The 56007-nt window shown below is 71.4% G+C and carries 53 protein-coding genes and 5 pseudogenes (2 of these 58 cut by a window edge); 27 read left to right on the top strand and 31 right to left on the bottom strand.

Annotated elements, in window-relative coordinates; translation table 11 throughout:
- Both ACFYUS_RS28855 and ACFYUS_RS28850 read right to left on the bottom strand, forming a co-directional pair.
- A protein-coding gene (locus ACFYUS_RS28855; protein ID WP_388858217.1) for an ABC transporter ATP-binding protein crosses the window boundary here: on the bottom strand, window positions 1-425 show its start. Its footprint begins 1333 nt before the window's first position; the window shows 425 of its 1758 coding nt (coding positions 1-425); it begins with the start codon at window positions 423-425; its stop codon lies off the left edge, out of view.
- Window positions 422-2158: an ABC transporter transmembrane domain-containing protein gene (locus ACFYUS_RS28850; RefSeq protein WP_388858215.1), complete on the bottom strand. Its 1737-nt coding sequence runs from the start codon at window positions 2156-2158 to the stop codon at window positions 422-424. The genes ACFYUS_RS28855 and ACFYUS_RS28850 overlap by 4 nt, the downstream gene beginning before the upstream one ends.
- A gap of 1563 nt (window positions 2159-3721) precedes the next feature.
- On the opposite strand from ACFYUS_RS28850, the gene ACFYUS_RS28845 reads away from it, so the two are divergent.
- Window positions 3722-4530, top strand: a protein-coding gene (locus tag ACFYUS_RS28845) for an IS5 family transposase (protein WP_388858212.1) whose coding sequence is annotated in 2 segments (ribosomal slippage) — window positions 3722-4069 and window positions 4072-4530 — 807 coding nt in all. Because the reading frame shifts where the segments join, the coding sequence is not laid out codon by codon here.
- Between the two features lie 8 nt (window positions 4531-4538).
- Here the strand turns inward: ACFYUS_RS28845 and ACFYUS_RS28840 are convergent.
- A complete protein-coding gene (locus ACFYUS_RS28840) occupies window positions 4539-5072 on the bottom strand; it encodes a hypothetical protein (RefSeq protein WP_388858209.1) in 534 nt (177 codons plus the stop codon).
- Between the two features lie 434 nt (window positions 5073-5506).
- Window positions 5507-5635, bottom strand: a complete 129-nt coding sequence (locus ACFYUS_RS28835) for a hypothetical protein (protein ID WP_388858206.1) — start codon at window positions 5633-5635, stop codon at window positions 5507-5509.
- A 245-nt stretch (window positions 5636-5880) separates the two neighbouring features.
- Here ACFYUS_RS28835 and ACFYUS_RS28830 point away from each other — a divergent pair, with 245 nt between their 5' ends.
- The 8 genes and pseudogenes from ACFYUS_RS28830 to ACFYUS_RS28795 all read left to right on the top strand — a co-directional run bounded on the left by ACFYUS_RS28830 (window position 5881) and on the right by ACFYUS_RS28795 (window position 12847).
- Window positions 5881-6642, top strand: a complete 762-nt coding sequence (locus ACFYUS_RS28830) for a peptidoglycan-binding protein (protein WP_388858203.1) — start codon at window positions 5881-5883, stop codon at window positions 6640-6642.
- 187 nt (window positions 6643-6829) lie between these two features.
- Window positions 6830-7081, top strand: coding sequence for a peptidoglycan-binding domain-containing protein (locus ACFYUS_RS28825; protein ID WP_388858261.1), 252 nt, complete (start codon window positions 6830-6832; stop codon window positions 7079-7081).
- Complete coding sequence (locus tag ACFYUS_RS28820) at window positions 7078-7596, top strand: D-Ala-D-Ala carboxypeptidase family metallohydrolase (protein ID WP_388858201.1); 519 nt, start codon at window positions 7078-7080, stop codon at window positions 7594-7596. The genes ACFYUS_RS28825 and ACFYUS_RS28820 overlap by 4 nt, the downstream gene beginning before the upstream one ends.
- 418 nt (window positions 7597-8014) lie before the next feature.
- Entirely contained in the window at window positions 8015-8311 is a 297-nt protein-coding gene (locus ACFYUS_RS28815; protein ID WP_388858198.1) for a hypothetical protein, read from the top strand.
- Between the two features lie 164 nt (window positions 8312-8475).
- Complete coding sequence (locus tag ACFYUS_RS28810; RefSeq protein ID WP_388858195.1) at window positions 8476-9975, top strand: MFS transporter; 1500 nt, start codon at window positions 8476-8478, stop codon at window positions 9973-9975.
- Window positions 9976-10242: 267 nt separating this feature from the next.
- Window positions 10243-10548, top strand: a pseudogene (locus tag ACFYUS_RS28805) (amino acid:proton antiporter); the annotation flags it as partial.
- 668 nt (window positions 10549-11216) lie between these two features.
- A complete protein-coding gene (locus ACFYUS_RS28800) occupies window positions 11217-11555 on the top strand; it encodes an SCO0607 family lipoprotein (protein WP_388858192.1) in 339 nt (112 codons plus the stop codon).
- Between the two features lie 407 nt (window positions 11556-11962).
- Complete coding sequence (locus ACFYUS_RS28795; protein ID WP_388858258.1) at window positions 11963-12847, top strand: PP2C family protein-serine/threonine phosphatase; 885 nt, start codon at window positions 11963-11965, stop codon at window positions 12845-12847.
- Between the two features lie 29 nt (window positions 12848-12876).
- Here the strand turns inward: ACFYUS_RS28795 and ACFYUS_RS28790 are convergent.
- Window positions 12877-13209: pseudogene (locus tag ACFYUS_RS28790) on the bottom strand (IS5/IS1182 family transposase); the annotation flags it as partial.
- Between the two features lie 174 nt (window positions 13210-13383).
- On the opposite strand from ACFYUS_RS28790, the gene ACFYUS_RS28785 reads away from it, so the two are divergent.
- Entirely contained in the window at window positions 13384-14097 is a 714-nt protein-coding gene (locus tag ACFYUS_RS28785) for a GNAT family N-acetyltransferase (RefSeq protein WP_388858189.1), read from the top strand.
- Between the two features lie 589 nt (window positions 14098-14686).
- On the opposite strand, the gene ACFYUS_RS28780 is transcribed toward ACFYUS_RS28785, so the two are convergent.
- The 3 genes from ACFYUS_RS28780 to ACFYUS_RS28770 form a co-directional block, all read right to left on the bottom strand.
- A complete protein-coding gene (locus ACFYUS_RS28780) occupies window positions 14687-15244 on the bottom strand; it encodes a transposase (RefSeq protein WP_388858186.1) in 558 nt (185 codons plus the stop codon).
- On the bottom strand, window positions 15193-15468 hold the full coding sequence (locus ACFYUS_RS28775) for a transposase (RefSeq protein WP_388858183.1): 276 nt from the start codon (window positions 15466-15468) through the stop codon (window positions 15193-15195). The genes ACFYUS_RS28780 and ACFYUS_RS28775 overlap by 52 nt, the downstream gene beginning before the upstream one ends.
- Before the next feature lie 219 nt (window positions 15469-15687).
- Window positions 15688-16191 (bottom strand): N-acetyltransferase, encoded by a 504-nt coding sequence (locus ACFYUS_RS28770; RefSeq protein ID WP_388858181.1) that lies wholly within the window; start codon window positions 16189-16191, stop codon window positions 15688-15690.
- A gap of 198 nt (window positions 16192-16389) precedes the next feature.
- On the opposite strand from ACFYUS_RS28770, the pseudogene ACFYUS_RS28765 reads away from it, so the two are divergent.
- Window positions 16390-17147: pseudogene (locus ACFYUS_RS28765) on the top strand (transposase); the annotation flags it as partial.
- Between the two features lie 172 nt (window positions 17148-17319).
- Here the strand turns inward: ACFYUS_RS28765 and ACFYUS_RS28760 are convergent.
- The 4 genes and pseudogenes from ACFYUS_RS28760 to ACFYUS_RS28745 all read right to left on the bottom strand — a co-directional run bounded on the left by ACFYUS_RS28760 (window position 17320) and on the right by ACFYUS_RS28745 (window position 21712).
- Window positions 17320-18258: a hypothetical protein gene (locus ACFYUS_RS28760; protein WP_388858178.1), complete on the bottom strand. Its 939-nt coding sequence runs from the start codon at window positions 18256-18258 to the stop codon at window positions 17320-17322.
- Between the two features lie 223 nt (window positions 18259-18481).
- Window positions 18482-18589 (bottom strand): annotated as a pseudogene (locus tag ACFYUS_RS28755) (IS5/IS1182 family transposase); the annotation flags it as partial.
- 183 nt (window positions 18590-18772) lie between these two features.
- Window positions 18773-19369 carry a DUF2165 domain-containing protein gene (locus tag ACFYUS_RS28750; RefSeq protein ID WP_388858175.1) on the bottom strand — a complete coding sequence of 199 codons (597 nt, stop codon included), beginning with the start codon at window positions 19367-19369 and terminating at the stop codon, window positions 18773-18775.
- A gap of 2025 nt (window positions 19370-21394) precedes the next feature.
- Window positions 21395-21712: a hypothetical protein gene (locus ACFYUS_RS28745; RefSeq protein ID WP_388858267.1), complete on the bottom strand. Its 318-nt coding sequence runs from the start codon at window positions 21710-21712 to the stop codon at window positions 21395-21397.
- On the opposite strand from ACFYUS_RS28745, the gene ACFYUS_RS28740 reads away from it, so the two are divergent.
- The 4 genes and pseudogenes from ACFYUS_RS28740 to ACFYUS_RS28725 all read left to right on the top strand — a co-directional run bounded on the left by ACFYUS_RS28740 (window position 21611) and on the right by ACFYUS_RS28725 (window position 25288).
- Window positions 21611-22342: a DUF6480 family protein gene (locus ACFYUS_RS28740; protein WP_388858255.1), complete on the top strand. Its 732-nt coding sequence runs from the start codon at window positions 21611-21613 to the stop codon at window positions 22340-22342. The two genes, ACFYUS_RS28745 and ACFYUS_RS28740, sit on opposite strands and share 102 nt — an antisense overlap.
- Before the next feature lie 221 nt (window positions 22343-22563).
- Window positions 22564-23652: an SDR family NAD(P)-dependent oxidoreductase gene (locus ACFYUS_RS28735; RefSeq protein WP_388858172.1), complete on the top strand. Its 1089-nt coding sequence runs from the start codon at window positions 22564-22566 to the stop codon at window positions 23650-23652.
- Complete coding sequence (locus tag ACFYUS_RS28730; protein WP_388858169.1) at window positions 23612-24067, top strand: SRPBCC family protein; 456 nt, start codon at window positions 23612-23614, stop codon at window positions 24065-24067. Before ACFYUS_RS28735 ends, ACFYUS_RS28730 begins: the two co-directional genes overlap by 41 nt.
- Window positions 24054-25288: pseudogene (locus tag ACFYUS_RS28725) on the top strand (phytoene desaturase family protein). The gene ACFYUS_RS28730 and the pseudogene ACFYUS_RS28725 overlap by 14 nt, the downstream one beginning before the upstream one ends.
- Window positions 25289-25656: 368 nt before the next feature.
- On the opposite strand, the gene ACFYUS_RS28720 reads toward ACFYUS_RS28725, so the two are convergent.
- Complete coding sequence (locus ACFYUS_RS28720) at window positions 25657-25941, bottom strand: hypothetical protein (RefSeq protein WP_388858166.1); 285 nt, start codon at window positions 25939-25941, stop codon at window positions 25657-25659.
- A 319-nt stretch (window positions 25942-26260) separates the two neighbouring features.
- Between ACFYUS_RS28720 and ACFYUS_RS28715 the strand changes: the two genes are divergently transcribed.
- Window positions 26261-26821: a hypothetical protein gene (locus ACFYUS_RS28715; protein ID WP_388858163.1), complete on the top strand. Its 561-nt coding sequence runs from the start codon at window positions 26261-26263 to the stop codon at window positions 26819-26821.
- Window positions 26822-26836: 15 nt separating this feature from the next.
- On the top strand, window positions 26837-27469 hold the full coding sequence (locus ACFYUS_RS28710; RefSeq protein WP_388858160.1) for a hypothetical protein: 633 nt from the start codon (window positions 26837-26839) through the stop codon (window positions 27467-27469).
- A 679-nt stretch (window positions 27470-28148) separates the two neighbouring features.
- On the opposite strand, the gene ACFYUS_RS28705 is transcribed toward ACFYUS_RS28710, so the two are convergent.
- On the bottom strand, window positions 28149-28472 hold the full coding sequence (locus ACFYUS_RS28705) for a plasmid stabilization protein (RefSeq protein ID WP_388858157.1): 324 nt from the start codon (window positions 28470-28472) through the stop codon (window positions 28149-28151).
- 75 nt (window positions 28473-28547) lie between these two features.
- Here ACFYUS_RS28705 and ACFYUS_RS28700 point away from each other — a divergent pair, with 75 nt between their 5' ends.
- From ACFYUS_RS28700 to ACFYUS_RS28680, 5 genes are all read left to right on the top strand, one after another.
- A complete protein-coding gene (locus tag ACFYUS_RS28700; RefSeq protein WP_388858154.1) occupies window positions 28548-29213 on the top strand; it encodes an alpha/beta fold hydrolase in 666 nt (221 codons plus the stop codon).
- A gap of 504 nt (window positions 29214-29717) precedes the next feature.
- The gene (locus ACFYUS_RS28695; protein ID WP_388858151.1) at window positions 29718-30452 is read left to right on the top strand and encodes a D-Ala-D-Ala carboxypeptidase family metallohydrolase; all 735 of its coding nucleotides are present in this window, start codon (window positions 29718-29720) and stop codon (window positions 30450-30452) included.
- A gap of 186 nt (window positions 30453-30638) precedes the next feature.
- Complete coding sequence (locus ACFYUS_RS28690) at window positions 30639-32390, top strand: glycoside hydrolase domain-containing protein (protein ID WP_388858148.1); 1752 nt, start codon at window positions 30639-30641, stop codon at window positions 32388-32390.
- 204 nt (window positions 32391-32594) lie between these two features.
- Window positions 32595-32852 carry a DUF6400 family protein gene (locus tag ACFYUS_RS28685; protein ID WP_388858145.1) on the top strand — a complete coding sequence of 86 codons (258 nt, stop codon included), beginning with the start codon at window positions 32595-32597 and terminating at the stop codon, window positions 32850-32852.
- On the top strand, window positions 32836-33066 hold the full coding sequence (locus ACFYUS_RS28680) for a hypothetical protein (RefSeq protein ID WP_388858142.1): 231 nt from the start codon (window positions 32836-32838) through the stop codon (window positions 33064-33066). The genes ACFYUS_RS28685 and ACFYUS_RS28680 overlap by 17 nt, the downstream gene beginning before the upstream one ends.
- Window positions 33067-33068: 2 nt before the next feature.
- Here ACFYUS_RS28680 and hypE read toward each other — a convergent pair whose 3' ends face one another.
- From hypE to ACFYUS_RS28605, 15 genes are all read right to left on the bottom strand, one after another.
- Complete coding sequence (hypE, locus tag ACFYUS_RS28675) at window positions 33069-34109, bottom strand: hydrogenase expression/formation protein HypE (protein ID WP_388858252.1); 1041 nt, start codon at window positions 34107-34109, stop codon at window positions 33069-33071.
- Between the two features lie 25 nt (window positions 34110-34134).
- Entirely contained in the window at window positions 34135-35319 is a 1185-nt protein-coding gene (gene hypD / locus ACFYUS_RS28670; protein WP_388858139.1) for a hydrogenase formation protein HypD, read from the bottom strand.
- The gene (locus ACFYUS_RS28665) at window positions 35316-35633 is read right to left on the bottom strand and encodes a HypC/HybG/HupF family hydrogenase formation chaperone (protein WP_376591192.1); all 318 of its coding nucleotides are present in this window, start codon (window positions 35631-35633) and stop codon (window positions 35316-35318) included. The genes hypD and ACFYUS_RS28665 overlap by 4 nt, the downstream gene beginning before the upstream one ends.
- A gap of 10 nt (window positions 35634-35643) precedes the next feature.
- Complete coding sequence (gene hypF, locus ACFYUS_RS28660) at window positions 35644-38148, bottom strand: carbamoyltransferase HypF (protein ID WP_388858136.1); 2505 nt, start codon at window positions 38146-38148, stop codon at window positions 35644-35646.
- Window positions 38145-38840: a hydrogenase nickel incorporation protein HypB gene (gene hypB / locus ACFYUS_RS28655; RefSeq protein ID WP_388858133.1), complete on the bottom strand. Its 696-nt coding sequence runs from the start codon at window positions 38838-38840 to the stop codon at window positions 38145-38147. The genes hypF and hypB overlap by 4 nt, the downstream gene beginning before the upstream one ends.
- A 2-nt stretch (window positions 38841-38842) precedes the next feature.
- On the bottom strand, window positions 38843-39238 hold the full coding sequence (locus ACFYUS_RS28650) for a hydrogenase maturation nickel metallochaperone HypA (protein ID WP_388858130.1): 396 nt from the start codon (window positions 39236-39238) through the stop codon (window positions 38843-38845).
- A 139-nt stretch (window positions 39239-39377) separates the two neighbouring features.
- Window positions 39378-39518: a DUF6893 family small protein gene (locus ACFYUS_RS28645; RefSeq protein ID WP_388858127.1), complete on the bottom strand. Its 141-nt coding sequence runs from the start codon at window positions 39516-39518 to the stop codon at window positions 39378-39380.
- Entirely contained in the window at window positions 39515-40045 is a 531-nt protein-coding gene (locus ACFYUS_RS28640; protein WP_388858124.1) for a hydrogenase maturation protease, read from the bottom strand. Before ACFYUS_RS28640 ends, ACFYUS_RS28645 begins: the two co-directional genes overlap by 4 nt.
- Complete coding sequence (locus tag ACFYUS_RS28635) at window positions 40042-41439, bottom strand: hypothetical protein (protein WP_388858121.1); 1398 nt, start codon at window positions 41437-41439, stop codon at window positions 40042-40044. Before ACFYUS_RS28635 ends, ACFYUS_RS28640 begins: the two co-directional genes overlap by 4 nt.
- The gene (locus ACFYUS_RS28630) at window positions 41436-42074 is read right to left on the bottom strand and encodes a DUF6084 family protein (RefSeq protein ID WP_388858118.1); all 639 of its coding nucleotides are present in this window, start codon (window positions 42072-42074) and stop codon (window positions 41436-41438) included. Before ACFYUS_RS28630 ends, ACFYUS_RS28635 begins: the two co-directional genes overlap by 4 nt.
- Window positions 42071-42730: a DUF5947 family protein gene (locus ACFYUS_RS28625; RefSeq protein ID WP_388858115.1), complete on the bottom strand. Its 660-nt coding sequence runs from the start codon at window positions 42728-42730 to the stop codon at window positions 42071-42073. The genes ACFYUS_RS28630 and ACFYUS_RS28625 overlap by 4 nt, the downstream gene beginning before the upstream one ends.
- Window positions 42727-43284, bottom strand: coding sequence for a hypothetical protein (locus tag ACFYUS_RS28620; RefSeq protein ID WP_388858112.1), 558 nt, complete (start codon window positions 43282-43284; stop codon window positions 42727-42729). Before ACFYUS_RS28620 ends, ACFYUS_RS28625 begins: the two co-directional genes overlap by 4 nt.
- Entirely contained in the window at window positions 43281-45065 is a 1785-nt protein-coding gene (locus ACFYUS_RS28615) for a nickel-dependent hydrogenase large subunit (protein WP_388858109.1), read from the bottom strand. The genes ACFYUS_RS28620 and ACFYUS_RS28615 overlap by 4 nt, the downstream gene beginning before the upstream one ends.
- A 91-nt stretch (window positions 45066-45156) precedes the next feature.
- Window positions 45157-46239, bottom strand: coding sequence for a hydrogenase expression protein HypE (locus ACFYUS_RS28610; RefSeq protein ID WP_388858106.1), 1083 nt, complete (start codon window positions 46237-46239; stop codon window positions 45157-45159).
- Window positions 46240-46295: 56 nt separating this feature from the next.
- Entirely contained in the window at window positions 46296-47996 is a 1701-nt protein-coding gene (locus tag ACFYUS_RS28605; RefSeq protein ID WP_388858103.1) for an enoyl-CoA hydratase-related protein, read from the bottom strand.
- A gap of 532 nt (window positions 47997-48528) precedes the next feature.
- On the opposite strand from ACFYUS_RS28605, the gene ACFYUS_RS28600 reads away from it, so the two are divergent.
- The 4 genes from ACFYUS_RS28600 to ACFYUS_RS28585 all read left to right on the top strand — a co-directional run bounded on the left by ACFYUS_RS28600 (window position 48529) and on the right by ACFYUS_RS28585 (window position 52513).
- Window positions 48529-48849: a carboxymuconolactone decarboxylase family protein gene (locus tag ACFYUS_RS28600; RefSeq protein ID WP_388858100.1), complete on the top strand. Its 321-nt coding sequence runs from the start codon at window positions 48529-48531 to the stop codon at window positions 48847-48849.
- 150 nt (window positions 48850-48999) lie between these two features.
- Window positions 49000-49473 (top strand): three-helix bundle dimerization domain-containing protein, encoded by a 474-nt coding sequence (locus ACFYUS_RS28595; RefSeq protein ID WP_388858097.1) that lies wholly within the window; start codon window positions 49000-49002, stop codon window positions 49471-49473.
- Between the two features lie 755 nt (window positions 49474-50228).
- Entirely contained in the window at window positions 50229-52013 is a 1785-nt protein-coding gene (locus tag ACFYUS_RS28590) for a SulP family inorganic anion transporter (protein ID WP_388858094.1), read from the top strand.
- Between the two features lie 158 nt (window positions 52014-52171).
- Window positions 52172-52513: a YkvA family protein gene (locus ACFYUS_RS28585; RefSeq protein ID WP_388858091.1), complete on the top strand. Its 342-nt coding sequence runs from the start codon at window positions 52172-52174 to the stop codon at window positions 52511-52513.
- Between the two features lie 263 nt (window positions 52514-52776).
- Here ACFYUS_RS28585 and ACFYUS_RS28580 read toward each other — a convergent pair whose 3' ends face one another.
- Window positions 52777-53106, bottom strand: a complete 330-nt coding sequence (locus tag ACFYUS_RS28580) for a hypothetical protein (RefSeq protein ID WP_388858088.1) — start codon at window positions 53104-53106, stop codon at window positions 52777-52779.
- Between the two features lie 407 nt (window positions 53107-53513).
- Here ACFYUS_RS28580 and ACFYUS_RS28575 point away from each other — a divergent pair, with 407 nt between their 5' ends.
- Complete coding sequence (locus tag ACFYUS_RS28575; protein ID WP_388858085.1) at window positions 53514-54353, top strand: hypothetical protein; 840 nt, start codon at window positions 53514-53516, stop codon at window positions 54351-54353.
- 145 nt (window positions 54354-54498) lie between these two features.
- Here ACFYUS_RS28575 and ACFYUS_RS28570 read toward each other — a convergent pair whose 3' ends face one another.
- A protein-coding gene (locus ACFYUS_RS28570; protein WP_388858082.1) for a phospholipase D-like domain-containing protein crosses the window boundary here: on the bottom strand, window positions 54499-56007 show its 3' portion. It continues 78 nt past the right edge of the window; the window shows 1509 of its 1587 coding nt (coding positions 79-1587); its start codon lies off the right edge, out of view; its stop codon occupies window positions 54499-54501.

Raw genomic sequence — 56007 nt, 5'->3', positions numbered from 1 at the left:
GTGGCGACGTCGGCGGTGCCGCGCGTCAGCAGGTCACCGGCGCCGGCGCGTTCGACCACCGAAGCGGGCAGGGCGAGGGATCGGTCGACGAACCGCTCTCGGATCCGCGCCAGAGTCCGCTCGCCGAAGCGGTGAGCGGCGTAGCGGGCGAAGCGGCCGAGGAGCAGCTGCGCGAGCGCGAAGCAGAGGATGCCGAGGGCGAGTCGGTCGACGTGTCCGACCCCGGCGCCGCCCCGGACGTCGTCGATGATCCGGCCCAGCAGCCAAGGGCCACCCAGACCGGCGGCCGCGGCCAGTCCGTTGAGGGTCAGCATCGCGGCGACCGCACGGCCATCCTGCCCCATCAGACGCACGGCGGCCCGGCGGACCTCGGCGGGACCGGCGATCGGGAGCCGCCCGGGGGCGGTCTCGGTCTGAGCAGTCATCGGACGGCCTCCTCGGCGGGCGTGGACTCGGTGGCGGTTTCGCCGCGGGCCACCAGCGCGCGGTAGCCGGGCTCTGCTGCGAGCAGCTCCTGGTGCGGGCCGGCCGCCGCCAGACGGCCGTCGACGAGGTAGCAGACGGTGTCGGCCTGCTCCAGGAGGACGGGGGAGGTCGAGGTGAGGGCGGTGGTGCCGCCGGTCCGCGCCCGGCGCAGCCCAGCGGCCATGGCGGCCTCGGTGTGGACGTCCACGGCGGAGGTGGGCTCGACCAGCAGGAGCACCTCCGGGTCCGCCAGCAGGGCACGGACCAGCCGCAGCCGCTGGCGCTGACCGCCGGAGAGGTTGCTGCCCTGGGCCTGGATCATGGTGTCCAGGCCATCGGGCAGTGCCTGCACGATGTCCTCCGCCGCGGCATCTCTGACGGCCTGGGCGATGGACGGGCCGGTGTGCTCGGACCGGCCGCCGACCACGGTGCGCAGCGTTCCGGAGAAGAAGTCGGCGTCGTTGTCCGCCACCACGATCCGGCTGCGGATCTCGGCCAGGGCGACCTCGGCGAGCGGCACGCCGCCCCAGGTCGCAGCGGATGCGCTGTACCGGCCGAGCCGGTCGACCACGGCCGCGGAATCGGCCGGGCGAGCGCTCACGATCGCGGTCAGCCGGCCCGGGACCAGTTCCACACCGGTGTCGGCGTCGTACAGGGCTGATGGCTCGTCACGGGCCGGCCGAAGTGTTGCGGCGTCTTCGAAGGCGGGCTTCAGATCGAGCATCCGGACCACCCGTCGAGCGGCCACCAGACCCCTGGTGAGGTCGTATCCGCCCTCGATGAAGTTGGAGACCGGTACCACCAGGACGGCGACGTAGCCGTAGACGGCGACCAGCGTGCCGATCGTGATGGTGCCCTCGGCGGCCATCCGGGCGGCCAGCCAGGTCACCAACGCGAGGAAGAGGGCGGGCAGGCCGACCGAGAGCGCTTGGATCCAGCTGGTCACGGCGCCGACCCGGTAGCCCTCGGCCTGCAGGTCCTGCGATCCTCGCAGGTAGCGGCCGGCCAGCATCTCCTTACCGCCGATGCCGTTGAGTACGCGCATGCCGCCGACGATGTCCCCGAGCCGGGCGGTCAGCGCCCCCTGCTGCTCGCGGTACTTGGACTCCGCGCCCTGGAGGCGTCCCAGCAGCGGCCCGACCACGACCGCGAGCAACGGCACCCCCAGCAGGACCACGAGGGCGAGCGGGACGGAGACCGACAGCAGCAGCGCGGCCGCCACCAGGTACGCGACGACAGCGCCGACGCCCGGGCCGGTGATCGTCAGTGTCTGGCTCATCTGCGCGACGTCGCCCACACCGATGCTGGCCACCTCGCCGGCCGTCACCTTTCGGGGCAGTTCGGCACCCAGCCGAGTGGAGTGCTCGACCACGACCTTGATGGTCCGGAAAGTGGCGTCCATCCGCACCCGTGTCATGATGCGGTGGCGCATGACGCCGAGCCATGCGTTGAGCAGCGCGGCGCCGGCCAGTGCGGCCACCCAGCCGACCAGGACGCCGGTCTTCCCCCGCTGGAGCCCGTCGTCGATCGCACGCTGCATGAGGTACGGCGGCAGCAGGAGGCAGACCATCCAGAGGGTGCCGATCACCGCACCACCCGTCACCCGTCGACGCTGACTCATGGTCAGCCACCACAGGTAACGCGCAGCACTTCGGTGGTCCGGGGTTCCTGGGTCGGCATACGAATCCGTCATGAGTGAAACCCTAACCGTCTCCCCTGGGCCTTAATTAATCAAAAACGGTTCGGTTCTGGGTTGTTGGTGGGGTGTGGGTGATCTGGTGGGGGGTGGGGGCTGTCCTCCCAGCACCCGGACAAGCGGGCCGTCGGGCAGGCCCCGCAGGCCGTGCGCCGCCGGCACGAGGAGACCGGGCCGAAGATCCGGGCGAAGGCGAAGAGGGACGGCGGTGAGATCCTCTTCGCCGACCTGGTCGGCATCCGTTCCGGCCGGGTCGCCGGCCGCCCCCGACGACGTCGCGCTGCACTTCCCGCCCCGGTACTCGCCCGAGCCCGACCCCGACGAACTGGTCAACGCCGACCTCGAACACGGCCCGCCCGAACAGCACCAAGCCCGGAATCAGTCCGAACTCGCCGCGGAGACACGCCACTTCTTCTACAGACGTCAGCGCCGGCCACACATCGTCCACGGCTGCTTCGGCGGCCCACACGCCCGCTGCGTCCTGGACGAGACCCCCTATGAGTTCCTGATCAATAACGCGGTAGAAATCCGCCGCCGACGTAAGGGTGACACAGCCGTATCGCGTCAACGACAGCCGTCTTTCCCGCATCGTCCTCCCCCAGAAGGACGGACACCCCCGGCGCGAGGTCCAGTTGGAGCGCTTCGCCCACATCCTCAGGAGATCTCCGGGCATCGAAAGCACGGAAGTTCTCGGCCATCACCGTGGCCAGGTACATCACACCCCCATCTGGAGGGCCGACGCCCATGTGAGCGCAGGCGCATCCCGTGTCACGCTCCCCAGCCAGACGCGGCCATGGGGGAGGGCACACGACTCGAAGCGGCTTGCTTCCGCCCGCTTCGGGCGCGACCGCGCAAGTCGCCGGGGCGAGTTCCGATATGTCACGGGCAACGGAGGGCCCCCCGGCATGGTCGGTCCCCTCCCGCCTTCCTGCATTCATGGAATGTTCATCCCACGAAGGGGGATAGCGGGGCTCCCGCGTGCACGGAGAGCAGGGACGACGGCCGCCGGACAGGACGGCAGGGCTGACGAGGCCAAGCAGCGCCACCACCTCGATTCTGCAAGGACCCCGAGCACGCCCTGGACACATCTTCATCCTGCTCGACCAAGGCTGGAGCAACATCTCACGTCGAGCGGAGCGAGCCGGCAGAATCAGCTGGCCCACCACGTCCCGCCAGCCCACGAGCGCCGCCGGCCACGATGCCGAGACGGCCCACTGTCACACCCTGCGCTGCACTGAGGCACCTGACATCTAGTCAGTAAAGTCAGCAAAAGGTCAGCAATCAGCTGCCCAGACCCGCTCGCACACGAGCACACCCTGGAAGCGCGCCCGCCAATCGCGCGACGCAGAGGGGCCGCGATACGCCCCCTCCCCCGGCCACGACGAGAGCCACAGGCAGGGGCCAAGCAGCTCCGGCCCCTGCATCGACTCGACAGAGAAAAACCCCAGGTCAGCGCACTCTACCCTGGGCCTTCAGCTGGGTCGGGGCACCTCCGGGGCATCGAGCCGGTCGTCGTCTTAGAAGTCGTTTCTTATGGCGTGAGAGTTCGTTGATCCGTGCATGACGGATCTCGTGGAGCGACTGGTGCCGGACGAGTTGTGGGTGCTGTTCAGGCGGGTGGTGCCGCCGACGGAAGTGATACGTCCGCAGGGCGGTGGTCGGCGTCGGACAGGTGACCGTGAGGCTCTGGCGGCGATCATCTTCGTGGCAACGTCGGGCTGCACATGGCGGCAGCTGCCGCCGGTGTTCGGCCCGGCCTGGCCCACGGTCTACCGCCGGTTCGCCCAGTGGAGCCGGGACCAGGTCTGGGCCAGGCTCTACCGCGTGATCCTCGACGAACTCGGAGCTCGGGGCGAACTGGACTGGTCGCGGTGCGCGATCGACTCCGTCAGCCTGCGGGCTGCAAAAGGGGGCCGCTGACGGGACCGAATCCGACCGACCGCGGCAAACTGGGATCGAAGATCCACCTGATCTGTGACCGCAACGGACTGCCGCTGTCTCTGGGCATCTCCGGCGCGAACATGCACGACAGCCAGGGCCTGGAGCCGCTCGTCCGGGGCATCCCGCCCATCCGCTCCCGCCGCGGACCCCGGCGCCGAAAGCCGGCGAAACTGCACGCCGACAAGGGTTACGACTACGACCACCTGCGGCGATGGCTGCGCCAGCGGGGCATCCGTCCTCGCATCGCCCGCAGGGGCGTCGAGTCCTCACAACGGCTGGGCCGGCACCGCTGGGTGGTCGAGAGAACCGTGTCCTGGCTGGCCGGCTGCCGAAGGCTCCACCGCCGCTACGAGCGCAAGGCCGAACACTTCCTCGCCTTCGTCGGCATAGCCGCAGCCCTCATCGGCTTCCGAAGACTGGCAGGCTGAGACGTCGGTTACCCGATGAACTGTTCCGTCGTCTGGCGATACTGCTTTGATCGATCTTCCGTCAGTTTCCACAGAGCAGGAAGACCGCCCTCCCGCATCTGGGCTTCCGCCTCCTGCTGGCACGCTGCCTCGAAGCGGAGCAGGCTGTTGAAGGAGCCGATACGGACGGCGGTCGGCCAGGATGCCGCCGCCTTCGAGGCGAACTCCATGGTCTGCGCTGACGTGATGTGCTGTTGCTTCGGCCTGGTCAGCACCACCGTGCCGAAGACCAGAGAGGACCATCCTTGGACAAAGGCGTGGCCGGCGAGCTCTGCCGGATACCTGGCATCCAGGGACCAGCTCTCGGCGAACGCAGAGCCGAGCAAGTCGTCATCGAGGCCTCGACCGTCGAGAAACGCTGTGATGTTCTCCAGCCCCGCCATGATCGGGCTGTAGTGGTCAAGCAGGCCAGATCGCGTGGTCAGTATCTGTACGGCTCCGCCCAGCCGGATGGCTGCGGCGCAACACAGCGCCGTTCCTGCAGCGTCAAGCGCCTCGTTCACGAGCCCCCACCCCTTGCCCAACCCCAACGATGGCTCCCTCCGGCACGATAACCGCAAGAGCGCCATAAGAAACGACGTCTTAGCCCTTCACCTCACCAAAGCGGTCGCTCGCCATCCAGTCCTGCCGGGCCTGGCAGATCTACTCATCCGTGCGGCCCACGAAGTGCCACCCCAGCATGGTCCGCTCCACGACGGACCCAGCGCCGCATGAACTCGTCGACCAGCCGGTTCGCATGGTTCCACGCTTTGTCCCGGAACTTGGCGTAGTAACGGAACAGGCAGGTGCGGCATCTGCTCCAAGGGCAACGCCGACTGACACCTGTGGAAGCGCCTGCATCGACCCCGGAGAGCCCAGGTTCGGCGTGCTCCTGCGCGCCGGGCTCGGTGGATTCGTATGCACGGCAGGCTCAGTTTCCGTGAGGTCGCAGGCCGGGTCAGAGACGCTGAGACCGACCGCACTCCTCCTTGATGCGGCGCATCCCGGCCGGGACCCGCTCACGGACGAACCCGAGCTCGGTGTCCCACTCCTGCTCGTCCCAGGCCTGCTTCACGACAGCGGCCACTCGAAGCACACCCGATGATGTACGCCACAGTCGGCAGCCGTTGCGGGAATCCGCCCCACGCTTTCCCGTCCCATGCCCACCAAGCGGCCCTGCCCGTCCCGTATCGCTCCCCAAGGGACTCCGCACCACGAACCCCGAAGGCACCATGGCTTCTGCCCCCAAGTCGCTTGTATACATGCGACTTGACCATCTCGGCGTGTATCCGCCGAGACATCGGCATCGACCCGCGAAGACAAGGACTCGGAGTGATACCCATCGGTACGGCCCTTCCGGCCTCCCGGGTGCCGGCCTCCCGGCTGCCCGTCGCCCGCGTGGCACTCGTGCTGTTCGCCACCCTGCTCGCCATGCTGGCGCCCCTTGCCCCCGCACACGCCCTGGACTCGACCACCTGGCTCCAGCGCAATCTCGCGGGGATCGGTTACCTGCCGTACAGCGGCATCGACGGCGTCTACGGCTCCCAGACCAGCACCGCGGTCCGTTCCTTCCAGCATGACAACGGGCTGGCCGAGGACGGCGACTACGGCAGTCGAACCGAACTCGCCCTGCACAACAAGGTGATGGAGGTACAGCGCAAGGTCGGCACCACAGCCGATGGCGCCTACGGCGACGGCACCAAGTCCAAGGTGACGGCGTGGCAGCAGGCGAACGGCCTGTCCGCCGACGGCATCACGGGCCTCGCGACCATGAACGCGATGCGCATCGCCCGCACCGTGAAGATCACCGGTCAGTGGAAGACCACCGAGCACGGCTGGTCCGTGAGCAGCCAGTTCGACTGCCTGGACAACCTCTGGATCCGCGAGAGCAGCTGGAAGGTGTACGCGACGAATCCCTCGTCCGGTGCGTACGGCATCCCGCAGGCCCTGCCCGGCGACAAGATGGCCGTAGCGGGAGCGGACTGGCAGACCAACCCGGCCACCCAGATCGAGTGGGGCCTCGACTACATCAAGTCGCGGTACGGCACCCCGTGCGCGGCGTGGTCCTTCTGGCAGTCCCACAACTGGTACTAGAAAAAGAGGACTTGACCATGACGTCAGACCTCTCCCGACGCTCGCTGCCGCGCTAAGGCGCCGACGCGGTGGCCGCCACCGGTCTGGCCTCGGAACAGGCCTGACGCTCACCGGCCCGGCCGCCGCCTACAGCTGGCCCTCACAGCTCTCCCAGGGCTCCAGCGGTGCGGCCGTCTAGGAGTTCCAGATACGGATCGTCGGCTGGGCCGCCGGCTCGGCCCAGCCGACCTTCGTCTCCCTGAACGACGCCTTCGGGCCCGGCGCCGAGGCGGCGCTCCGCCGATTCCAGGCCGCGTACGGACTCACTGTGGACGGTGTGGCGGGGCACAGACGTTCAACCGGCTCAACGCCCTGGAAAGCTCCGACGGATCGACCGCGCACTTCGACTTCTCCGAGTTCGAGAGCAAGGACGGCTCCGGCTTCTCGGGCGGCAAGGTGAGCGCCATGACCGTCAAGGAGAGCGTGCGCCGCAACATGTACGAGCTGGAGGCGCTTCGCAAGAAGTCCGGCGCCCTGGCCGTCACGGCCAACTCCGGCTTCCGCGTCATCTCCCACAACGCGTCGGTGGGTGGTGACTCCAACTCCATGCACCGGTACGGAATCGCCGCGGATGTCGCCCTCTCCGGCTGTCCACGAAGACCATCTACCAGAAGGCCGAGACCTGCGGCTATGCGGGCCTGGAAACCTACACGGTCTCGTGGCAGCACGTCGGCTCCCGGGTCGAGTACCCCTACGGATCGCGGTCCTGGTGGTGGCAGGACGGCGTGGCCTGCCCCTCCCGCTCCGTATCTGCCCTCCGCACAGCATCGCGGAACTCGGCCAGAGCCCACGCGGGGCCGACCGGGTCGTCCCACCGCCATCGGTCACGCGCGTTCTCGCCGAGGGCTCAGCACAGACCGAAGGGCGGCTTCAGGCGGCAGGGGCGATCCGGTTGTGCCAGGAACTCCACGATAGGAGCGGACGTATCCGGCGGGAGGCGAAAGTCCGGTTCCTGGTCGAGTACGACAGTCGAGGCGAGGCGTCCGATGTCGTCTGTCGTCGCAACCGCGGGCTCCGTGGCGCCGTTCCCGCCGACGGCCGCTTACAGGCCGTCCTCGCCCAGACGGCCGATGTACGGGTAGCGGAACCGTGTCTTGTCGACGGCGCGGCACGCCTCGCGCACGGAGACCGGCACCAGACCGGGCAGCAGCGTGCGCGTCATCCTCATGAGGAAGTCCGCCTGCCCCCGTGGTTACCCAGCGCGCCCGCCGCGATCCGCAGCCGCCGTATGTCGAACCCGCTCGTCGTACGGTCCGAGAGCACCCCGAAGGCGTTCTGGGCGACGAAGGCCACAGCGGCCCCCACGGCCCGTACGAGGGAGAGTGCGGCGGCCTTGTCATCAGGAACGATCTGCTGCACCCGCAGAGGCGACGTCACCTGGGCCGACTACCGATTCGCGTTCCGAAACTGCCTGACGCCGGCCGAGGACGGCACCGACGCGGAGCAACTGGAGCGACATCTGCACCGGGCCGCGGAGATCATGCGTTCCAAGGAGCGGCCCGGCTTCCTGTGGCTGTTCGAGGGCCTCCTCTACGAAGGTGCTCGGGACGAGCTGGAGGCTGCGGCCGAACGGGCGGGGGCGAGCACGTCTTTCCCGGCACGACCCGACCTTCGTGTTCTTCATGGCTGATGGGGAACGTCGGCCACAAGGGTGAGGTGCTCGGCGACCTGCGTGGCGGCATGGTCCGGCCGACGGACACGCAGCAGGTCGGCGGAGTCGTGGTGGCCGAGCACCGGCAGTCCGGGGGAGCTGTCCGAGCTGCGGGGTGGCGTGGCGCATGTGAATCTGCATGTGTGGATCTTCAGCAAAATGATGCGGTGGCCGGTGACGCGGGCCGGTCGGCGTCGGCCGCTGTACTGATCGCGACCTGCGTCTCGGCTCTTGTCGTCAATGCGAACACGTCGGCAGTGAGCATTCTGCTTCCGGCGATCAGTGCGGACACCGGCACGTCATTGGACACTTTGCAGTGGGCCATCACCGGCTATTCGCTGGTGGGTGCGGCGGTGATCGTCACTTCGGGGGCTCTGGGCGATGTGTTCGGACGACGGCTGGTCTTCCTCGGCGGCCTGGGCCTGTTCGTCGCCTCGTGCGTGTTGATCGCACTGTCCGGAAGCGGCGGGGGCGTGATCGCAGGTCGGGCGATCCAGGGGGCGGCGGGAGCGACGATCCTGGCGTGCGGGATGAGCCTGCTGTCCGTGTCCACGTCGGGGGCAGGACAGGTGCGGGCCGTGACCCTGTGGGGCGGTGCGTCGGCGGTGGGCGCCGCAGCCGGGCCGCTGGTCGGCGGCGTACTGGTGGACGGCACGGGATGGCAGGGCCTGTTCTGGATCGACGCGGCGATCGCGCTCGCCTGCGTGCCGGTCACGTTGAAGGGCGTCGCCGAGTCCCGCGATCCCGAACGCAGCCGCTCGATCGATTTCGTGGGGACCATGCTGATCGCTGCCGTACTCGCTCCAGCACTGCTCGCGCTCAGCGAGGGTGCGGAATGGGGCTGGACGTCGGCGGCGGTACTGGGATGCTTCGCGCTGACGTTGGTGGCCGGCGTGGCGTTCGTCGCGGTGGAGCGGCGGGTGGAAGCGCCGCTCGTGGACATGCGTCTGCTGAAGGACCGCGTGCTGATCGGAGCGACGGTCGCGATCCTGCTGAGCGCGGGCGTGATCAACGGTCTGATGTATCTGGTCAGCCTCTACTTCCAGAACCCCGCCACGCTCGCGTTCAGCCCGCTGGAGGCGGGCCTGGCCACGCTGCCCGCGACAGTGGGCCTGATCATGGTCACCCCGCTCGTGCCCCGGGCGGTCCAGCGGCTGGGCATCGGACCGGTGATCGCCCTCGGCTTCGCCGCGGCGACGGGCGGTTGCGCGCTGCTGGTGTTCGTACAGGGCGACTGGCGGTACGGAGCGTTCGTCCTGCCGCTCGTACTCCTGGCCGTCGGCTTGGGACTCGTCAACGGTCCGGCAAGTTCGGCGTCCACCTCTTCGGTGTCCGCCGACGACGTCGGGGCGGCATCCGGCATCTCGAACATGGCGCGGTACATCGGGGCGGCTGCCTTCACAGCAGCTGTGGCCACGGTCAACGCGACGGTCGGGGAATCTCGGGCCGCTGCCGGGGAAGCAGCCGCGGACGCGCTGGCCGCGGGCCTGTCCGGCGCGTTCCTGCTGCTCGCGATCGCATCCGGGGCGGGCATGCTCCTGTGCGTTCTGGCCGTGCGCGCCCGACGCCGCCGGGCCGGCCCCGGAGCCTACGGGGCGGCTGCGGCCGCACACGCCCACACCGTCCCCGTCGAGAGTCGGTGACCGACCGCCGGTGCCGGAGAAACTCCCGTACCGGCGGGGAGGGGCGGGGCAGGAGCTGATGCGCGCGGGCCCGGCATGCGCTCGCGCGCCCTTGCCTGGATGGCCGTACTCAGGTCGCCCGCCGCGGAAAGGCGGGCGAGTCTGACGGGAACGGCTCCGTCGCCCCGAAGGCCCCTTGCCTGCTGCGGATACTCCCGTTCCGGACGACCCCCGAGCCGAGCGGCTGCGGCAGCAGCCGCCAGGTCCGGCACCCCCACGCTCACGTGGGTGACCCTCGCGCTGATGACGACGGCCTCCGTCGCCAGCCTCCACGCCGCGCCCACCATGGCGGTGTACGGCCCGGCCTGCGTGTTCCTCCCCACCGTGCCCGCCATCGTGTTCCTCCTGCCGACCTCGCTGGTCTCGGCGGAACGGGCTTCGGGCTGGTCGGGCGGCGTCCACCGGTGGGTGAGCGAGGGGTTGTCGAAGCCCCTCGGGTTCCTCGCAGTGTGGTGCCGGTTCGCCATGACGATCTTCCACCACCCGAACCTGCCGGCGTTCGTCGCGAGCACGCTCGCGTACGTCATCGCCCCCCTCGCCGGCCTCGAACGGCGTCTGACGAGCTGGTGCGTGATTGGGGTGGAGGTGGAGGCATGGTTGCCTGATCGGGGTCGTGGTCAGGCAACCATGCCTCCACCCCCATCACGCACCAGTTCGTAACTCCTAGGTATTGCGACGGACGACGGCCTTGGCCGCCGCGCCCAGATCGTTCTGGCTCATGAGGATCTTCATGGGGAGGTGGGGTCGGCCAGGGGAACAGGTCGTCAGCAGCAGTCAGGCCACCGCGGTCATGCCGCCGCTGACGACGAGCACTGTCCCTGCCCTCATAAAGCGAATGGTCCGATCCGAGATACGCCACGGCGTCTCCGATCTCGGACGGCTGCCTCGAACGCCGCAGTGGAGTCCGCTGCCGGAACCGTCAGCGGCCTGGCGCGAAGTCGGGTGTGGATCGCAACAGAGGGGTGCCGATGGTGCCGGACAATTCCTTGCAGCTGGCCGAACCAGGCACTGGGACCCGGTCAGGGGCTCAGCAGGGCCGGGCCGCCGTGATTGACGGACAACGCCCAGGGCCCGGCAAATTCCCGGGAGATGCGGCATGTTGAGCATCAACGCGGGCTCCTGTGAGTACACGTGCTCAGGGCTCGGCAGCTTTCCGGCGACGAGAGTGGGGGCAGACCGAACGACTGGAGACAGTTATGCACATGCCCCGCAGGATGAACCTCGCCGCCGCCACCGCCCGGCCCGGGACGTTCCGCCTGGTCGGTGCTGCTCTCGCGAGCGCGGCCGCGATCGTGGCAGTCACCGGATGCGCCGGCCTCGAGTACAAGGAGGACGTCTGCAGCAGCGGCGAGTACCCGGTCCTGTCCGTGGGCGGTACCGGCTCCGCTTGCGTCTCGGACAAGCAGGAGCCTCCAGCCGGTTTCGTGCGGTATCCGGAGGGCAAGGTGCCGCAGCAGGTCGGCGACAAGTGGGACGTGTACTGGGATACCCACACGCTCGACAAGGACGGCAAGATCATCGACGCCCCGGACGCAGGCTGACCCGGAGCGAGCGGATCCGACCGGCTCGCCTGTCAGTGGACCGGGCTGCAGTCGGGCGCTCTTCGCGGTCTTGTCCCGTCTCGCAGAGCCATGGAACCGGTCCCCGGAGCGGCGCCTCCCCGTCTTGCGGAGACCGGTGGAAGGCTTGAGGCATGGCCTTTCCAGCATGGTTGGACGTCCGGCGTTTCTGGCGGCCGGGGCACGCGCCCGCGCTGCTTGTGATCCCGCTCGGGCTGATCGTCGCCGTGTGCGTGGTGGACGTACTGTCTCCGCCGCACGTCCACCTCGGTCCACTGCTCGTGGCAGCCCCCGCAATCACCGTGGCGTTCGCCGGCGCCCGCACGACGGCGCTGATGGGAGCTCTCGCGGTAGCAGCACAGGCATTGATCGGCGCGCTCAGAGGGGTCTTGGACACCGCCAACATCCAGGCCCAGATCATTGCCCTGATCGTCGTCTCGGCCGTATGCGTCACCCTCTGTGTGGTGCGGGGCCGCCGCGAGCGGCAGCTGCACCAGGTGCGGTCGGTGGCCGAGACAGCGCAAAGAGTACTGCTGAGGCCACTGCCTCAACGCGCCGGCCCGCTTCAGATCGCCGGCCTGTACATCCCCGCCGAGGAGGAAGCCGAGCTGGGCGGGGATCTCTACGCGGCCGCCCGCACCGCCCACCACAGCACCCGGCTCCTGATCGGCGATGTGCGCGGCAGCGGCCTGGGCGCCATCAGCAACACCGCCCTGCTGCTCGGCGCCTTCCGAGCAGCCGCCCACCGTCAGGCCACCCTCCCCCGCCTCGCCGTCCACCTGGACGGCGCGTTCCGCTGGGACGCCAGCCAGTGGGGATCGCAGACAGAGCAAGACACCACGGAGGACTTCGCCACCGCCGTGCTGCTCGACATCCCCGACGACGATCCGGTCGTCCACCTCATCAACTGCGGCCACCCGCCGCCGCTCATCCTCCGCGGGAACAGGCTCATCCCGCTCGTGGCCGAGGCGAGCCACCTTCCGATCGGACTCGGCGGGGCTTTCGGCATCACCGACTACGGCGTCCGGACCTTCCCGTTCGAGGCCGGCGACCTGCTGCTCCTCTACACCGACGGCGTCATCGAGGCACGCAACAGCGAAGGACGCTTCTACCCCTTCTCCGAACGGGCCCCGCAGTGGACCACGGACGACCCCGACGAACTCCTGCGCCATCTCCAGGACGACCTGCTGGCCCACGTCCATGGACACCTCGGCGACGACGCGGCCGTCGTCGCCATCCGTCGCCTGGCGTCTAGCCATCGACCGGCCCTGTGACCCCGAGGCACGAACCTGCCGCACGGATCTTTCGTGTTCAGGCCGTCGCGGGAACGACCGAGCGCATGGTCGTCAGGCTCAGCCCCATCCGGAGCCCCTTCTTCCTGGATCCGGCAGCGCACTGGTGGGCCCGGCAGACGGTGGAGTCCACCGACACGGTCCGGCCGATGTCGTCAGCGTCGTCGGCCGCTGCCAGGAGCGCAGGGAGACTCCGCTCCCCGGCGCCGTCCACGGCCCGCCTGATCAGCCGTTTATGAGCGGTCTGGAATGATCCCCCACGCGTCCGGAAGGTCCCGCACCGGCGAGCAGGTGCGGGACTTCCACGCGATGGCTTCCGGGGTTCGACGATGATCGACCCGACGCATCAAACGGCGCGATCCACTCCCACCACCCGAGGCCAGCGCAGTGGACCGCCGCTGCGGCCAGCTCAGTGCCCCCTCGATCCGGCTGCCGCCACACCGCACCTGACGGTCCAGGCTCCCGAGTCGACACAAGTTCCGGATCATGCAAGGGACGTGGGCGTCATCGTCCCCCACATGGCTGAACTGATCGCTCCCCCTGGACGGCTGCATTCCTCGTGGCTTGCAGCACGTGACGAGTGGCAGCCCGGTGCTCACCAGGACGGTGCCGGTCTGCGTCTAGTGGCTGACGATGACCTCGACAGCCCTGAAGGGTTCTCTTCCTGGGTCGAGCGGCTGCGCCGACAGTCGGGCCGGTCCCTGTCTGTCGGGGAAGGACGCGTCCACGCCAGCCACTGGTGGATCGTCGACGGCGAGACGTACCTCGGAGCCATCGACCTCCGGCACTATCTGAACGCCTTTCTACTGGAGGGCGGTGGCCACATCGGCTACAGCGTTCGGCCTTCCGCCAGGAGACGTGGTCTGGCCGCCTGGGCGCTGGGAAAGGTTCTCCTCAAAGCGCCAGCGCTCGGTCTGGACCGGGTGCTCCTCACCTGTGACGACGGCAACAGCGGCTCGGCGCGGACCATCGAGGCCAACGGTGGCGTACTCGAAGACGTGCGCAGTACCGCTGTCGGGGTCAAGCGCCGCTATTGGATCACTCTCGACCTCTTCCAGGGCACGTATCGGGTTGTGATCAACCTGTGGGATTCATCCTCGCGACGAGACGGGGTCCGGTGGATCATCTTGCACGACGCGCATGCAGCTGACGGACCTGGAGTGAGAAGCCGTATCTCAACCGAACGTGATCCGTTGTTTTCCACTGGTCAGGCATGGTGTAGCTCGGGATGAGAGAGACATCCGGCGTCTTGTTTCCGCTCCGTGAGCGAGGGGTGCGCGATGGCGTCGGTGCTGGGAATGCTGGAGGAGCGGGAGACAGCGGCCCGTGTGCGGGTGGAAGGGCTACGGGAGGAAGTCGCCCGGTTGGCTGAGGTGTGGGAAGCCGCCGAGATCGAGCTGGACCGGCGGGTGATCGTGCGGGAAGAGCCGGTCGAGGCCCTGGCAGCCTCGGCTGCCGAGACCACCGTCGGGACCCAGGCCGAGGAGAAAACGGTGCTGCCGCTCGCGCCGGTGCCGGGCTCGCCGGTGCCGCCTTGGCGGGAAGGGCTGCCGGTGACGGTTCTGGCGCCGGACTATCAGTGCATTCTGGGCGCGCTGGAACAGCAGCGATCCACGGGTCACGGACCGCTTCGGGCCAAGGAGATCGCGGTGGAGCTGGGCCTTGACGCGACGCCGGCGAAGGTCGAGGGGCTGCGGTCGAAAGCCTGGCGCCGGCGGAGCGTGGGTGGCTCCTCCGGGAGGCGTCAGGGGCGTTCAGTGCCGCCTGGCGGACGTGGCCGTCCCAGACGCCGGCTCATCCGCGTGACCATCGGCCACCGGATCATCGCCTCGCTGGTGGCGGCAGGGTCTCGTAGTCCCGGGCCAGACGGCGGGAGTTCATCAACCACGCGAACGTGCGCTCTGCCACCCAGCGCCTGGGCAGCACCACGAACCCTGCCATGTCGTCGGTGCGCTTGACGATCTCCAAGGTCAGGGCGATTTCGTCCCGGCACCAGCCGACGAGGGAGCCGGGGTAGCCGCCGTCGGCCCACACGAGGGTGATGTCGCGGTGCAGACGGCGCAGCCGCATCAGCAGGCCCGCCGCGGCGTCCCGGTCGCCGATGTTCACAGCCGTGACCGCGACGGCCAGGAGCAGGCCGAGGGGGTCGGTCACGATGCGCCGCTTGCGGCCCGGCACCTTCTTCCCGCCGTCGTGGCCGCGTGAGGCGGCCGGCAGCGTCGCGGCGGCCCGCACCGACTGCGCGTCGATGGTCCCCGCTGTGGGCTCGGCCTCACGGCCCTCGCGCTCATGGGCCGTCCCGCGCAGCCGGTCGTGGAACTCGGCGCTCAGCCCGTGCTCGCGCCAGCGGCGGAAGAAAATGCGTAGACCCGGGCCCATGCGGGGAAGTCCGCGGGCATCGCCCGCCACGAGATCCCGTCCGCGACCAGGTAGCGGATCGCGTCCAACAGCTGCCGGTGGCAGTAGCCCTCGGGCCGTCCGCCCCGCCCCTGGAACCAGGCCGGCACCGGCAGCAATGGCCGGACGGCCGCCCACTCCGCGTCCGTCATGTCCGGCGGATACCGGCGCACCCGGTCCGGAGGGTCGGCTGCGTTGCCGTACACGTGCGCGAGGCAATCGCACGGCACGGCGGGCGAGTCGAAGTCGGCGTGCTCGGCGGCACGTACAGCAAAGACGACAGGGTCTCCGGGAACCGCTCGGAATGGGATCGCACCCCCGAGCTGCCTGGAGGCCCTGCTTTCACGCACGGAGACCGTCGCAGTCACCCGATCGAGACTCCTGTTCGATCGACAGCCTTCGAGACCGGTACGGGCAACAACCACTTACGTGTCGGGATGCTCCGGCAGGGCGAGCCAGTCCGACCAGGAGATCTCGCGGCCCAGGAAGCGGGGCTGCGCGAACGGCCAGTCAGCGGCGATCCACTGCGGCACCAGCGCGTCGAGGGCCTGCTCGACCTTGCTGCCCACCAGCTCGTCCACCACCCACCAGGAGATCTCGCCGTCCGCGCCGGCCCTCTCCGGTGGGTCGATGTAGACACAGCCGAGCAGAGCTGTCTCCGCCGCGTCGAACAGCGCGTAGTTGAAGGACTGGTGTGCGGCGATCTCCTTCTCGTGCCGCAACAGGTCGGCCTGGTCGCCCTCGTAGGTCATGGTGGCCGCGGGCCAGCCCCAGGCCGGGCCGAAGATGGTCCACAGCCGCTCGCGCGAACCCATCACAGCCGGATAGTCGAGCGGGGTGTCCGCCTCCCGGATCGGCCGCAGGTGATGGCCACCGCCCGGCAGCGGTACCAGGACGGGGTGGACGAAGTCATCGGGAAGCCAGCTCATGACGCCCGACCGTAGCAGCGTGCGGCCGTCCGCTCCCCTGAATTTGCCCCGTATACCGCCAGGCCCTGCTCTCATGCCGGGCAGGGCCCGCGATCACCCGATCGAGACTCCCGTTCGATCGACAGGCTCCATGATCGATATGGCAACGGCTCCTGAGAGTTCATTAGGCCGTACTTGCCGGTCGGAGAATACGGCCCTTACCCGGAGCGGCAGCGGCAGCGGCAACAGCTCGAAGGGGTGATCTGGCGGTTCAGGACGGGCAGGCAGTGGCGGGAGACGCCGAAGGAGTTCGGCGCCTGGTCGACCGTTCACAACCGCTTCCGGCAGTGGCGGGACGCCGGCTCTTCGAGGCCTTGCTGGAGGGCGTGATCGCGGAAGCCGCGAAGCGCGGTGAGGTGGACCTGTCTCCGGTCAGCGGCGGCTCCACCACTGCGCGGGCCCACCATGGCGTTGCCGGGATTCACCTTGGCGAGGACGTCGTCACCGTCCTGGAGAAGGCTGCCGCCGAGGAGGAGAAGGCCTGGTCAAAGGGGGCAGTCCTGAAGGACAGACTGTTCGGGATGCCGAAACCGATCTCGAACGGGAGGAGCGGCGACACGTCCGGCGCCGACGTGAAGTCCGGCTGAAGGCCGCTCTCCTCGGACGCTCCAGGGGTGGGCGGACCAGCAAGATCCACCTCGCCGCCGACCGGAAGTGCGGCGTCAAGGCAATCATCCCGGAAAAGAGGGACCAGGCCGCCAATCGGAGGAAGAAGGGCTCCAGGGGCGGCCGTCCGGTCGGCCACGACGCCGGCCTCTGCAAAGAGCGGAACACCGTCGTAGCGCCTGATCAACAAGCTCAAGGCCTGGCGAGGCATTGCCAGGCGCTACGACAAGACCCCGGACAGCTACCTCGCCGGCCTTCACCTACGCGCCTCGATGACCTGGATCAAAGACCTCGCGCAGGCCATCCACTGATCACAAAGGTACGGGCCCCGGCGCGTATCGGACTGTCATCAATCTGAGGGATTCGGCCTCAAGGTCTGCCAAGCCGACGGTCACGGACCCGGTCCGGTGGCGGGCGCGCCGGAAGGCATGCGCAACGGTCGGGGAGAGGCCTCTGGAAGGGGGGATGCGCTCCTCATACCGTTCAGAAGACGCGGTCCAGCGCCGTACTCACGGCCGTGTGCAGCTGCGCATAGGTGGGGGCGAGTTGCCGCAGCCGCGCTGCTGCGGCCTGGTCGTCGCCGTGCACCAGCGGGTACTGCAGACCGCCCAGGATCCTGGCCTGGCCCTGTGCGATGGAGGCTGCGCGCGACAGTCCCAGCTCTTCCAGGCAGGTTGCCGCGTCGTTCAGACGGCGTGCTCCCACGCGGACGCCGAACGCGGTGAGCAGCGTGCGGATGCCCGAGGGCATGCCCTGGGCGACCATGTCGGCGAGCGCCTCAACGGCGGCGGCTCCGCCCAGCGAACCGGGCGGCATGGGCAGGTCGTCACGGCCGGCCAGCCAACGCTCGGCTCCCGGCAGCGACTGCCTCAACGCGTCGATGGGAGTGACCCGGCGATGGCGCACGAAGCCGGTCCGCAACACGAACGGGGCGTCGATGTAGCTGATCGCCTTCGCCTCCCATGCGGAGAGGAAAGCCTGTGTGGGCAGGGTCGCGTAGGGGTGGCCGTGGGGGTCGTGGAGTTCGACGGTGTCCTGGTCGGCAGCGAGCACCACGACGTAGTGGTCACCGCCGTCGGCGTTCGGCGTGCCGGGCTGGTACAGCAGCAGGCCCATGTCCACCGGCCCGACCAGGACCGGCCCCCGCGAGCAGGCGGCACGCAACCGCTCCAGCGCCTCGGCCGGTGTTCCCCCGTCGCTGCGCTCACAGCTCCAGCCCAGCAGGGCGATCGCGGCGTCGAGGCCGGCCTCGGGGTGCCAACCGTAAGGATCGAACAACGGCAGGGAACCGCCGATGAGTTGGGCGCCGAACGGTGAGCCCGTCAGCGTCTCGATGACCGCGGTCGAGGGAGACTCCTCACCCAGCACCATGGCCAGCGAGTTCGTGTAGCAGTAGGGGCCGGAGCCGACGTAGCCGAGCACGAGAATCCTTCACAGAGACAGAGGTGATCTCCGCCGGCGGGTCGCCGGGCAGGTAGGAGCAGTCAACCCCCTCACACGGTGTCAGGGTCAACTCCCCACTCAGCCCTCACGTCGTCAGCTGGACCGACGCCCCGAGAACAGGCGCCGGCCAGGAAGACCCACCGGGTTTCGTGACACCCCACCCGGGCCTCCTCCTGATCACGACTCGATATGCGCCCTAACCGGTGCAGTCGTTGGCGTTCCCGCCCGTGAGCGTGAACGCGGGCGGACGGCCCCGGCCGTCGCAGGGCAGGTGGATCTCACCGGTCACCCCGCCCCTTGAACGGCCAAGTGGCCACATCAGGTCGCAGCACATCCCCCGTCGTCCCGTGTGGCGGACGGACGCTTCGCTCCACCGCCAGGCGCAGCCTCGAACCTCACCGTGAGAGTTCGCGACCGGCCGTAACGCCTTCGACCAACAGGCGTCGATGCCGATCTCGGTCGCACACGTTGAGCAGCCGTACGGCGCCGGGCGTCAGGTCCGTTCGGGATCCGCCCGGCGGACACCGGGCAGGTGCACCACGAGGAGCGTGAAGGCGGCCGGCGCGACGTTGCGTGCCGCGGCGTCCAGACCGTTCCAGTCGGACGACTGCCACATGGCGAACCACTCGCCGCCGATCGCGAGGAAACCCATCCCGAACAGCAGCAGCACCATCACCAGCCCCACCGTGCTTGCCGCGCGGGCCCGGTCGTAAGCGTCGCGGCGCAGTCCCGTGATCCAGAACCAGGTGGCGGCGAGGAGGACCACCGCGGCCAGTGTCTCCCAGACGATGACCGCGACGTAGGCGGCGTTCTGAAGGGCGGGAGATTCGACCGCCCGCCACATCAGGTCAGGGTCCTTGAACGTGGTGTCCATGCTCAGGACGTGCCGGACGAACTGCTGGTTGGTCCCGAAGTCCGTGATGTTCCCGAACGCGACCAGGGTCATGTACAGCGCGACGGTCGCCGTCAGCGCGCTCGCCGCAGTGGACGGCGCGCCCAACCGGAGAAACCAGTTGCGCCGGGGCGCCGGGGCCGTCCCGGGGGAACGGGCGCCGGAGCTGGTGTCGGTCGGCCGGTGGGCCTGTGCCATGGAGTGTCCTCCCTCGTCGTCCCGCGGACGCTTGGACCGCGGGACGAGCCGTCTCTTCCCCCACTTGCTCAGCCCCAGCCTTCCTGACACGCGCCGGTCCCTCCGCATGTCAGGGAGGCACCTCCGCGTCGACCACCAAAGTGGCCGCAGAGGTGGACGCCTGCACCGCCATCGACCGCGGCGACTCCCGGCAACACTCCCGCGGGTCGTCCGGCCACGGGCATCGCCGTCGGTGACATCCCCCGCTTCGGCTACGAAACCCGCCACCGGATGAGCCCACCCCGAGCCCGGATGGCTCCGCGTTACACCGTCAGCTCAGTACCCCGACGTGACGGGAAGCGCCGGCGAGGTGGGACAACCCTCCAGCTGGGACGCGTCGGAGGCACACGATCGGGCCCGAGGGAAAACCGCCCGATGGTGTGTCGCGTGCGGGCGAGGTCCGCCGCCGACGCGGAAGGTCTCGCTCGCTTCACCAAGATCCGGCCCGTGTACGGTCCGACATCGCACAGCTGCTGAGGCGAAGGGTCATTCGCGCTGGTCAGGAGGATGTCCCGCCTGTATCACCAGGAGACCAAGAACCTTCTCGTGTCCTACTCGCCGAAGAAACTCGGCTTCTTCGTAGAGGCACAGACGGGGGCGCCTGACCTGGGCTTTCGCTCGGCGGCGCCCTGTGGCCACGCCGATCGACGAAGGAGGCGCCAGGCGCTGCAACTCCCCGTCTCTCCCTCAGCCATCCGCCCCTGACCAGCTCGACGAGCGCATTCGGCCGGGTCCAGGCCGGAGTGCAGCCAGAACGAGATACCGGCATGGCGAGGGTCGTACGGTCGCTTGGTCAGGTCCGAGGAGAGGTCCATGCGCGTCAAGGCGTACGCCCTCCGACGTGGACCTGGGATGACGGCCTCGCGTGGGCGGATCGGCTCCTTCGCTCGGGACCGCATGCCCGCTGGAGAGCTCCTGGCGTGGGCAGTTCGACGAGGAGGCCGATGAAGTGACCTTCTTCGGCCCCCTGAGGCTGCTGCCACGCGGTACCCCGCCGAGATCGATGGAACCGGTGTAGTCGTGCGCTGGTTCCCGAGGCCCACGGCGTTCCGCCAGGGCTGGTCGGTGAGTGTCAGGGGGATGCCGAGGCCTTCGCACAGCCGGCGCACCCGTGCGCGCACGCCGAGAGAGGCGGCGCTGACCGGGCCGGCCGCCATGTGCGGACGCACGCCCCTCGGCCGGCAAGCGAGTATCGGACGTCGTGCGTGCGGCGCCATGGCGGCACGGGAGGCGGCATCGAGATCGGCCGGGACGCTCAGGGCCGGCGTCGGGCCCTCGTCGGTGTGCTCCACGAGCATGGACGCTGCCTTCCGTCGGACCGACACACGCCGGCATCCCGAAGAGGGAGGTGCGGGGATGTCGGGGGTGGGAAGACCGGGTCATCGGATTCAAGTGGTGATGGGGGTCGTCACCATGGCGTCAACGACCTGGGCCGGGGAGGAGGTCCCGGCCGTTCGACCGGCGGAAGAACCAACCTTCCGGGTGGGAAGGAAGCGCACGGATGTACGTCTACCGGTCTTCTGGCGGTCCTACGTCACGCCTCCCAGTCTGTGCCTGATTGTCCGGTGGCCCCTGACAGCCGGCGGACGACCCGGCCCCCGACCGGCCCGCTCGCCTGTGGGGCGCGGTGGGCCGTGCCTTTCCTCGGGGGGAGAGATCGTGCTCGGCACGAAGCTGGAGCACACGGTCGAGGGAAGCGTCCCTGCCTTGAGTCCGTTCTCCGGTCTCCATGTCTCCGGCTGGGCGGTCGCGGCCCGGGGCGTTCAGACCCTGGTCCTTGCCCACCGGCAGGACTCGTACGGCTGCGCATGGCGCCGGGCCTGCCCGGCGCGGCTTTCGCTTGGCGTGCTCGCCCGCTTGGTTCGGCCGGGGGAGTCCCTCGGCCGAGGGTTCGTCGGTGCCTCGCGCGTCGAGTGCGGTCCCGTGGACGTCGAGGCGGCCCGCCTGGCCTAGCGGCGTGACGGGGGTCCCGGGCAGTCGGGCTGGTCACCGTGGCGACAAGGCTGGCACCCTCGTGCGGCGGGCCTTGTTCCGGAGGGGGTCGATGAGCCTGTGTCCATGTCTCAGAAGTACATCGTCCACGAGGAGCCGGCGGTCCGTACGGCTTCCCAGCGCATCGCGATGGTCGACCTGGCTCCGTTCGGCTTCCCGGGCCTCCACGAGCAGGTATGGCTCGGGGTCCGCGAGGACGGCCTGTTCGTCATGCAGTGCGTGCCTTTCCGGATCTACGGGCTGAACCTCTTCGACGTGGTGCGCCTGGACGAGGACGACATGCTCGTCGAGGTCGTGGAGAAGGGCGGCCACCGCACGCTGCGGGCGCTGCTCAGGGCGGGCCTGGAGCCCCGGGTCTTCCAGGAGGTCGCCGGCGGCATCGCCTCGCGGGCCCGGGCGGGGGCTTCGCCGTCGAGTGGAGCGGCGAGCGCCACGTGGCGATCGACGTGCCCGCCGACGGGGACTCGGCTTCTCCGGTGGCGTTCATGGACGCGCACGAGGAGGCCGGGACGCTGTTCTGGGAGTGGAGCGACTCCCAGCCGTTCCACGGCCCCTGGCGATGCCCCTCGCTCCGGCCGCATCGCCGGAGCGTGCCGAGGTCAGGTGGCTCGGCCGACCGCGAGTTCCCGGGACATGACGTTGCAGGGGCTGCTCGCCCGACCAGCGCCCGTCGCGCGGCATGACGGGGCGGGATCAGGGGAGCAGCAGAGTATGGCTACCAACGATCCAGACCCCGACCCGCGCCGTACCACCGGGTTGACCAGCGGCGGCGCGGTACCCCCGGGTGAGACACCACCTGCAGAATCCGGCACAGGGACAGGCACAGGCCCTCACAGGTCGCCGAAGCGCGGCTGGGCGGGTGTGCCCTTGGCCCTCATCATCGGCTTGGCCGTCCTGGTGGCGTTGTTCTTCCTGGCATACGGCATCGTCGTGGCGCTGTGACCTCTCTTCCGAGCGCCGTACCGAACGGGTGGCGTAGGAGGGGCAGCGAGCCCTCTGCCCGGCGGGGCCCGTCGCCCGCGCGGGTTCGGAGCCGGTCGCGGTGCCGTGGGCCGGCCCGGTGTCATTCCGCGCCACGGCTGCGACCTCCACCGCCGGTTCGACAGACGAATCGGAATGGTCACCACCGGCTTGGAACGGCTGAAACCGGTGACACGAGGTGTATGAGGTTTCAGCGCGCGCAGATGCCCGGAGCCGTGGTCGTGGTGACGGGTGCGTCGAGCGGGATCGGCAGGGCCATCGCGATCGCCTCCGTCACGCGCGGTGCGAGGGGCGTCCTGACCGCCCGCAGCGCGGGGGCACTGGCCCAGGTGGCACGGCAATGCGGCGGCGCGCGTCCTCGGGCGGAGGCTGCACGGGTGTGCGAGGACGTCACGGACGAGGGCGCGTCGGCGTGTGTCGCTCACCTGGCCATCGTCGGGTTCGGCCACATCGACGTCTGGGTGGACGCGGCCGGGATCGGTGTGCTGGGCACGATCGATGAGGTGCCGTACGCCGATCCGTTCCGGGCGGGGGACGTGAACGCATGGGCCGCCGCGAGGGACGCCCGTGCAGCGCTCCCGTACATGCGCAGCCGGGTCCAAGGCGTGCTGATCGATGTCTCCTCCGTCCTCGGAGGGGTCGTTCAGGCGCCCTGCATGGGCGTATACGCCGCCTCCGAGGCCGCCCTCACCAGCCTGGACGAGACCCTTCGCCAGGAATTGCCTCCGACCGGCGCCCGGGGCATCGCCGTCTGTACCGTGCTGCCCGCCGGCGTCGGCACCCCGTTCTTCACCCACGTGGGCAACCGCCCTGGGCGGCGCCTGCGGGCCCTGCCCCCGACCGCTGCGCCCGAGCGCGTGGCGCGCGCGGTCGTCCGTACGGCCGCGCATCCGCGACGACGGGTCCTGGTGGGCCCGGGAGCACGGATACTCCCCTGGTCCCACGCGGTGGCTCCCCGGCTCGTGGGGCGGGCCGTCGCCTGGCGCACGGAGCACGGCTACCTCGACGCGCCCGATACGGCACCGGACACCACCGGCACGTTGTACGAGCCGTGCGACGGCGCCGCCGCGGTCCACGGTGGGGCTCATGCGTCGCTGCGCGCGCTGGGGCGCCGGGCCGCCGCGGCCACGGTGGTCGGGGCCGCGGGCGTCGTCGGCGGCCGCACAGTGCGCCGCCGCCGACGACCTCGTTCCGGACGAGGTGTCTTCCACCTGCGAGGAGGTCGCACCCATGGCACGGTGGCACCGTCTCATACACGCCACGCCCCATGACGTCTGGTCCGTCCTGAGCGACCCGCGCCAGTACGGCCGCTGGGTCGTGGGAGCCCACCGGTCCTGGCCACGGGGCGGTGGATGGCCCGCGGAGGGCGCGGAGCTCGGGTACGCCCTCAAAGCCGGCCCTTGGACGTACCACGGCCGCACCGTCTCTCGGCGCTGTGAACCGCCGCACCGCCTCGAACTGGAGGCCAAGACCGGTGTCGGCAGTGCCAGGATCGCGTTCCGGATCGAGACCTGGGGCGAGGACACCCTGGTCGTGGTGGACGAGCATCCCCTGGTGGGCCCGGTGACCAGCTGGCACAACGCAGCCGTGGACGTCCTCCTGCGCTGGCGCCACCGGAGCATGCTCGCCCGACTGAGCGAGGTCGTCGAATCCCCTGCGGAAGCAGAGACCCGTGGCCACGCCTGACGCCGTCGTCATCGGCACCGGCCCCAACGGCCTGGTGGCCGCCAACCTCCTCGCCGACGCCGGCTGGCACGTCGTGGTCCTGGAGGCCCAGGACGAGCCCGGCGGCGCGGTGCGCAGCGACAGGGGCGTCCATCCCGGCTACGTCCACGACCTGTTCAGCGCCTTCTACCCGCTGGCCGCCGCCTCGCCCGCCATCCGGGAACTCGCCCTGGAGCGGTACGGGATGCGGTGGAGCCGGGCCCCGGCCGTCGTCGGTCACCCGCTGAGGGACGGGCGCTGCGCGGTCCTCGGCAGCGACCCGGACGAGACCGCGGCCTCCCTGGCCGCTTCCACCCGGACGACGCACGTGCCTGGCGCCGCCTCCACCGCCTCTGGCAGCGCTACGGAGACGATCTCGTCGGCTGCCTGTTCGCCCCCTTCCCACCCCTGCGGTCCGGGCTTCGGCTCGCTGCCCGCACGGGCGTCGCCGGAGGGCCGCGCTTGTCCCGCGACATGCTCCCGCCCGCCCACCGCTTCGGCGAGGAGCACTTCACCGGCGAGGGTGGGCCGCTCCTGATCGCCGACAACGCCCTGCACACGGACCTGGCACCGGAGTCCGCGCCGGGCGGCGGATTCGGCTGGCTGATGTGCACGCTCGGGCAGCTCCACGGCTTTCCCGTCCCCGTCGGGGGAGCCGGCGGCCTCACCGACGCCCTCGTACGCCGGCTACGGGCGCGCGGAGCCGTCCTCGGCCAGATGACCACCGCCGATCCCACCCGCTCCCCCGCCGGTACCGAGTCGGCCCGGGGCTACACCCGCGTGCCCCAGCGCATCCGCTCCGACGCCGGAGACGACGGGATCCTCGGCTCCTGGAGCGACCGGGAGAAGGAGGTGGTCGCCGCCCGGGTCGAGGCCGGCGTCGAGCTCCTCGCCCCGGGCTTCCGCTCCACGATCACGGCCCGCCGCGTCCTCGCCCCACCCGACCTGGAACGCCTCGACCCCGCCCTGGTGGGCGGCGCCGTGAACCAAGGCACCACCCGAACCCGACTCCACCAGCAGCTCCTCTTCCGCCCCCTGCCCGGCACCGGCCGCCCCGGCACACCCGTCCGCGGCCTCTGCCTCGCCTCCGCCACCGCCCACCCCGGCGGCGGCGTCCACGGCGCTCCGGGCGCCCACGCGGCCCGGGCAGCCCTACGAGCCCTCCACGTACCGCGCCGCGCGTTCCGCCGCTCGACCGCGTAGGCGCACTCACCGTGGCTTCCCCTCCCCGACGAGCGGCCGTTCCGCCGGCTCCAGGCCGCCCGCGACGGGCACCACTGATCCGCGGAGCCGGCAGCTCGCAGGCCCGGACGTCGTCACCGGCCGCGACCGCGGATCCGAAGGCGCTCCCGTACGAACACGGCCTGACGTGTTCCGCCCCCTCCGCAGCGCTCTGATCGCCTCGGGACGCTTCCCCATCAGGAAGCCGTTCGCCGGCGGCCTCGAAGCACACGCCTGGGCGCTCGCCACGGCACCGCGCGGGCAGGACCAGGGCGTCTCCCTCCACCTCCAGTACCGCCCCGTGCAGGACCCGCCGGTCCGGCACCTCCAGGACGGCCGTTCCAGCACCCTCATGCCGGCTCCTCCTCCGCGGCGACCTGCTCGGGCGTCCGCCCGCTGCGCGCCGAGCGTGCCCGCCGCGGGTCAGGCGTGCCGCCCTTCGCGGTGTGGCCGCGCCTGACCAGCAGCCACGGCTCCCGCTCTCCGTCCGAGCCCCGACGGAACCGGGTGAGTGCCCGATCGCCGTGCAGCCTGTGCCCGGCCAGCCGGAAGGAGGCGTGCCCGGCGTCGAGCGCCTGAGCGAACGGGATCTCGTGGCCGTGCTGGTCGGTGCCGCGGTTCCGGTGGCTGCCCACGTCGTGGATCCGGACCACGAAGCCCGGCGCGCTGTCGGACTCGGCACCGCGCTTCCCCCCTTGGGCTCGCGGGTCCTGCGGAAGTCCCGTTTCCTTCGGTACTCCGTCGGCGTGTCAGGTCCGGACGTCGTCATTCCGCCTCTTCGGCATCCGCGTGCACCCCGTGGATCCGTTGCCGACACGTGTTCGGCGTGACGGCTCCGATGCGGGGTGGCAGCCGTCGCGGCAGGGGGAAGAGCGAGCCTTGTCGGCCGTTTCTCTTTCCCTCCGGCGGGCAGCCGCAGGAGCAGAGACCCGTCACAGTCAAGGGGGCCGGGTCATGTCCACAGGAACACTTCTGGCCATCATCATTCCGATCGCGGTCGTGATCGTCCTGGTCACGCTGGCGATCGTGCTGGACCGACGCAGGCGGAGCCGCCTGCGGGAGCGCTTCGGCCCCGAGTACGACCGCACGGTCGACGAGGCGGGCGGCCGCCGTGCGGCCGAGTACGACCTCGGCAGCCGCGAGAAGCGGCACGAGTCCCTCGACATCCGGCCGCTCGCCCCCGGTATGAGGGAACGCTACGCACGCGAGTGGCGCGGGGTGCAGGAGCAGTTCGTCGATCGTCCCGAGTCGGCGGTCCACGACGCGGACCGGTTGGTGACCGCCCTCATGCGAGAGCGCGGCTATCCCACGGACGACTTCGACCAGCAGACCCGGGACCTGTCCGTCGAGCACGGAAACACCCTGGAGCACTACCGCGCGGCCCACGAGGTCGAACGGCTCGACTCCGACCACCCGGCCACCACCGAGCAACTGCGCGGGGCGATGATCCACTACCGGGTCCTCTTCGACGAGCTGCTCTCCAACGGCAACCGGCCCGGCTCCGGCCGGTCCTGAGAGGCGGACTCCGCCATGCGCGACAACGACACAGCCGAACCGGAGCCGGCAGGCACCGGCCGGTCGGCCGACGGCATCGCCCCCTCGTCCGAGCGGAAGTCGGCCCCCGAGACGAACCGGGCCCAGGGCGCCCGAGGCGCGGGCAGGGCTCCCCAGTACCCCGGTGAGGCCACCGAGCCCGACGAAGCAGGGCCGGCCGACGGGGACGCCGTCACGAAGAGCACGACGGGCACGGACACTTCCACTCACGCCGAGAGGGGCGTCAGCACTGCGTCTGTCCTGGATGAGCGCTCGGTCGACGATCTGCCGCAGCTGTTGAGCGCCGGCGACGAGGAGACTTTCCGGACACGCTGGCACGAGCTGCAGAGCCAGTTCGTGGATGACCCGCGCCAGGCCGTGCACGAGGCCGACTCGCTCGTCGCGGACGTGATGCAGAAGACGGCCGCCGCCTTCGCCGACCACCGCAAGTCCCTCGAAGCGCAGTGGCGGCAAGGCGAGGACGTCGACACCGAGAGTCTGCGTACGGCCCTGCGCCGCTACCGGTCGTTCTTCCACCGGCTGCTCGGCCCCGGCATCGAGGAGGAGAGGCAGGAAGCGACGCGTTCCGGCGCGGTCGACGCCGCCGGACGGGAGCGCGCGGTCGCATGAAGGGGCGGCAGGGGCGCAACGCGTCGCGGCGCCCAGCCGGCCGCACGGCCGAAGCGGGGCTCTGCGTGCGGCCGGTGTGCTGCTGTTCACGGCCTTCCTGTGCGGCTGCGGCGCGTCGGCGGCCGCGAGGACGGCGCCTCCCGCCGACGGCCGGCGGTTCGCCGCGGCACTGGCGGCCGGGGACCACCGCGCGAGCTGCTCGCTCCCGCGACGCGTGACGAGGTCGGGGAGGACGCCAAGGGCTCCTGCGGCCCGGCCCTGCGTGACCTCGGCCTGCCGCCGGTCGGCCCGGCGCGCGGGCACCGACGTGTACGGGCGGGGCGCGTCGCTGCGGAGGGCGGGCGACGATCGGGTGGAGCACTCCGAAATCGTCGTCAAGACCGGTCGTCGGTCGACGGGAGCGGCCGGATCTGCTCCTCACGTCCGATACCCGGTCGCTGACGTTTGAGCGTGTGGTCACCGTCGCCATGGGACTCGCCGTTGTCCGCGGCTCGCCGAGGCTCCCCGTCGCGTCGTTCACGCGCCGTCTTGTTCACCGGTGTCCGCGAACGGCGGTTCCGAGTCGCGCGCTCATTCACGTCACCCATCTTCATCACCTCCTGATCGGGCCTCCAGGACCGGGCCCCACAAGGACGTGCCCGGACATCCGGTCGGATGCCACGGGGGCGGCTCCATGTGGCTAGTGGCCGAGCTTCCGCTTGAGTTCCGCCTTGTTCATCCGAGACCGTCCGTGCAGATCGCGCCGCTGGGCCTCCGAGTACAGCTGGTCGTACGTGGGCCCCTCGGAGCCGCTGTGGGAACGCTTGCCGCCTCGACGCGAGGACGACGTGTCCTGCGTGGAGCTCTTGCTCGCCGTCTCGGACTCACCCGAGCGGGCGCGTTCCTTGTTCACGGTGCGGGAGGCGATCTCCTTCGCGCGCTTCTCGCTCTCGCCCCGGTCGATGGCGCTCTGCTTGATGTGCTCGTACTGCCGTTCTCTCTTGGCGCTTGATCCACGAGGCATGTCCTGCTCCTTCCCGACGGGCCCCGTCCGAGAGGCAGAGCCTTCTTTCCGCTGCTGCCCCTCCCACCGGGCTTCATGCAGGGGCCGCCGCTCCCGGACCCGTCTCCGGAGCACTCCGTGAACCACGCCGCTGACCCGGCTTCCCCTCGCGGACACCGGGCTCCCGCACCGACGGACCCATCGGCCAGTGGCCGCCGGCCTGAGACCGAGGCCGTGAACCCATGCCCGTTCTCGGGACACGCTTCGTGCCGACCGCCTCCAGGGCCGCGGGCGGTCTCGCCGCGCCGGCCAGGAGGAGACCGAACAGGTGGGAGAGGTCCGCATGACCACGCGCCCTCCGGAGGAACTCGCCGTCCCCGTACGAGGAGGCGACCTCGCCGTGACCCGATGGCCGGGCGAAGGGCCCGCGGTCATCGCCGTGCACGGCATCGCGGGCAACAGCCTGTCCTTCGGCGCCGTCGCCGAGCGGCTCGGCGACATCGACCGGTACGCCCGGACCCGGGCGACCGGGCCCACAGCGCCGGTCCGCCGGCTCCCCACGGCGTACAGGCCCACGGCGAGGACGTCCTCGCCGTCCTCGATCACCTGGGCCTGCGTCAGGCGCTGCTCGTCGGCCGTTCCCTGGGGGCCTTCACCATCGCGGTGGCCGCCGCGCGGCACCCTGGCCGCTTCCCGCGCGTGGTCCTCGTCGACGGTGGCCTCGGATTCCCGATTCCGGGCGGCGCGGCCTCGACGAGGTGATCGAGTCGGTCATCGGCCCGGCGACGCGCCGGCTCAGGACGAGCTTCCCGAACGGGGACGCGTACCGCGCTCTTCCGTGAGCACCCGGCCTTCGCGGCTCACCGGGGCCCCCACGTCGAGGCGTACGTGGACCGCGACGTGACCGGCGAGGCGCCCGAGACGCGCAGCGGCTGCGTACGGGACGCGATCCGTACCGGCGGCGCGAGCCCCATCGGCACTCCCGAGACGCCGGCAGCCATCGCGGAGGCGGTGTACGCGGAGCTGACGCAGATGCAGGACCGGACCCGACGTGACACACCGGGCCGAGCATGCGTCCGATGCCGCGGAACGGCGCACGTCCGGCCCGGTGCGCGACCGGCGTCACCACGACCGTCTGCCTGCAGACGGGTTGTTCCGGAGGTCTGATCCTGTGGCAGATGGTGACGGTGTGGACACGCACCGCTTACAGGCGTCACACTCGCCTCAGCCCCTCGGCGGGGAATCAGAACTCAGGACGGAGACGAGATGCTTCGGCGCACGATCCAACTCGCCCTCTCGGTTGTCATGGTCATGGTGGCAGCGTTGGGTGGGATGCTGTCCACGGCCGGATCCGCCCAGGCCGACGAGTGCTACACCTGGGGCCGCACCCTGTCCGAGGGCATGTCGGGCTCCGACGTGACGCAGCTGCAGATCCGCGTGGCCGGACATGCGGCGTACGGCGAGGTCATCGCCGTCGACGGCGCCTTCGGCCCGGCCACGAAGGCCGCGGTGACCCGATTCCAGCAGGCGTACGGGCTGCCCGCGGACGGCGTCGCCGGTCCCCAGACGTTCAGCAAGATCTACGCCCTGCAGGACCCGGACTGCACCCCCGTCCACTTCACCTACGCCGAACTGAACAAGTGCAACTCCGACTGGTCCGGTGGGGCGGTCAGCGCCGCGACGGCCAAGGCCAACGCCCTGCAGACGATGTGGAAGCTGGAGGCCATGCGCCACGCCCTGGGTGACGTGCCGCTGACCGTGACCAGCGGATTCCGCTCGTACGCCTGCAACAGCGCGGTGGGCGGCGCCTCGAACAGCCGGCACCTGTACGGCGACGCCGCCGACCTGACCGGCAGCCCGTCGCTCTGCACGCTCGCCCAGCGGGCCCGCTACCACGGCTTCGGCGGAATCTTCGGCCCCGGCTACCCCGACCACAACGACCACACCCACGTGGACGGACGCACCAGCCGATCCTGGTCCGCGCCCAACTGCGGCGTCTGACCGGTACGTACGACACGGACGGCGGGCTCTCCCCCGGGCCGGCTCCGGCCCGGGGGAGAGCCCGCACCGCCCGCGAGGCGCGCGGCCGGCAAGGCTCCGGCCCTCCTGGCGGGCGCCGCTCATCCCTGCCCCGAGCAGAACTGCCCCACCGCTCTCCCCCTCCCCGCATCGAGTAGGAGTGTCCTGATGTCCTCCCGCATCCCCTGGCGCGTCCGTGCCGGAACGGCCACGCTGGCGGTGCTCGCCGGTGTCGGCGCGTTCGCCGCGCCCGGATCCGCCTCCGCCGCCTCCCCGCCCGGGGCCGGCCTACAGTCCGTCAGCTACCACGGCTACCGCATCGAGGTGCCCGCCGACTGGCAGGTCGTCGATCTGTCCGAAAACCCGCAGGCCTGCCTCCGGTTCGACCGACCCGCCGTCTACCTGGGCGAGCCCGCCGAGCAGAGCGACTGCCCCGCACACCTCGTGGGCCGTACGGCAGGCATCGTCGTGGAGCCCCTCACCGCCCGCTCCGCCGGACAGGCGACGGCCGCGACCGCGAGGACCCCACGCGGCAAGGCCAACGCCCCGACCGCCCCGTCCAGCAACGACACCATCCAGATCGCGGTCGAGGACGCCGGTGTGCTCGTCACCGCCGCCCACACCCCGGCGACCGAGCATCTGGTGCGGGGCGTCCTGGCCTCGGCCGAGCTCACCCCGGACGCCCGGCGCACCGAGCTGCCCCGCGCGGTCCAGCGGCCCGACGCCACCTCCCTGGCCGCGGCCGGGCCGCAACCCGGCAGCTACCTGGGCAAGGGCTTCGACACCTGCGCCGCGCCCTCCCAGGCCGCCATGAACGCCTGGCGGGCCGGCTCGCCGTACAGGGCGGTCGGCGTCTACATCAGCGGCTCCTTCCGCGGCTGCGCGCAGCCGAACCTGACCGCGAGCTGGGTGACCGGTCAGACCGGCAACGGATGGCGGCTGATCCCCATCGACGTCGGCCGCCAGGCCCCGTGCACGAGCTTCTCGCTGAAGATGTCCACCGACCCCGCCACGGCCAAGTCCCAGGGCGTCACCGCGGCGGCGGCCGCCCTCACCGCCGCGGCGAACCTCGGCATCCCCGCGGGCAGCGCCGTCTACAGCGACATCGAGGGATACGCCTCCACGGCCTCCTGCAAGGCGGCCGTGCTGTCGTACCTGTCCGGCTGGACCGAGCGGCTGCACAGCGGCGGCTATCTGTCGGGCTTCTACTCCAGCGCGTCCTCCGGCATCAAGGACGCCGCGAGCGAGTACGGCAACAGCGCCTACACGCGGGTCGACGACATCTTCTACGGCTGGTGGAACGGCGCCGCCGACACCAACACCGGTTCCTACGTCCCGTCCACCTACTGGGCCGGCCACCAGCGCATCCACCAGTACGCGGGCGAGGTCACCGAGTCCTACGGCGGCTACTCGATCAACATCGACCGCGACTACCTGGACGTGGGCACGGGCACACCGCCCGCGACCGACTGCACGGGGACGAACCTCGACCTCACCGCGTACCCCACGGTCCAGAGCGGCTCGACCGGCGACCAGGTCAAGGCGGCCCAGTGCCTGCTCAAAGCCGCCGGATACGACCCGGGCGCCCCGGACGGGGTGTTCGGCGCCTCCACGACCACCGCCACCAAGAACTTCCAGAGCGGAACGGGTCTCACCGCGGACGGAGCGATCGGGCCGAAGACCTGGACCGCCCTGCTGTCCCGCGGAACCACCCCCACCGTCCAGAACGGCTCGACGGGAGAAGCCGTCACCCGGCTCCAGCGTGCCCTGACCGCCGCGCTCGGCCGGACGGTGGCCATAGACGGCGCCTTCGGCCCGGGCACCGACCAGGCCGTGCGCGACTACCAGTCCTCACGCGCCCTGACGGTCGACGGCATCGCCGGCTCCGGCACCTGGGGCGCCCTCCAGTCGGGGAGGTGAGGAAGGCCCGGCGGGCCGCTTCCCGCACCACCGCGGACGAGCGCCCGCCGTGCCGGCCGTGGCACCGCCGGCCAACGCCTCCGCCCGTTCGGCATGAGGTGCGCCACACGGGCCCTCGAAGGCAGGTCGGGCACTTCCGCACACATCGTGCGCTCTGGTAGACGTGGTGGCGTACGTGTTCGATTCCTCCCGAAAGCCCCCTCCATGAACCACGTCCCCGACCCTCACGCCGACCTCGTCGGCTTCAGCATCGACCTCACCGTCGAGGAGGCACGTCGACGGGCCGAAGTCGTGGCGGCCCTCGGGTCCGACTGGGACCCGGTGGCCGTTCTGCGTGAGGAGGAGGCGGCGCACGCCCTGCTGTACTCGGGCCTGGACGAGGAGCAGCAGAAGCTTCACGCGATGCTGGTCGCGGCCGGTGTGCTGCCCGGGGAGGTGCCGGGCCGTGCGTCTTCCGCTTGATCCCCACGCCGATCCGGCCCGGCGGGCCTGGGTCGCGTGCCCGGGCTGCGACGACGCCCGGGACTGCGGGACCTGCCTGGACCGCCGGAACTGCCGGAGCCACTGGCGCTACCTGATCGCGAACAAGGGGCCCAGGGTCCACCTGCAGTGCCCGAACTGCACCCACATGTGGACCCTGGACACCTCCCGCGAGCGACGCGGCCGCCGGGACTGAGCTCAGCAGATCCGCGGCAGCTGCTCCCCCAGCGGCATGTCCACGATGCGGGTCCCGCCGAGTCCGGTGCGGGCCACCACCATGCCCGGATGGGTCTCGACCGCCTCGCCGATCACCGCTGCCTCGGCGCCCAGGGGGTGGGCGCGCATCGCGGCCAGTACGGCGTCGGCGTGGTCACGCGGGACGAAGGCCACGAGCTTGCCCTCGTTGGCGACGTACATGGGGTCGAGTCCGAGCACCGCGCAGGCGTTGCCGACCGCTTCGGGGACCGGGACGGCACGCTCCTGGACGACGACGCCCGTGCCCGACGCCGCCGCGATCTCGTTCAGCGAGGCGGCCAGTCCCCCGCGCGTGGGGTCGCGCAGCACGTGCAGGTCCCGCGTGACGTCGAGCATCGCCTCGACGAGGCCGCCGAGCGGTGCGCAGTCGCTGTTGATCTCGACGCCGAATTCGAGGCCCTCCCGCACGCTCATGATCGCCACGCCGTGCATGCCGATCGGGCCGCTCACGATCACCACGTCTCCGGGCACCACCCGTTGAGGGCGCAGGTCGACTCCGTCGGGGATCAGCCCGACCCCCGAGGTGTTGATGTAGACGCCGTCGCCGTGACCGGCCTCCACGACCTTGGTGTCACCGGTGACGACCTGGACGCCCGCCGCGCGCGCCGCCGCCCCGAGGGCCTGGGCGACGCGGGCGACGACGTCGGTCTCGACGCCTTCCTCCAGGATGAACCCGCAGGAGAGGTGACTCGCCCGGGCGCCGCTCATGGCGAGGTCGTTCACGGTGCCGTTGACGGCGAGGTCGCCGATGCTGCCGCCGGGGAAGAACAGGGGGCGGACCACGAAGGAGTCCGTGGAGAACGCCAGGCGGGCGCCGCCGACCCGGATCTCGGCCGCGTCGGCGGTGTGGGCGAGGGCCGGCCCGCCGTAGGCGGGCGCGAAGACGTGCTCGATCAGCTCGGCGGACAGTGCTCCGCCGCCGCCGTGGCCCATGACGATGCGCGGGTGGTCGCGCAGGGGCGCCGGGCAGGTCCAGGCGAGCATGTCGGGTGCCGGGGTGGTGCTGGTGTCAGGCAAGGGGGCTGCCCTCCAGGGAGGCGGTGACCGGGGACGGGGTGCCGGAGGCCGCGCCCGCCGGCGCGGGAGGCCGCTGTCCGGGGGTTCCCGCGTCGAGCCGCCGGTAGAGGTAGTAGGCGGCGCAGGCGCCCTCGCTGGACACCATCGTGGCGCCGAGCGGGGTGCGGGGCGTGCAGGTGGTGCCGAACGCCTCGCACTGGTTCGGTTTCAGCAGGCCCTGGAGCACTTCGCCGCTGCGGCACTCGGCCGGCTCGCGGGTGTCGATTCCCTCGACGGAGAAGCGGTGCTCGGCGTCGTGGTCGCGGTAACGCTCGGAGAGGCGCCAGCCGCTGTCCGGGATGACGCCGATGCCCCGCCAGGCCCGGTCGGTGATCTCGAAGACGTCGCTCAGCATCGCCTGGGCCGCCGGATTGCCCTCGGCCGGTACGGCGCGCTGATAGGCGTTCTCGACCGTGTGCTCGCCCCGCTCCAGCTGCAGCACGGTCCTGCGTACGCCTTCCAGGATGTCCAGCGGCTCGAATCCGGTGACCACGATCGGCACCTGGTGGCGGCGTGCGAGCTCCGGGTACTCGGCCGTGCCCATCACGCTGCAGACGTGGCCGGCGGCGAGGAAGCCCTGGACGCGGCAGTCCGGGGACCGCATGATCGCGTCGATCGCCGGGGGGACGCGGACGTGCGACACGAGCAGGCTGAAGTTGCGGATGTTCCGCTTGCGCGCCTGATGGACGGTCATCGCGTTGGGCGGCGCGGTGGTCTCGAAGCCGATGCCGAAGAACACCACCTCGCGGTCCGGGTTCCGCTCGGCGATCCTCAGCGCGTCCAGCGGGGAGTAGACCACTCTGACGTCGCCGCCCTGCCCGCGGACCTGGAAGAGGTCACGGCCCGTGCCGGGGACGCGGAGCATGTCGCCGAAGGAGCAGAAGATCACCCCGGGCCGGGAGGCGATCTCCAGGGCCTTGTCGATCATCTCCAGCGGGGTGACGCAGACCGGGCAGCCCGGACCGTGGATCAGCTCGATCCCGGACGGCAGCAGCTGGTCGATGCCGTGCCGGATGATGCTGTGGGTCTGGCCGCCGCAGACTTCCATCAGCGCCCAGGGGCGGGTCACCGTCGCGCGGATCTCGTCGAGCAGCCGGATCGCGAGATCAGGGTTCTGGAATTCGTCGATGTACTTCACGGCCGTACCTCTCCGCGGATGTCGTCCTGCGCCTGCCACTCGCTTCCCGCGGCCTCTGCGGCCTCCCACGGGTCTCCGAACTCCTCCTGGAGCAGGCCGAGGGTCTCGAACAGCTCCAGCGTCCGCCGGGCCGACTCCTCGTCGAGCTTCTGGAGGGCGAAGCCGACGTGCACGATGGCGTACTCACCGGGCTTCAGGTCCGGCAGGTACTCCAGGCACACCTCCTTGACCACGCCGCCGAAGTCGACCGTGGCCATCCGGGTGCCGTCGCGGTCCTCGACGTCCAGCACTCTTCCGGGTACCGCCAGGCACATGTGTGTCTCCTCACTGTCGCTCTCGTCGCGGAGTGCCGAGGTCCGCCCGGTCCGTGGTCCGGGCGGCCACGACGAGCTGGCCGAGGGCCAGTCCGCCGTCGTTCGGCGGGATCCGCCGGTGACGCAGGACGGTGAAGCCGTCCTCTCCCAGCCCTCGGGCGCAGGCCGAGGAGAGCATCGCGTTGGCGAACACTCCCCCGGTCAGGGCGACGGTCTCCACCCCGGTCTCGTCGCGGGCGGCGGCGCAGACCGTCCGCACCAGCCGGGCCACGGCGTGGTGGAACCGGGTCGCGACGACGGCCGCGGGGGTCCCGTCCAGCACGTCGGCGGCCACCGCCGCCAGGAGGGGCGCGGGGTCGGCCGTGTGCGGGGCTCCGGGCCGCGGCGGGTCGAGCCGGAAGGCGTAGCGCGGGTCCTCGGCCGTGGCGGGTGCGCGCAGGGCCGCCGCCTCCAGCTCGATCGCGGCCTGCGCCTCGTACCCCGCGTGCTGGCAGACCCCCGCGAGGGAGGAGACGGCGTCGAAGAGGCGCCCCATGCTGGAGGTCGGCACACAGTTCAGATCGCGCTCCAACTGCCGCTCCAGTACGGATAGTTCTCCAGGAGCACAGGCACGCGTGCAGGGCAGGGCGCGGTCGGCGGCGAGGCCCGCGGCCCACAGGTGGGACAGGGCCATGCGGTAGGGCCGGCGTACCGTCGCGTCACCGCCCGGCAGGGGGACGTCGGCCAGGTGGGCGAACCGCCGGAACCCGGCGTAGTCCGCGAGGAGGAACTCGCCGCCCCACACGGTGCCGTCGAGACCGTAGCCGGTGCCGTCGAAGGCCACGCCGATCACGGGGCGGGTGCCGTCGAGACCGTTCTCGGCCATCGCCGCCGCGACGTGCGCGTGGTGGTGCTGTACGGCGACCACGGGCCGTCCCGCGGCGTGTTCGCGGGCCCACCGCGTGGACCGGTAGGCGGGGTGGCGGTCGGCGGCGAGCAGTCCCGGCCGTACGCCGGTGACGGACTCCATCTGCCGCTCTGCGGAGGCGAGGGCGTCCTGGGTGGCGAGGTCGTCCATGTCGCCGATGTGGGCGGAGAGCCAGGCCTGGCGTCCGTCGCCGAGGCAGAAGGTGTTCTTCAGGTCCCCTCCGACGGCGAGGGCGGGGGCGACCTCGACGGGCAGCTCGACCGGCAGCGGCGCATAGCCCCGGGAGCGGCGCAGCGTCAGCTGCTCGCCGTCGCAGACGCGGACGACGGAGTCGTCGCAGGGGACGTGGATCGGCCGGTCGTGCAGCAGCCAGGCGTCCGCGAGGCCGGCGAGCCGGGTCAGGGCCTCCGCGTCGTCCGTGACGATGGGTTCCCCCGAGCGGTTGCCGCTGGTCATCACCAGCAGCCGGGGGCCTCCTGCCGGGTCGGTCGTGCCGAGGCCGAGGAGGAGGTGGTGCACCGGGGTGTACGGGAGCAGGAAGCCGAGGTCCGGGCTGCCCGGCGCGACCTCCGGCGCCGGCCCGGCCCCGGGGCGCGGCCGGGCCTCGGCGCGGCGGCGCAGGAGGACGACGGGCCGGACGGCGCCGGTGAGGAGTTCGCGTTCGAGCGGGCCGAGGTGGGCGAGGGGTTCGATGTCGGCGAGGTCCGCGGCCATCATCGCGAACGGTTTGTCACCGCGCGCCTTGCGGCGGCGCAGTTCGGCCACGGCGTCGGGGTTCGTCGCGTCGCACGCCAGGTGGTAGCCGCCGAGGCCTTTGACGGCGAGGATCGCGCCGGAGGCCAGCATCGCGCGCGCGGCGACGACCGGGTCGGGGTCGCGACCGGCGTCGGCCTGGCCGGGGCCCGGGGCCGGAGGGTTCCGGTCGGGGCCGGGGGCCACAGGCGTACCGGAAGGGGCGGGCGCCGCAGCCGTACCGGAGGGGCCGGGGTGCACGGGCGCCGTGACCAGCCGCAGTCGGGGGCCGCAGCGGGGGCAGGCGACGGGCTGCGCGTGGAAGCGCCGGTCGGCCGGGTCCGCGTACTCCCGGGCGCAGTCCGGACACATCGGGAAGCCGGCCATGGTGGTGTGGACCCGGTCGTACGGCAGTCCCGTGACGATCGTGAACCGCGGGCCGCAGTTCGTGCACGTGATGAAGGGGTGCAGGTACCGCCGGTCGGCCGGGTCCGCGAGCTCCGCGAGGCAGTCGTCGCAGGTGGCGGTGTCCGGCGGGACGAGGGTGCGGACGGCGCCGCCGTGGCGGGAGGGCACGATCGTGAAGCCGCTGCCGCCGCTCGCGGTCACCTCGGCCGCCTCGACCGACTCCACCCGGGCCAGGGGCGGGGCGTCGGGCGCGAGCCGGGCGCAGAAGGACGCGACGTCCGCGGGGTCGCCCTCGACCTCCGCGACGACGCCTTCCGCGGTGTTGGTGACGTGGCCGGACAGGCGCAGACCGGTGGCGAGGGCGTAGACGAACGGCCGGAAGCCCACGCCCTGCACGACACCGCGGACGACCACGCGGCTGCGCCGCGGGACGGTGGCGGGGGCGGGCCCGGGCCGCGCCGTGGTCACGCGCCGGCCTGTGCCATCGCCGGGGTGTGGACGCCGTTCCCCTCGGCCACCGCGAGGGCCCGGTCGAGCAGCGTGCCGACGCCCCGGCCGTCACGCACCGAGCTGAGGACGACCTCGACGCCGGGGTTGACCTGCTCCACATGGGCGCGGAAGGCCTTCTCGTCGAACTCCGCGGCCTCGGCCATGTCGGTCTTGGTGACGATCACCAGCTGGGCGAGGCCGAACGCGGTGGGGTACTTGAGCGGCTTGTCCTCGCCCTCGGTGACCGAGGCGAGGACCACGCGGAGGGACTCCCCCAGGTCGTAGCCGGCGGGGCAGACGAGGTTGCCGACGTTCTCGACGAACAGCAGCCGGACCGACTCGGGCAGCCAGTCGTGCAGGTGCCGGGCGACCATGTCGGCCTCCAGATGGCACAGGCCGTCGGTGAGCACCTGCTTGACGGGGGCGCCCGAGCGGGCCAGGCGGCGGGCGTCGTTCTCGGTGGCCAGGTCGGCGGTGAGCGCGGCGGCGCTGACGCCCCGTTCGCCGGCGAGGGTCAGTTCGCGCTCCAGCAGTGCGGTCTTCCCGCTGCCGGGGCTGGAGAGCAGGTTGATCACGGTGGTCCCGCGGGCGCTCAGCTCGGTGCGCAGGATGTGTGCCGCCGCCTCGTTCCTGGCGAGGACGGCGCGCTGGAGGTCGACGGCTCGGCACATGCTCAGCTCTCCTCGGTGATCGGTTGGCGACGTCGCTCGTGCGGCGTGTCGGGGCAGGCCCAGCGGACCTCCCGGATCTGCAGTTCACGGCCGGAGAGCAGTTCGCCGGCCGCGGCGCCGCAGCGGGGGCAGAGCAACCGGGGCGGCATGCCCACCGCCCAGTCCGCGGCGCACGGTCCGCAGCGCGCGGTGCCCGGGACGGTACGGGTGATCAGCTCGGCACCTTCCAGGACGGTTCCGGCGCAGGCGAGTTCGAAGCAGAACGCGAGGGCGTCGGCGACGACGCCGGCCAGCTCGCCCACGTCCAGCTCGACGCTGGTGACGCCGACGGCGCCACGGGACCTCGCCGCGGTCTCGACCTGGTCGACGACGGCGACCGCGAGGGACATCTCGTGCATCGGTCTCCGTCCTGGGCGCGGGGGTGGGTCCCGGGCGCCATTAGAGAACGGGTGGCGGCCGGGGCACGCCCGGCGCGCCGGGCGCGGACGTCGGTGTCGTCCGTTCGGTGCAGCCGCCGCCACCGGACCCGCGGGTGCGTCACATCCTGCTGATGCGCAGATAGCGCCGGAGGTCGGGGAGGACTCCGACGACGACGGCCGCGACGGCCAGGGCGGCGGTGGCGGCGATTGCCGCGCCGAGGACGTTCCTGTGCATGGTGTTCTCCGTTTCGGTCTTCATACGACGGCTTCCTGGCGGACCAGTTCGATCACCATGCGCACCGCCTCGGGCACGGCCGCGGCGACCTGCGGGCTGAGCCCGATGCCCTCGTCGAGGCAGGCCGGTTCGCAGCCGACGACGAGGATCCGCCGGGGCGGCGCGGCCCCGGTTCCCGCGCACAGGGTGTCGAGCAGGGCGAGGACGGCATCGGGCGTCATCCGGTGGCCGTCGAGCGGCGCGGGCTCCGTGCCGGAGCCGCGGTCGCCGGCCGCCGAGGCGTCGATCAGATAGAGGGTCCCCGGCTCACCGCCGCGGGCGGTGACGTCGACGAGGACGAGGGTGTCCCAGCCGTCGAGGAGTTCGTAGGCGAGGTGGACGCCCCGGACGCCGACGTCGGACAGTTCGACGGAGGCGGGGAGTTCCTCGCGGGTGAGCCGCCGCAGGGTCTCCACCCCGAAGCCGTCGTCACCGAGGAAGACGTTGCCCACCCCGGCCACGAGGGTGCGGGCCGTGCCGGGTGCCAGGGCGTCGGGCGCGGGGCCGTTCACACGTCCTCCAGGGCTTCGACCTCGTCGGGCTGGAAGTAGAGGAACCGGCCCTGTTCGCGGCGGATGTCGGCGCCCGGGTCGTCCTCCACGGTCACCGCGATGTGGACTCCGCCGTCGACGTCGTGGAGGACCGCCTCGACCAGCGCGCTGCGCCCGTCGAGGAACAGGTCCTGGGCGTCCGTGCGGCGCAGCCGGGGGCGCAGGACGACCCTGCTGCCCGCGCGGACCGGGCGGCCGTCGACAAGGACGTGGTCGCTGCCCGGATCGACGCCGGTGTCGCCGCCCGGGTCCCACCAGGGCGTCTCCGGTTCGAGGATGTTCCCGCTCTGCTTCGGGGGCCCCGTGACGCTCTGGAGGCTCCGTACCGCCCCGTGGAGGCGTTCGAGCACCTCGGGCGGCATGGTGTCCGCCAGCTCGATCACGGCCGCGGCGCGGGCGTCGGTCCCTCTGGCCTCGCGCTTCTCCTCGTCGGTGAGGGCGGCCGTGCGCAGGGCGAGGATCTCGTCGATCTCGGTCGCGTCGTAGAGGGCGCCGGGGCTCTCGGGTGCGATGGCCGGGTGGTCCTCCAGGATGATCGGCGAGGAGAGCACCAGGTCGTCGCGGCCGGGTTCGCCGGCGAGGACGGGCCAGGTGTGCAGGTTGCGGCAGGCGGCGACGGCGCCCTTCGCCCACTCCGGCGGGTCGGTCATCGACAGGAACGAGCCGCCGTCGATACGGAGCAGCGTGTGCGTGGCGACGAGGGAGTGCGGCAGCGCCGCGTGGCGGTCGGTGTCCCGCTCGGCGGTCCAGTCGCTGGTGTTCTCCACCGTGACCGAGAGGCGCTCGACCCGGTACGGGCCGTCGAGTTCGGCCGCCGAGATCCTCAGGGTGCCGCTGATCTCCTCGCGGCGGCGTACGAGCCGGCCGAGGACGCGTCCGTCGGTGTCGGTGACCTCCTCCGTCTCCTCGGCTGCGGGGCGGGTGAAGGGCAGGGCGGTGCCGTCGCCCCGCAGTCCGGCGACGGGGACGACGAGCGTGACCCGTTCCTCGACGCCCTCGTCCCAGGCCATCAGGACCCGGTCGGCCAGCCGGAGTTCGCCGACCGGGGCGAAGGTGCCGTCCTCGCGCAGTTCCTCGACGGTACGCCGCTGGGCGCGCAGGAAGCGGACCTCCACGGCCAGTTCGGCACCGGTCCTGGGCTCCATGAGGCACTCGGTGAGCTGGAAGTCGTGTTCCTCGGCGGCGGCGCTCCAGGACGGCGGCACCAGGACCCCGAACTGCCAGCGGAGCCGGTTCTTCGCGGCGGACGCGCGGTACGGGTAGAGGACGTATCCCTCGAAGAGGACGGCGTCGGCGACGTGCCGGGCGACGGCGAACCGTGCCTCGGTGCCGGGGGTGAAGGCGGCGGTGGTCATCGTGTCCTCTCCCCCGCCGCTTCGAGCAGGGTCTCGACGGTGGCCTCCCACGACGGAAGGGCCCGGCGCGAGCGGTAGGCGAGCAGGGCGTCCATCGTGTCGCCCGGGAGCCGGATCCATCCGCAGCCGGGGAAGTGCTGGTCGATCATCTCGCGCCACACCTTCACGGGCATGCGGTGGGAGACCTCCTTGTCCCAGGGAACGGGCTCGACGTGGAAGCCGCCGGCGCCGGTGAAGGCGGTGCCGGAGAAGAGCAGGAGCAGCGGGACCTCTCCGTCGGAGAGCGCCCGGAGGTAGCGGGACGCGGCGATGTCGGTGTCGTAGGTGCACGGCACGACGAGGTCGGTCTCGATCTCGTCGGTGAAGCCGGGCACCATGACGGAGGCGTGGGCGAACTGGACCGGGTTGAGGCTGCTGCCCCACCGGTCGCGCTCGCCGAAGAGATCGCGCAGGGCCGCGGCCTCGTGGTCGTCGTAGCCGCGCCGGGCGGGTTCGACGCGGATCTGGCAGCGCAGGGCCATGGCGTGGACCCGGGTGCCGCCGGTGGCGGTGATCCGCAGCCGGAACACGAGCGTGGGTCCGGCCGCGTAGGCGTCGGCGCGGACGTCGGTGCAGCTGAAGGAGAACTCGGTCACGGCCGGCTCCCCTGCGGCTCGCGGGCCAGACCGCGGACGCGGGCGAACAGGTCGTCGAGGTCCGCCCGCGCCTCCGCGCCTCCGTCGAAGCCCTGCCAGCGCAGGCGCATGCGGCCCACCAGTTCGTAGCAGAGGTCGACCGGGACGAGGAAGCATTCGGTGCGGCCCTCGTGGCGGCGCAGCAGCAGGGCCTCGACGTCGGGTTCGAGGAGGGCGCCGAGCCGAGTGGCGTCGAGCACCGACCGCCAGGCCTCTTCGTCCGGTTCGCTCTCGGTGGCGCCGGCGGGGCTCGGGTAGAACGCCACCGGCCGGTCGAGGGCGGAGTTGCGGAAGAAGAACGCGACCGAGACCGGGATCCGCAGCGACTCCCAGGCCCGGTCGTCGATCCGGTGGTCGGGGTCGCCGAGGAATCGGCCGGGGACCGCCCGGAACCGCCCCGGGGAGGCGGCGGAGCGGTCCATGAGCTGTGCGCACGGCCCGCAGGCGCAGACCAGGGCCCGCTTGTCCGTGTCGACGAGATGCGGGTGACGCTCCTCGGCCGCCAGCGGGGCGCCGCACAGTTCGCAGCGCTCCTCGCGGGATGGGCGGGGAGTGGTGAACCGGCGCAGGCCGGTGGTCGCCGGGGGCCGCACGGCGCTGTTCGGCGGCCCGTTCACAGGGCGGCCGATGAACGGCCGTCCGCGCCCGCGGGCGACGGACGGGTGCCGATCTGGAGCAGCGCCGGTTCGCGTGGGGCGCGGCTCTCCAGCTCCACGCCGGTCACCTCGGGGGCGAAGCAGGCGAGGGCGTCCACGGCCGCCTGCCGGACGGACTCCTGGGTGCCGGAGCAGCCGCAGCCGGTCGAGGCGGTGACCCGCAGCCGCAGCACGCCCGTCGCCGGGTCGAATCCGGCGTTCTCCACGGGTTGCGGCAGGGTGGACAGGGCGCGTTCGATGCGGGTCGGCGCGTCCTCGGGGTGCAGTCCGTGCAGGTTGAGGAGGCTCGCGACGAGTTCGTCCGCGAGCAGCGGGCCCAGCGGGTCGGCGGGCGGGCGGGCGGCGGGGCGTCCGAGGAGCTCGACGACGCGGGCGATGCCGCTGCCGTAGAACTCCATGAGGACGCGGACGACTTCCTCGGTGGCGGCGCAGGCCTCGGCGTCGCCGCTCTCGGCCAGCCGGTCCAGGACCTCCTCGACCCGTCGGCCCGCCTGTTCGGCGGTGGGCGCGCTCATCCGGCCAGACCGCTCAGGCCGGTGGGCACGTGCATCTGCTTCACGGTCCGGCCGTTGCCCGTGTACATGTGGACGCCGCACGGCAGACAGGGGTCGAAGCTGCGCACGGCGCGCATGATGTCGATGCCCTTGAAGTTCTCGGGCGGGTTCTCCTCGAAGATCGGGGTGTTCTGCACCGCGTCCTCGTAGGGGCCGGGGGTCCCGAACGTGTCGCGCGTGGAGGCGTTCCACGGCGTCGGCGGGTAGGGGTGGTAGTTGGCGATCTTGCCGTCCCTGATGACCATGTGGTGCGAGAGGACGCCCCGTACGGCCTCGGTGAAGCCGACGCCGATGGCCTCGTCCGGCACCTCGAACTTCTCCCAGGTCTGCGTGCGTCCGGCGCGGACCTCCTCCAGGCCCTTCTCGGCGCAGTGCAGGGCGACGGCGGCCGCGTACGCCTGGAAGTAGGTCCGGGCGCGGTTGCGCTCCAGGGCGTTGCTCCACTTCGGGATCTTCCACTCGAAGGTGGTCTCCGGCTTGGTCAGCGTCCGGGGAAGGTTGATGACGACGCTGTGCCCGGTGGCCTTGATGTAGCCGATGTCCACGAGGCCGGAGAGCGCGGTGGACCACAGGCGCGCGAGGGGGCCGCCGCCGGTGTCCAGGGCGAGGTGGTCCTTGCCGTCGAACCAGCGCGGGGACATGACCCAGCTGTACTTGTCGTCGAAGTTCCGCTTCTGCGGGGCCGGGATGGTGTGCTGGTTCCACGGGTGGCGCGGGTCGACCGGGTTGCCCAGCGGATCGTGGGTGACGAACTGCTCCTGGCCCTGCCAGTCCTCGTAGTACGAGCTGCCGAGCAGGATGCGGAGGCCGAGGTTGATCTCGGTGAGGTCGTTGGTCACCAGCTTGCCGTCGACGACGACACCGGGGGTGACGAACATCCGCCGGCCCCAGTCGGTCATGTTGGCGTAGGTGAAGTCGCAGTGCTCCGGGTCGTTGAGGGCGCCCCAGCAGCCGAGCAGCACACGGCGGCGGCCGACCTCCTCGTAGCCGGGCAGCGCCTCGTAGAAGAAGTCGAAGAGGTCGTCGTGGAGGGGGACGACCCGCTTCATGAACTCCACGTAGCGCATGAGGCGGCTCATGTAGTCGGTGAACAGCTGCACGGACGCGACCGTGCCGACACCGCCGGGGTAGAGGGTGGAGGGGTGGACGTGCCGCCCCTCCATGAGGCAGAACATCTCCCGGGTGTAGCGGCTGACCTGGAGCGCCTCGCGGTAGAACTCGCCTTCGAGGGGGTTGAGCGAGCGCATGATGTCCGCGATCGTGCGGTAGCCGTGCTCGGCGGCGTGCGGGGCCTCGGTGCGCTCGGCCAGCTCCAGGACGCCCGGGTTGGTCTCGCGGACCATCTTCTCGCAGTAGTCGACCCCGACCAGGTTCTCCTGGAAGATGTTGTGGTCGAACATGTACTCCGCGGACTCGCCGAGGTTGATGATCCACTCACCGAGGTGCGGGGGCTTCACGCCGTACGCCATGTTCTGCGCGTACACGGAGCAGGTGGCGTGGTTGTCACCGCAGATGCCGCAGATGCGGCTGGTGATGAAGTGCGCGTCGCGGGGGTCCTTGCCCCGCATGAAGACGCTGTAGCCGCGGAAGACGGAGGACGTGCTGTAGCACTCCGCGACGCGCTTCTGCTTGAAATCGATCTTCGTGTGGATGCCGAGGCTGCCCACGATCCGGGTGATGGGGTCCCAGGCCATCTCCACAAGGCCGGAGCCGTCACCCGTCGTCTTCGCCGGAGATGCCATGGTCGCTGTGGTGCCCTTCGTCAACTCTTCGCCTACGCGAACAGTGGGGTGGATGGGGGGGTGCTGCAGGGGTGGTGCGATGGCGTCACGGTCACCAGGGCGGCCGGTAGCCGGTGGTGATGCGCTCGCCGGTGTGCCGCCACTTGGGCTCCTTGTCCACGGTCCTGGCCGTGATGGTCCGCAGACGGCGGATGACGGAGCCGTAGACGCCGCTGGCGGTGCTGGAGACCTTGCCACCGGGAGGTTCGTCCATGAACGGCATGAACTTGTCCGGGAATCCGGGCATCGTGCACGCGATGCAGATGCCGCCGACGTTCGGACAGCCGCCGACGCCGTTGATCCAGCCGCGCTTGGGGACGTTGCACTTGACGACGGGGCCCCAGCAGCCGAGCTTGACCAGGCACTTGGGCGAGTCGTACGTCGAGGCGAACTGGCCCTGCTCGTAGTAGCCGGCCCGGTCGCAGCCCTCGTGCACGGTCGCGCCGAACAGCCAGGTCGGCCGGAGCTTGTCGTCCAGCGGGATCATGGGCGCGGAGCCCACCGCCTGATAGAGCAGGTAGGTCAGCGTCTCCGCGAAGTTGTCCGGCTGGATCGGGCAGCCGGGCACGCACACGATGGGGATGCCGGCATGCGACTTCCAGTCCCAGCCGAGATAGTCCGGGAGGCCCATCGCGCCGGTCGGGTTCCCCGCCATGGCGTGGATGCCGCCGTACGTGGCGCAGGTGCCGATCGCGACCACGGCGAGGGCCTTGGGTGCCAGCCGGTCGATCCATTCGCTGGTGGTGATGGGCTGACCGGTCTCCGGGTCGTCGCCGAAGCCGCTCCAGTAGCCCTCCTGCTTGATGGCCTCGTTCGGGATCGACCCCTCGACGACCAGCACGAACGGGTCGATCTCGCCCCGCTCACCCTTGAAGAACCACTCGATGAACGTGTCGGCGCCGCCCACCGGACCGCACTCGAAGTCGATCAGCGGCCAGTGGACCGCGATCCTGGGCAGCCCTGGCAGCCCCGCGAGGGCGATCTCCTCGATGCTGGGCTGCATGGCGGCGGTCAGGGCCACCGAGTCGCCGTCGCAGCTCAGACCCGCGTTGATCCAGAGGATGTGGATCGGCTTCTCTTCGCTGCCGGGTGCGGCACCCTGGTCCTCGACCGGGGCCGGCTCTACTGCGCTCATGGGTCGCCTCCTGAGGAGGGATGGGGCGAAGGCCTCATGTCGGGCCTGGGTCTTGCTTAACAGTCGGCCGATGCGGCCGCGCCCGCACCTGGGCCGTTCGGGAGCGGCGCTCGGGGGGCCTCCTTCCGGACGAAGGCCCGGCGCCGTGCGTGGTAGCTCGCGGCGGGATCGTCGAAGATCGCCCGCATCCGGGAGAGCTCCTGCTCCCGGTGGGCCGCAAGGGGAGCGACGGACTCCCGCCGCTCGTGCTCGGCCTTCTTCGCCGCGATCCGCGGCTGAAGACCGCCACCGGATGCCAGGCGGAGGGCCAATCGGGTGACTTCGGCGGCGAACTCCCCGGGTCCGCAGTCGACGACCCGGTCGACCAGACCCATGTCCAGCGATGCCGCCGCGGACACCGGCCGGGCCTCTTCGGTGAGGCGCGCGGCCAGTGCCTCGCCCACCTTCCCGGGCAGGGTGCGGGTCCAGTACTCCGATCCGTACAGACCCATGCGCCGGTAGTGCGGATTGAGCACCGCCCCCGCACGGCACCAGACCTCGTCGGCGGCGAGGGCGAGCATCACCCCGCCGGCGGCGGCGTTGCCGCCGATCGCGCTCACGACGAGCCGGTCGGTCGTGGTGAGAACCGCCTCGACCAGGTCGTTCATGGCGTTGATGTTGGCCCAGGACTCGGCGGCCGGGTCGGCGGCGGCCTCGATGACGTTCAGATGGATGCCGTTGGAGAAGAAGTCGCGCTGCCCGCCGAGCACCAGGACGGAGGTGGGGCGCCCGCGGGCGGTCTCGTACGCGTCCAGCAGGCGGCGGCACTGGTCGGTGCTCATCGCCCCGCCGGGGAACGCGAAGGACAGGACGCCGACCGGTCCCCGCTCGCGGTACCGGATGTCGGACCAGGTCCGGCGGCCCGGCGCCGGGTCGGCGGGGACCGGCAGTTCGGGGAGCTCCGGCAACCGGCCCGCGAGGGCCAGGGCGGCCGGGAGCTTGCAGGCACGCGGCCTGCCGGGGCCGGTGCGGGCGCGGAGCTCGGGGAGCCACACCGCGCCGTCCACGGTGGCGCGGCAGACCGCACCCGCCCGGGTGGCGAGGAGGTCACCGGGCCGCCCGCGCAGACCGTCCTCCGCGTGGCCGCCGTGCAGGAACCACTCGGCGCCGAGCAGCCGGTCCGGTACACCGGGCTGCGAATCGGCGGCCCGCAGGGTCCGCAGGACGGTCTCGGTGGTGTCCTCGCCCCACGAGATCCGACGCTCCTCCTGGCGGAGAGCGGGACGGACGCGGATCTCGCCGGTCTGCGGACGCGGTGTCGCCCCGGCGGCGACCCTCTCGACGGCGAGGAGCACGGCGGCCACGGCGGCGTCGGACAGCTCGTTGCGGTACAGATCGCTCTTGCCGACCTCCGGAACGGGGAAGGCCGCGGACGCCCAGACGTCGCCCGCGTCCATCTCGTCGTCGGCCTGGAGGACCGTCACGCCCCATTCCTCGACCCCGTCGAGGATCGCGTGGTCCAGCGAGGACGGGCCCCGATCGCCCACGGGCCCCGGGTGCACGATCAGGCAGAGGTGCGCCGTCCACACGTCGCGGGGCACGACGGCCTTCAGCATGGGGGCCACGACCAGATCGGGCGCGTGGCGCGCCACGGCCTCGCGCACGGCCGCCCCGTCGGGGGTGACCTCGACGGGAACGGTGTGCCCGCGGTCGCGCAGCTCCACCAGGACGCGCTGGGTGAGGCTGTTGAAGCTGCTGGCGACGAGCAGGATGCGCATGGACGGCCTTTCCGGGTCGTGGTCGGTGCGGCGCCGGAAACCGCGGTCCGCCAACCGCCTGCGATCATCAGGCAGCACGAGCCGGGCAGCGGCGTGACGGAGCCCGCACCTCACCCGTTCGAGGCGTGCGTCCGACCGATTGGCGGGCGCTCTCCACCACGGGCGGGTACGACGCCCACGCCGAGTCGGTGGAGAGGCGGGTGAGGGGGTGCCTGGGCAGGGGCGGTGTCCGAGAACGTGTCGGCGACGTCGCAGCTCACGCCCCGGGGCAACGGTCCGCCCCGACTACGGTTTCCGCAGGTCAACAGGGGGCGTCTGCTGGTCGCACCGGACGAGCCAGGGCGCCGGTGCACGTCCTCGGCTCTGTCGCCGGCCTTCCAGCCCTGCTCACCGCCGACCGTGGTCAGCGCGGAACACATCCCGTGCGCAGGTTCAGGAGGGGTTCTAGAGTGAGGGCAGGGCGTGCCGGTGGTCTGCAGGCATCCCCTTCCATCTCACTCCCCCGATCGGGCCTTCCAGGAGGGCATTCGAGATGTCCGCTGCATCTGACACCCCTGTTCTGGACACCATCCTCGCCATGACGGACGACTCGCTCGAGCGGTGTGGACTGGCGCCGGACATGCTCCTGCTCACCCGTATCGCAGCGCTCGCCGCCTCCGACGCTCCTCCGGTCTCCTACCTCGCCCACATCGATCCCGCCCTCAAGGCCGGCCTCACCACCGAGCAGTTGCAGGACGTTCTGGTCGCCATCGCCCCCATCGTGGGAACCGCCCGGGTCATGACGGCAGCCGGCAACATCACCGCTGCGCTCGGCGTCGCCATCGCCGTCGCCGAGATCGACGCAGAAGGCTGACGCCGGGCCGACCCGGGAGGCCACCGCAGGCCCGTGGAAGGCGGGAACCTCCGAGGCATCGTGTGGACTCCCGGGAAGCGGCATCCCTTTCCCTCGCTTCCCCGGCCCGGCCTCGGAGGGCGATCTTGCCCGGGCGAGCAGACAATGAGCGTGGCTGACCTTCTCGTGGCGATGGCGAGATGTGCGGTTCTGCGGTGCAGGAGGTCGTGGAACATGGGATCAGTGCCCCCCGTCACGGTCGACGAGCAACCCTCTCAAGCCGACGCGAACCTTCCCGTCGAAAAATCGACCGGGTACTCCGGGCCGGTCGAGCGCGCCGGCCCGGCAGGTCCGTCGAACCTCCTGTCACACGGCTCGCAGGACGAACTCGCTTCCCTCCAGGACACGGTGGCCCGATTGGGGGCCGCCTACCCCTGGCTGGACTCGGTCGATGTGGAGGAGACCGTCAGGACGGCGTACGAGTCGTTCCGCCAGGCCAGGGTCAGGGCCTACGTCCCGATCCTGGTCGAGCGCAGGTCGCGGAGGGCGCTCCAAGCCGCCTGCCGCGCGGCTCTCCGTCAGGCCGTCGACGGCCGGGCGAGCCCCGAGACGCTCGGTGCTCACCCCGGACCGGAAAGGGACTGAGACCGCGCGGCCGGACGGAAAGCGCGGACAGGGCCGGCCTGCCGGAGCGGCGGGCGGCCTGTCCGCCGCTCCGCGGCCACGGATCGGAGGCAGAGCGATGACGGTGCGGTCGGTCTCCGCAGGTGGACAGCCCCGGAATCCGGAAGGCCCGGGGTACGCGCGTGCCCCCGAGGAGGTCACAGCCGCGTTCGGCGTCGATCCGGCGGTCGGGCTCTCCGCGGCATGGCCCATGGAGAGCCCCGCGCACGACCCGAACGCGCTGCCCGGGCGGCAGCGAGCTCCGGCCTGGCGCCGGTTCCTCGATCAATCTTGCGTTCGACCGTCGATGCCGCGCGGGCCACAGCCGCGCGAGTCGGTGCTCACTCGGCCCGTACCGGCCACGGCGGGAATCGGCGGGCCGCGGGCCGCAGCGGGACGGACACGGTGCCGGCCATGTCCACCGTCGGCAGCGGGCGGATGAACCGGGTGGCGCCGGCCCGGCTGGTGCTCGCGGGTGCCGGTGACGATCCAGAGGGACGGCTTCCGCCGCTTCCTCGGGACGACGGATTCCGATGCGCGGCAGTTCGGCCGGGCGCTGCCGGTGGCCCTCGCGCTCCCGGCGCGCCGGACGAGAGACAGGTGTGGTCTCAACGGTTCACCGCCCTCGCACGGGCCTCACCGTTCACATGCGGGCCTCTGCCGTGCGCGCACTCCGGCTCCCCGTGGTCCCGGCCGGACAGGACCGGGAAAGGGGGCACTGATCGGAAGGACGGTCTGTGACCATCCACCACAAGAGCCGCAGGCCTCTCCGTCGGTTGCGTGCTGTTCCCGGGGTGCGTGCCGTGTCGTCGTACCGACGCGAGTGGCTGGTCAAGGACCTGGTGGCGGGAGTCGTCCTGACCACGCTGCTGGTGCCGCAGGGAATGGCGTACGCCGAGCTGGCGGGGCTGCCGCCCATCACCGGCCTGTACACGACGATTCTCTGCCTGCTCGGTTACGCGGTGTGCGGGCCGTCCCGGATCCTGGTGCTGGGCCCCGATTCCTCGCTGGGGCCGATGATCGCGGCCACCGTGCTGCCCCTGGTGGCGGCCGACGGGGACCCCGGCCGGGCTGTCGCCCTGGCGTCGGTCCTCGCGCTCATGGTGGCGGCCGTGATGATCCTGGCCTCGGTGGCGAAGCTGGGCTTCATCGCCGACCTGATCTCCAAACCGACGATGATCGGCTACATGAACGGTCTGGCCCTGACCATTCTGATCGGTCAGCTGCCCAAGCTGCTCGGCTTCAAGGTCGAGGCGGACGACCTGATCGGCGAGTGCGTCGGCTTCGTGCGGGGCCTCGCCGACGGGGCGGCGGTGCCGGCCGCCGCAGCGGTCGGCTGCGGCGGGATCGTCTTGATCCTGGTCCTGCAACGCCTGCTGCCGAAGGTCCCCGCCGTGCTCGTGATGGTGGTCCTGGCGATCGCCGCGGCCACGGTCTTCGACCTGGGCGGGCACGGCGTCGGCCTGGTCGGAGAACTGCCCGAGGGCTTTCCTCCGTTCACGATCCCCGACGTACGGCTCGCCGACCTGTCGCCGCTGCTCGGCGGTGCGCTGGGCATCGCCCTGGTGTCCCTGGCGGACACGATCTCCAACGCGTCGGCCTTCGCGGCTCGAACGGGACAGGAGGTCCGCGGCAACCAGGAGATGGCGGCCATCGGTGCGGCCAACCTGGCGGCCGGTCTCTTCCAGGGCTTCCCGGTCAGCACGAGCGGTTCCCGTACGGCGGTCGCGGAGCGCGCGGGGGCCAAGAGCCAGCTCACCGGGGTCGTCGGAGCGGTACTCATCGTCCTCATGCTCGTGCTGGCTCCGGGCCTGTTCCGCAATCTCCCCCAACCGGCCCTTGCCGCCATCGTCATCACCGCCTCGCTGTCCCTGGCCGACATCCCGGGGGCCGTACGGCTCTGGCGGCAGCGCCGGACGGACTTCCTGCTGTGCTGCGCGGCGTTCCTCGGTGTGGCCCTGCTCGGTGTGCTGCCCGGGATCGGCATCGCCGTCGCCCTGTCCGTGCTGAACGTCTTCCGCCGCGTCTGGTGGCCGTACCACACCGTGCTGGGGCTGGTGGAGGGACTGGAGGGCTACCACGACATCCGCTCGTACCCGCGGGCCCGGCAGCTGCCGGGCCTGGTCGTCTACCGGTTCGACGCACCGCTCCTCTTCGCCAACGCCAAGGCCTTCCGCGACGACATCAGGCGCCTGGCCGAGGCGGACCCGCGGCCGAGCTGGATCGTGATCGCGGCGGAGCCCATGACCGACGTGGACACCACCGCCGCCGACGTCCTCGAAGAGCTCGACGAGACGCTCAACGCGGACGGCGTGCACCTCGTGTTCGCCGAGCTCAAGGACCCCGTGCGTCGCAAGATCGAACGGTACGAGCTCACCCGCACCATCGACCCCCGGCACTTCTTCCCGACCGTGGAGGCCGCGGTCGCCGCCTTCCGCCTGCGCACCGGAGCGCAGTGGGCGCCCCCGCCCGACGAGCCCAGCCCCGGTACCGCTGAGCCGCCGCCCGCCGACGAGCAGTGACCGCGCCAGTCCCCCGGCGGGGCGCCGTGCGGCTGGAGGCCGCTGGAGGCGCCGACGCGGGAACGGCCGACGAGCCGAGCAGCGGGCCCGGCGTCGTAGTCTCGTAAAGGCCGCGGACGACCGGCGCGGCCTGGACCGATACCGGGCAGGAGAACAGCATGGACAGCTCCCTCTGGCTCATCGCGGCCGTGACTCTCGTGCTCGTCGTGGCGGGATTCGCGGCCGTGCTGCTGATCCGCGTCTTCCGGGCCCGGAGACTACTGCTCGACGCCGGTCTCCCGCTGCGGTCCAAGGCCCTCTTCTGGGCAGCGGTGGTCTATACCATCTCACCGATCGACCTGCTCCCCGACCCGGTCTACCTCGACGACATCGGTGTGCTCCTGATCGCCTTGCGGGCGTTGCACGCGGCGGCCGCCGGAAGCGAGGCGGCCCCCGGAGCGCTCGCCGGGGTTCCGAGGCCTGGAACAGCGGTCCGGCGATGGGGTCGCCGCCTCGGGTGAGGGGCCGACGGAGGGCCGTCCGTTCCGTTTCACCGGCACGAGGGGCGCGATGCCGGTAGGAATCTCCGATCGGCATCGCGGCACAGGGACGAGGTCCAGGCGCGCTCGCCGGGCCGCGGGGGCTCGTGGGGCGGAACTGGTTCCGCCGAGTGTTCGCCGGAGAACAGGCCCCGCCCGTCCAGGACCCGCACGCCGACCCGTCCGCCCCCGGACGGCGGCTTCGGCCTGGCCGAGCACGCGCCGTGCCAGGCGCCCCGGCGCGGTCAGGAGTACCAGTCGGCCTCCGAGGGCCGCGCCCGTCGGGGCACCTCCCGGGCGGGTATGGGCCTGCGTTCGCCACCCGCGAGCAGGGTGCTTTCCGGATCACCGCCGCGAACGCCGGGGAGCGTCACCTCGACCTCGATGCCGCGAGGGGGGCTGGTGGGCAGGATCGTGGTCATCACCGTCGTCTGCGCATGGTGGCCATGGGCGCGGGCGGCGGCGACCTGCTTCCCGTCCACGAGGAGCTCCAGTTCCCGCGTCCACCCCATCCGCAGGTCCACGGTGACCGAGCAGCCGGCGTGCTCGCAATGGAAGTGGTACTCCCGGCTCATGATCGCCTCCCTGAAACATCCGGCAACCCATCCTCTCCATCGTGGCACCGGGTGACGGTTGCGCCAGCCGGACCTCGCTCCCGCGGTCGTCGCCGTGTCCCTCACCCGCTACGCCACCGCTCCCGACCGACCGCACCACCGTCGCCGGGCACGGGAGGGCACGGGCGGTGGGCGCGGCCGAGGGGGTCGGCCCGCTCGACGACCGACGCGATGGCACCGCGGCACTACGAAGCGGAGTCCGCAGAGCGACCGGGCGAGCGGGAGGAGCGGTACCGGAGCCCGGAAGCGCGCCGGTCTTCGACTCAGACGGACGGGGCGTGCTCCTGGTGACGTGGTCCCGGTTCTCCGTGTGGAGCGGGTCGGCGTTGCACCGGGAGGAGGTCTGATCGGCGATCTAACCTCGGGGCGTGAGACATGCCGAGCAACACGCCGAAGGTGCGGGACCGTTCACCACCCGGGTCACCTGGCGTCTGCCCGGTGGCGGGGAGGCGGTCTGGGAGTCGCGACTCGCTCGGCGCCGCGGAGTTCTCGCCGTCCGGGAGCCGGGCTCGGAGGCCCGCCGCCATGCGCGTGCCGACGAGGTGGCGGTCCGCCGCCTGCGCAGGCTCAACGCCGTAGCCGCGACGGCCTTCGTCATCGGCGGTGCCCTCTTCGCGGCCGGTGCCGGCGTCGCCCAGTTCGGCTCCGGTGACGCCACCGAGATCGCCTCGATCTACTTCGCCGGCGGCCTGTTCTTCAACACCGGCGGCTATGCCTCGCTCCTGCAGGTGATCAACGCGCCCCGCCACACGGTCGGCGGCCAGGCACTGGTCACCCACCGCTGGCGGTGGTGGAGCTACGAGCCGACGCGGGTGGACTGGCTGAGCGCCTTCCTCCTGTTCACCGGCACCCTGGTGTTCGGGGTCAACCTGGTGAACTCCTTCCTCCAGGGACTGGACGTCCACCAGATCAACCGGCTGATCTGGGTACCCGACCTGGTGGGCTGCGTGCTGTTCCTGATCTCCGGACACCTCGCCCTGGTCGAGGTCTGCCACGGCCGGCCCCGCCTGCTCCCGCGCAGCCTCGGCTGGTGGATCGTCGCGGTGAACCAGCTCGGGTCCGTCCTGTTCATGGTCTCGGCCCTCGCCGCGTACACCCGGCCGGTCACCGGCAGCCCGGTCAACATCGACATCGCCAACTGGGGCACCCTCACCGGCGCCCTGTGCTTCTCCGTCGGCGGCGTCCTCCAGTTCTTCGAACGCCCGTAGAGCCCCGTCGGCCTCGACGCCCACGCGGCCTCCGACGTCGGCCTGATCGCCTCCGCGCCCCGGTCCGACCGGCCTCCGTGCGCATCGCCGACCGGCACCTCGGGTCAGCGGACATGCTGACCCGGGGTGCCCGGTCGGGCGGGCGTCAGCCCTGGCAGACGCCGCGCGCGTAGTCGTACGTCGCCGTCGCCTGCGAGTACTTCCACTGCGGCGCGAGCAGCCCGTCGGCCAGCTGGCGCGCGGCGGCGGGGCTTTCGATCACGTAGCCGAAGTCCTGGAGCCAGGAGGGGTACAGGTTCTTCGAGCCGATGTAGAAGGCCGAGTCGTCCACCGAGACCAGCTTGTGGTGCTGGGCGTACGGCTTGCCGTCCGCCCACGTCGGCTTGTCCGAGGCGCGGAAGGTCGCGAGCTGCAGGTTCTGGCACATCGCGGCCCTTGCCTTGGGCGCGTCACCGGTCAGGGCCGTGAGGCGGCCGCGCAGGGCGTCGCTCACCTCGGACAGCGACTTGATCTGCGAGTAGCCGCCGCTGCCGATGGTGCCCCGGTTGGCCGGGTCGCTGACGACGATGCGCACCTTCACGCCGGCGGCGAGTTTCGCGGCGAGGGTGTCGTAGAGCCGGATGTCGTAGCGGGGCAGCGGCGGGCAGGTCGCGTTCAGGTCCTGCTGCGAGATCTCGACGTGCTCGGTCGCGCTCGCGACCAGTGCCCGCAGGGCGCTCTCCTCCGGGTTGACCGTGTCGTAGTCGCGGTCGGAGTTGGTGTGGTCGCGCACACCGAATCCACAGGTGGTGTCGGTGGCCGTCGGCAGGACGGGCTGGAACGAGGAGGACGGGTCGCTCTGCCGGATCCCGACGCCGAGGCCGCCGACCGCGAGGGCGGGGATGTCACCGTCGGCGGGCGGGGCGGCGGGCCGGGGCAGCGTGGGCAGGCAGCCCGCGCCGTTGGAGGAGGCGAACCAGACGCTGGCCCAGTTGCTCTTGTTGCGACAGGTCCAGTCCCACAGCGTGTCGAGGTAGCGTCCGGCGGAGCCCGCCGCCGGGCCGGACAGCGCGAGGTCGACGTCGTTCACCGGGTGGGTGGTGTCGAGGTAGTCGTCCTTCCAGCTGTTGATGCCGCCGGTGATCACCGAGTTCCCGTCCACCACCACCAACTTGGAGTGGTTCCAGGAGAAGGCGGTCTTCGACGTCGTCATCGAGGCCACGTTGAGGGTGACGCTCGCGGCCGCCGAGCCGAGCTTGTTCACCAGCTCGTCGCGGTAGGAAAACGGGATGACGTTGGCGTGGTAGACCGGCGCGGCGCCGACGAGGATGCGGACCTGGAGGCGGTTGCCCTTCTCCGTCGCCTCCTTCAGGCCGGCCACGATCGCGTCCTGGAAGCCGCCGTTGGGGAACGGGGCCAGCGTGGATATGTCCACGCTCTGCCGGGCGTTCGCGATGTCCTCGCGCACCTTCTCCAGCAGGCGTCGGGAGCCGGCGCGGTCGGCGCAGGCGGGATCGCCCCAGCAGCCGGGGGTCTGGAGCAGCCAGTCGGAGGCGCCGGGGGCGGAGGCACCCAGCCGGTTCCCCGACGTGCGCTCCCACACGGAGCCCTCCAGGCCGGGAGAGACCTGGCGCAGGGACTGCTCCACCGCGTCCAGGTGCGGGGTCGGAGCGTC

The sequence above is a fragment of the Streptomyces sp. NPDC004284 genome (assembly GCF_042874035.1).
Classification (GTDB): domain Bacteria; phylum Actinomycetota; class Actinomycetes; order Streptomycetales; family Streptomycetaceae; genus Streptomyces.
The sequence above is the reverse complement of the archived record's forward strand: the minus strand, read 5'-3'. Positions and strand labels throughout refer to the sequence as shown.

Coding starts and splice junctions, on each gene's coding strand:
- ACFYUS_RS28705 (WP_388858157.1), bottom strand. CDS start 28,472: ATGCCTCGTGGATCAAGCGCCAAGAGAGAACGGCAGTACGAGCACATC.
- ACFYUS_RS28620 (WP_388858112.1), bottom strand. CDS start 43,284: ATGAGCGCGCCCACCGCCGAACAGGCGGGCCGACGGGTCGAGGAGGTC.
- ACFYUS_RS28710 (WP_388858160.1), top strand. CDS start 26,837: ATGCGCGACAACGACACAGCCGAACCGGAGCCGGCAGGCACCGGCCGG.
- ACFYUS_RS28635 (WP_388858121.1), bottom strand. CDS start 41,439: ATGACCACCGCCGCCTTCACCCCCGGCACCGAGGCACGGTTCGCCGTC.
- ACFYUS_RS28780 (WP_388858186.1), bottom strand. CDS start 15,244: ATGGGCCCGGGTCTACGCATTTTCTTCCGCCGCTGGCGCGAGCACGGG.
- ACFYUS_RS28610 (WP_388858106.1), bottom strand. CDS start 46,239: ATGAGCGCAGTAGAGCCGGCCCCGGTCGAGGACCAGGGTGCCGCACCC.
- ACFYUS_RS28585 (WP_388858091.1), top strand. CDS start 52,172: ATGGACAGCTCCCTCTGGCTCATCGCGGCCGTGACTCTCGTGCTCGTC.
- ACFYUS_RS28615 (WP_388858109.1), bottom strand. CDS start 45,065: ATGGCATCTCCGGCGAAGACGACGGGTGACGGCTCCGGCCTTGTGGAG.
- ACFYUS_RS28600 (WP_388858100.1), top strand. CDS start 48,529: ATGTCCGCTGCATCTGACACCCCTGTTCTGGACACCATCCTCGCCATG.
- hypE (WP_388858252.1), bottom strand. CDS start 34,109: ATGCTCGCCTGGACCTGCCCGGCGCCCCTGCGCGACCACCCGCGCATC.
- ACFYUS_RS28850 (WP_388858215.1), bottom strand. CDS start 2,158: ATGACGGATTCGTATGCCGACCCAGGAACCCCGGACCACCGAAGTGCT.
- ACFYUS_RS28800 (WP_388858192.1), top strand. CDS start 11,217: ATGCCCCGCAGGATGAACCTCGCCGCCGCCACCGCCCGGCCCGGGACG.
- ACFYUS_RS28580 (WP_388858088.1), bottom strand. CDS start 53,106: ATGAGCCGGGAGTACCACTTCCATTGCGAGCACGCCGGCTGCTCGGTC.
- ACFYUS_RS28730 (WP_388858169.1), top strand. CDS start 23,612: ATGGCACGGTGGCACCGTCTCATACACGCCACGCCCCATGACGTCTGG.
- ACFYUS_RS28645 (WP_388858127.1), bottom strand. CDS start 39,518: ATGAAGACCGAAACGGAGAACACCATGCACAGGAACGTCCTCGGCGCG.
- ACFYUS_RS28785 (WP_388858189.1), top strand. CDS start 13,384: ATGGCTGAACTGATCGCTCCCCCTGGACGGCTGCATTCCTCGTGGCTT.
- ACFYUS_RS28695 (WP_388858151.1), top strand. CDS start 29,718: ATGCTTCGGCGCACGATCCAACTCGCCCTCTCGGTTGTCATGGTCATG.
- ACFYUS_RS28650 (WP_388858130.1), bottom strand. CDS start 39,238: ATGCACGAGATGTCCCTCGCGGTCGCCGTCGTCGACCAGGTCGAGACC.
- ACFYUS_RS28665 (WP_376591192.1), bottom strand. CDS start 35,633: ATGTGCCTGGCGGTACCCGGAAGAGTGCTGGACGTCGAGGACCGCGAC.
- ACFYUS_RS28715 (WP_388858163.1), top strand. CDS start 26,261: ATGTCCACAGGAACACTTCTGGCCATCATCATTCCGATCGCGGTCGTG.
- ACFYUS_RS28700 (WP_388858154.1), top strand. CDS start 28,548: ATGCAGGGGCCGCCGCTCCCGGACCCGTCTCCGGAGCACTCCGTGAAC.
- ACFYUS_RS28605 (WP_388858103.1), bottom strand. CDS start 47,996: ATGCGCATCCTGCTCGTCGCCAGCAGCTTCAACAGCCTCACCCAGCGC.
- ACFYUS_RS28750 (WP_388858175.1), bottom strand. CDS start 19,369: ATGGCACAGGCCCACCGGCCGACCGACACCAGCTCCGGCGCCCGTTCC.
- ACFYUS_RS28735 (WP_388858172.1), top strand. CDS start 22,564: ATGAGGTTTCAGCGCGCGCAGATGCCCGGAGCCGTGGTCGTGGTGACG.
- hypB (WP_388858133.1), bottom strand. CDS start 38,840: ATGTGCCGAGCCGTCGACCTCCAGCGCGCCGTCCTCGCCAGGAACGAG.
- ACFYUS_RS28685 (WP_388858145.1), top strand. CDS start 32,595: ATGAACCACGTCCCCGACCCTCACGCCGACCTCGTCGGCTTCAGCATC.
- ACFYUS_RS28770 (WP_388858181.1), bottom strand. CDS start 16,191: ATGAGCTGGCTTCCCGATGACTTCGTCCACCCCGTCCTGGTACCGCTG.
- ACFYUS_RS28690 (WP_388858148.1), top strand. CDS start 30,639: ATGTCCTCCCGCATCCCCTGGCGCGTCCGTGCCGGAACGGCCACGCTG.
- ACFYUS_RS28740 (WP_388858255.1), top strand. CDS start 21,611: ATGCAGTGCGTGCCTTTCCGGATCTACGGGCTGAACCTCTTCGACGTG.